The sequence below is a fragment of the Thioclava litoralis genome (genome assembly GCF_045278885.1).
Taxonomy (GTDB): domain Bacteria; phylum Pseudomonadota; class Alphaproteobacteria; order Rhodobacterales; family Rhodobacteraceae; genus Thioclava; species Thioclava litoralis.
This window is the reverse complement of sequence record NZ_CP135443.1, coordinates 169,416-224,249: the sequence shown is the minus strand read 5'-3', so window position 1 is coordinate 224,249 and position 54,834 is coordinate 169,416. Positions and strand designations below refer to the sequence as shown.

59 protein-coding genes and 1 tRNA gene (1 of these 60 cut by a window edge) are annotated in these 54,834 nt (G+C 61.1%); 41 read left to right on the top strand and 19 right to left on the bottom strand.

Annotation, left to right across the window (positions count from 1 at the left end):
* Positions 1-91: 91 nt before the first annotated feature.
* The 6 genes from rplU to proB all read left to right on the top strand — a co-directional run bounded on the left by rplU (position 92) and on the right by proB (position 4,919).
* Positions 92-475 carry a 50S ribosomal protein L21 gene (rplU, locus tag RPE78_RS01075; protein WP_406720996.1) on the top strand — a complete coding sequence of 128 codons (384 nt, stop codon included), beginning with the start codon at positions 92-94 and terminating at the stop codon, positions 473-475.
* An 18-nt stretch (positions 476-493) separates the two neighbouring features.
* On the top strand, positions 494-763 hold the full coding sequence (gene rpmA / locus RPE78_RS01070) for a 50S ribosomal protein L27 (protein ID WP_339107676.1): 270 nt from the start codon (positions 494-496) through the stop codon (positions 761-763).
* A gap of 267 nt (positions 764-1,030) precedes the next feature.
* On the top strand, positions 1,031-1,570 hold the full coding sequence (locus tag RPE78_RS01065; RefSeq protein WP_339109524.1) for a GNAT family N-acetyltransferase: 540 nt from the start codon (positions 1,031-1,033) through the stop codon (positions 1,568-1,570).
* 3 nt (positions 1,571-1,573) lie between these two features.
* Positions 1,574-2,596 (top strand): GNAT family N-acetyltransferase, encoded by a 1,023-nt coding sequence (locus RPE78_RS01060; protein ID WP_406720995.1) that lies wholly within the window; start codon positions 1,574-1,576, stop codon positions 2,594-2,596.
* Between the two features lie 137 nt (positions 2,597-2,733).
* Positions 2,734-3,765, top strand: coding sequence for a GTPase ObgE (obgE, locus tag RPE78_RS01055; protein ID WP_339107674.1), 1,032 nt, complete (start codon positions 2,734-2,736; stop codon positions 3,763-3,765).
* 11 nt (positions 3,766-3,776) lie between these two features.
* Positions 3,777-4,919, top strand: a complete 1,143-nt coding sequence (gene proB, locus RPE78_RS01050) for a glutamate 5-kinase (protein WP_406721674.1) — start codon at positions 3,777-3,779, stop codon at positions 4,917-4,919.
* 55 nt (positions 4,920-4,974) lie between these two features.
* Here the strand turns inward: proB and RPE78_RS01045 are convergent, their stop codons facing one another.
* The 5 genes from RPE78_RS01045 to RPE78_RS01025 form a co-directional block, all read right to left on the bottom strand.
* Positions 4,975-6,393: a hypothetical protein gene (locus RPE78_RS01045; RefSeq protein ID WP_406720994.1), complete on the bottom strand. Its 1,419-nt coding sequence runs from the start codon at positions 6,391-6,393 to the stop codon at positions 4,975-4,977.
* A gap of 60 nt (positions 6,394-6,453) precedes the next feature.
* A complete protein-coding gene (xth, locus tag RPE78_RS01040) occupies positions 6,454-7,260 on the bottom strand; it encodes an exodeoxyribonuclease III (protein WP_406720993.1) in 807 nt (268 codons plus the stop codon).
* Positions 7,257-7,688 carry a phosphohydrolase gene (locus RPE78_RS01035; RefSeq protein WP_339107671.1) on the bottom strand — a complete coding sequence of 144 codons (432 nt, stop codon included), beginning with the start codon at positions 7,686-7,688 and terminating at the stop codon, positions 7,257-7,259. Before RPE78_RS01035 ends, xth begins: the two co-directional genes overlap by 4 nt.
* A 30-nt stretch (positions 7,689-7,718) precedes the next feature.
* Positions 7,719-8,258, bottom strand: a complete 540-nt coding sequence (locus tag RPE78_RS01030; RefSeq protein ID WP_406720992.1) for an NYN domain-containing protein — start codon at positions 8,256-8,258, stop codon at positions 7,719-7,721.
* Positions 8,259-8,398: 140 nt separating this feature from the next.
* The gene (locus tag RPE78_RS01025) at positions 8,399-8,731 is read right to left on the bottom strand and encodes an iron-sulfur cluster assembly accessory protein (RefSeq protein ID WP_339107669.1); all 333 of its coding nucleotides are present in this window, start codon (positions 8,729-8,731) and stop codon (positions 8,399-8,401) included.
* Between the two features lie 89 nt (positions 8,732-8,820).
* On the opposite strand from RPE78_RS01025, the gene RPE78_RS01020 reads away from it, so the two are divergent.
* The gene (locus RPE78_RS01020; protein WP_406721673.1) at positions 8,821-10,017 is read left to right on the top strand and encodes a deoxyguanosinetriphosphate triphosphohydrolase; all 1,197 of its coding nucleotides are present in this window, start codon (positions 8,821-8,823) and stop codon (positions 10,015-10,017) included.
* Between the two features lie 69 nt (positions 10,018-10,086).
* Here the strand turns inward: RPE78_RS01020 and RPE78_RS01015 are convergent, their stop codons facing one another.
* From RPE78_RS01015 to puuE, 4 genes are all read right to left on the bottom strand, one after another.
* Positions 10,087-10,638, bottom strand: coding sequence for a VOC family protein (locus RPE78_RS01015; RefSeq protein WP_339107668.1), 552 nt, complete (start codon positions 10,636-10,638; stop codon positions 10,087-10,089).
* A gap of 263 nt (positions 10,639-10,901) precedes the next feature.
* Positions 10,902-11,384, bottom strand: a complete 483-nt coding sequence (locus RPE78_RS01010; RefSeq protein WP_406720991.1) for an ureidoglycolate lyase — start codon at positions 11,382-11,384, stop codon at positions 10,902-10,904.
* The gene (locus RPE78_RS01005) at positions 11,384-12,217 is read right to left on the bottom strand and encodes a bifunctional allantoicase/(S)-ureidoglycine aminohydrolase (protein ID WP_406720990.1); all 834 of its coding nucleotides are present in this window, start codon (positions 12,215-12,217) and stop codon (positions 11,384-11,386) included. The genes RPE78_RS01010 and RPE78_RS01005 overlap by 1 nt, the downstream gene beginning before the upstream one ends.
* Positions 12,217-13,632 carry an allantoinase PuuE gene (gene puuE / locus RPE78_RS01000; RefSeq protein ID WP_406720989.1) on the bottom strand — a complete coding sequence of 472 codons (1,416 nt, stop codon included), beginning with the start codon at positions 13,630-13,632 and terminating at the stop codon, positions 12,217-12,219. The genes RPE78_RS01005 and puuE overlap by 1 nt, the downstream gene beginning before the upstream one ends.
* Positions 13,633-13,791: 159 nt before the next feature.
* On the opposite strand from puuE, the gene uraH reads away from it, so the two are divergent.
* The 5 genes from uraH (at position 13,792) to RPE78_RS00975 (ending at position 17,326) form a co-directional block, all read left to right on the top strand.
* A complete protein-coding gene (gene uraH, locus RPE78_RS00995; protein ID WP_339107665.1) occupies positions 13,792-14,148 on the top strand; it encodes a hydroxyisourate hydrolase in 357 nt (118 codons plus the stop codon).
* 257 nt (positions 14,149-14,405) lie between these two features.
* Positions 14,406-15,035 carry an ATP-dependent Clp protease proteolytic subunit gene (locus tag RPE78_RS00990; RefSeq protein ID WP_339107664.1) on the top strand — a complete coding sequence of 210 codons (630 nt, stop codon included), beginning with the start codon at positions 14,406-14,408 and terminating at the stop codon, positions 15,033-15,035.
* A 126-nt stretch (positions 15,036-15,161) separates the two neighbouring features.
* Positions 15,162-16,427, top strand: a complete 1,266-nt coding sequence (clpX, locus tag RPE78_RS00985; protein WP_339107663.1) for an ATP-dependent Clp protease ATP-binding subunit ClpX — start codon at positions 15,162-15,164, stop codon at positions 16,425-16,427.
* Between the two features lie 132 nt (positions 16,428-16,559).
* Positions 16,560-16,934: an NADH:ubiquinone oxidoreductase subunit NDUFA12 gene (locus tag RPE78_RS00980; protein WP_339107662.1), complete on the top strand. Its 375-nt coding sequence runs from the start codon at positions 16,560-16,562 to the stop codon at positions 16,932-16,934.
* Between the two features lie 8 nt (positions 16,935-16,942).
* Complete coding sequence (locus RPE78_RS00975) at positions 16,943-17,326, top strand: DUF2155 domain-containing protein (RefSeq protein WP_406720988.1); 384 nt, start codon at positions 16,943-16,945, stop codon at positions 17,324-17,326.
* Here the strand turns inward: RPE78_RS00975 and aat are convergent.
* Complete coding sequence (gene aat / locus RPE78_RS00970; RefSeq protein WP_406720987.1) at positions 17,290-17,928, bottom strand: leucyl/phenylalanyl-tRNA--protein transferase; 639 nt, start codon at positions 17,926-17,928, stop codon at positions 17,290-17,292. The genes RPE78_RS00975 and aat overlap by 37 nt on opposite strands.
* A gap of 72 nt (positions 17,929-18,000) precedes the next feature.
* Here aat and RPE78_RS00965 point away from each other — a divergent pair, with 72 nt between their 5' ends.
* On the top strand, positions 18,001-18,711 hold the full coding sequence (locus RPE78_RS00965; protein ID WP_339107659.1) for a methyltransferase domain-containing protein: 711 nt from the start codon (positions 18,001-18,003) through the stop codon (positions 18,709-18,711).
* A 90-nt stretch (positions 18,712-18,801) separates the two neighbouring features.
* Here RPE78_RS00965 and accC read toward each other — a convergent pair whose 3' ends face one another.
* Positions 18,802-20,148, bottom strand: a complete 1,347-nt coding sequence (gene accC / locus RPE78_RS00960) for an acetyl-CoA carboxylase biotin carboxylase subunit (RefSeq protein ID WP_406720986.1) — start codon at positions 20,146-20,148, stop codon at positions 18,802-18,804.
* A gap of 10 nt (positions 20,149-20,158) precedes the next feature.
* Complete coding sequence (gene accB / locus RPE78_RS00955; RefSeq protein ID WP_339107657.1) at positions 20,159-20,650, bottom strand: acetyl-CoA carboxylase biotin carboxyl carrier protein; 492 nt, start codon at positions 20,648-20,650, stop codon at positions 20,159-20,161.
* 266 nt (positions 20,651-20,916) lie between these two features.
* On the opposite strand from accB, the gene RPE78_RS00950 reads away from it, so the two are divergent.
* Positions 20,917-22,260 carry an NAD(P)-dependent oxidoreductase gene (locus RPE78_RS00950; RefSeq protein WP_406720985.1) on the top strand — a complete coding sequence of 448 codons (1,344 nt, stop codon included), beginning with the start codon at positions 20,917-20,919 and terminating at the stop codon, positions 22,258-22,260.
* Positions 22,261-22,263: 3 nt separating this feature from the next.
* Positions 22,264-23,562 (top strand): NAD-dependent dihydropyrimidine dehydrogenase subunit PreA, encoded by a 1,299-nt coding sequence (preA, locus tag RPE78_RS00945; RefSeq protein WP_406720984.1) that lies wholly within the window; start codon positions 22,264-22,266, stop codon positions 23,560-23,562.
* A 51-nt stretch (positions 23,563-23,613) separates the two neighbouring features.
* On the opposite strand, the gene RPE78_RS00940 is transcribed toward preA, so the two are convergent.
* On the bottom strand, positions 23,614-24,534 hold the full coding sequence (locus RPE78_RS00940) for a hypothetical protein (RefSeq protein ID WP_406720983.1): 921 nt from the start codon (positions 24,532-24,534) through the stop codon (positions 23,614-23,616).
* 193 nt (positions 24,535-24,727) lie between these two features.
* Here RPE78_RS00940 and RPE78_RS00935 point away from each other — a divergent pair, with 193 nt between their 5' ends.
* From RPE78_RS00935 to RPE78_RS00885, 11 genes are all read left to right on the top strand, one after another.
* Entirely contained in the window at positions 24,728-25,375 is a 648-nt protein-coding gene (locus tag RPE78_RS00935) for a TetR family transcriptional regulator C-terminal domain-containing protein (RefSeq protein WP_406721672.1), read from the top strand.
* A 137-nt stretch (positions 25,376-25,512) separates the two neighbouring features.
* The gene (locus tag RPE78_RS00930; RefSeq protein ID WP_406720982.1) at positions 25,513-26,058 is read left to right on the top strand and encodes a hypothetical protein; all 546 of its coding nucleotides are present in this window, start codon (positions 25,513-25,515) and stop codon (positions 26,056-26,058) included.
* A 116-nt stretch (positions 26,059-26,174) separates the two neighbouring features.
* Positions 26,175-27,035: an alpha/beta hydrolase gene (locus RPE78_RS00925; protein WP_406720981.1), complete on the top strand. Its 861-nt coding sequence runs from the start codon at positions 26,175-26,177 to the stop codon at positions 27,033-27,035.
* A 287-nt stretch (positions 27,036-27,322) separates the two neighbouring features.
* Entirely contained in the window at positions 27,323-28,573 is a 1,251-nt protein-coding gene (locus RPE78_RS00920) for a Zn-dependent hydrolase (protein ID WP_339107651.1), read from the top strand.
* Positions 28,574-28,748: 175 nt separating this feature from the next.
* Complete coding sequence (locus RPE78_RS00915) at positions 28,749-29,138, top strand: tautomerase family protein (RefSeq protein ID WP_339107650.1); 390 nt, start codon at positions 28,749-28,751, stop codon at positions 29,136-29,138.
* A 64-nt stretch (positions 29,139-29,202) separates the two neighbouring features.
* Complete coding sequence (gene hydA, locus RPE78_RS00910) at positions 29,203-30,657, top strand: dihydropyrimidinase (protein ID WP_406720980.1); 1,455 nt, start codon at positions 29,203-29,205, stop codon at positions 30,655-30,657.
* Positions 30,658-30,744: 87 nt separating this feature from the next.
* Positions 30,745-31,524 (top strand): ABC transporter ATP-binding protein, encoded by a 780-nt coding sequence (locus RPE78_RS00905; protein WP_339107648.1) that lies wholly within the window; start codon positions 30,745-30,747, stop codon positions 31,522-31,524.
* Positions 31,525-31,608: 84 nt separating this feature from the next.
* Positions 31,609-32,472: an ABC transporter permease gene (locus tag RPE78_RS00900; protein ID WP_406720979.1), complete on the top strand. Its 864-nt coding sequence runs from the start codon at positions 31,609-31,611 to the stop codon at positions 32,470-32,472.
* 44 nt (positions 32,473-32,516) lie between these two features.
* Positions 32,517-33,311, top strand: a complete 795-nt coding sequence (locus tag RPE78_RS00895; RefSeq protein WP_406721671.1) for an ABC transporter permease — start codon at positions 32,517-32,519, stop codon at positions 33,309-33,311.
* Between the two features lie 44 nt (positions 33,312-33,355).
* Positions 33,356-34,339, top strand: a complete 984-nt coding sequence (locus RPE78_RS00890; protein WP_339107645.1) for an ABC transporter substrate-binding protein — start codon at positions 33,356-33,358, stop codon at positions 34,337-34,339.
* Between the two features lie 117 nt (positions 34,340-34,456).
* Positions 34,457-34,912 (top strand): hypothetical protein, encoded by a 456-nt coding sequence (locus RPE78_RS00885; RefSeq protein WP_339107644.1) that lies wholly within the window; start codon positions 34,457-34,459, stop codon positions 34,910-34,912.
* Between the two features lie 5 nt (positions 34,913-34,917).
* On the opposite strand, the gene RPE78_RS00880 is transcribed toward RPE78_RS00885, so the two are convergent.
* On the bottom strand, positions 34,918-36,156 hold the full coding sequence (locus RPE78_RS00880) for a mechanosensitive ion channel domain-containing protein (RefSeq protein WP_339107643.1): 1,239 nt from the start codon (positions 36,154-36,156) through the stop codon (positions 34,918-34,920).
* A 163-nt stretch (positions 36,157-36,319) separates the two neighbouring features.
* Here RPE78_RS00880 and RPE78_RS00875 point away from each other — a divergent pair, with 163 nt between their 5' ends.
* The 6 genes from RPE78_RS00875 (at position 36,320) to RPE78_RS00850 (ending at position 44,532) form a co-directional block, all read left to right on the top strand.
* Positions 36,320-37,654 (top strand): short-chain fatty acyl-CoA regulator family protein, encoded by a 1,335-nt coding sequence (locus tag RPE78_RS00875; protein WP_339107642.1) that lies wholly within the window; start codon positions 36,320-36,322, stop codon positions 37,652-37,654.
* Between the two features lie 99 nt (positions 37,655-37,753).
* Entirely contained in the window at positions 37,754-38,167 is a 414-nt protein-coding gene (locus RPE78_RS00870; RefSeq protein ID WP_406720978.1) for a response regulator transcription factor, read from the top strand.
* Positions 38,154-38,423 (top strand): hypothetical protein, encoded by a 270-nt coding sequence (locus RPE78_RS00865; RefSeq protein ID WP_406720977.1) that lies wholly within the window; start codon positions 38,154-38,156, stop codon positions 38,421-38,423. Before RPE78_RS00870 ends, RPE78_RS00865 begins: the two co-directional genes overlap by 14 nt.
* Before the next feature lie 29 nt (positions 38,424-38,452).
* The gene (locus tag RPE78_RS00860) at positions 38,453-41,146 is read left to right on the top strand and encodes an ATP-binding protein (RefSeq protein ID WP_406721670.1); all 2,694 of its coding nucleotides are present in this window, start codon (positions 38,453-38,455) and stop codon (positions 41,144-41,146) included.
* A gap of 116 nt (positions 41,147-41,262) precedes the next feature.
* On the top strand, positions 41,263-42,405 hold the full coding sequence (locus RPE78_RS00855) for a FliM/FliN family flagellar motor switch protein (RefSeq protein ID WP_406720976.1): 1,143 nt from the start codon (positions 41,263-41,265) through the stop codon (positions 42,403-42,405).
* A 192-nt stretch (positions 42,406-42,597) separates the two neighbouring features.
* Complete coding sequence (locus RPE78_RS00850) at positions 42,598-44,532, top strand: enoyl-CoA hydratase-related protein (protein ID WP_406720975.1); 1,935 nt, start codon at positions 42,598-42,600, stop codon at positions 44,530-44,532.
* A 48-nt stretch (positions 44,533-44,580) separates the two neighbouring features.
* Here the strand turns inward: RPE78_RS00850 and RPE78_RS00845 are convergent, their stop codons facing one another.
* Positions 44,581-44,796 (bottom strand): hypothetical protein, encoded by a 216-nt coding sequence (locus tag RPE78_RS00845; protein ID WP_406720974.1) that lies wholly within the window; start codon positions 44,794-44,796, stop codon positions 44,581-44,583.
* Between the two features lie 156 nt (positions 44,797-44,952).
* Between RPE78_RS00845 and RPE78_RS00840 the strand changes: the two genes are divergently transcribed.
* A complete protein-coding gene (locus RPE78_RS00840) occupies positions 44,953-45,204 on the top strand; it encodes a DUF2312 domain-containing protein (protein WP_339107636.1) in 252 nt (83 codons plus the stop codon).
* Between the two features lie 130 nt (positions 45,205-45,334).
* On the opposite strand, the gene RPE78_RS00835 is transcribed toward RPE78_RS00840, so the two are convergent.
* The gene (locus tag RPE78_RS00835; protein ID WP_339107635.1) at positions 45,335-46,210 is read right to left on the bottom strand and encodes a hypothetical protein; all 876 of its coding nucleotides are present in this window, start codon (positions 46,208-46,210) and stop codon (positions 45,335-45,337) included.
* Between the two features lie 118 nt (positions 46,211-46,328).
* Between RPE78_RS00835 and RPE78_RS00830 the strand changes: the two genes are divergently transcribed.
* The 4 genes from RPE78_RS00830 to RPE78_RS00815 all read left to right on the top strand — a co-directional run bounded on the left by RPE78_RS00830 (position 46,329) and on the right by RPE78_RS00815 (position 49,846).
* Positions 46,329-47,990 carry an ABC transporter permease gene (locus RPE78_RS00830; protein ID WP_406721669.1) on the top strand — a complete coding sequence of 554 codons (1,662 nt, stop codon included), beginning with the start codon at positions 46,329-46,331 and terminating at the stop codon, positions 47,988-47,990.
* Positions 47,991-48,041: 51 nt separating this feature from the next.
* Positions 48,042-48,117 (top strand) — tRNA-Thr (locus tag RPE78_RS00825).
* Positions 48,118-48,256: 139 nt separating this feature from the next.
* Entirely contained in the window at positions 48,257-48,949 is a 693-nt protein-coding gene (locus RPE78_RS00820; RefSeq protein ID WP_406720973.1) for a tyrosine-type recombinase/integrase, read from the top strand.
* A 234-nt stretch (positions 48,950-49,183) separates the two neighbouring features.
* Entirely contained in the window at positions 49,184-49,846 is a 663-nt protein-coding gene (locus RPE78_RS00815; RefSeq protein ID WP_406720972.1) for a hypothetical protein, read from the top strand.
* Between the two features lie 349 nt (positions 49,847-50,195).
* Here the strand turns inward: RPE78_RS00815 and RPE78_RS00810 are convergent, their stop codons facing one another.
* Positions 50,196-50,339, bottom strand: coding sequence for a helix-turn-helix domain-containing protein (locus RPE78_RS00810; protein ID WP_406721668.1), 144 nt, complete (start codon positions 50,337-50,339; stop codon positions 50,196-50,198).
* Between RPE78_RS00810 and RPE78_RS00805 the strand changes: the two genes are divergently transcribed.
* From RPE78_RS00805 to RPE78_RS00795, 3 genes are all read left to right on the top strand, one after another.
* Positions 50,275-50,505, top strand: coding sequence for a hypothetical protein (locus RPE78_RS00805; protein ID WP_406721683.1), 231 nt, complete (start codon positions 50,275-50,277; stop codon positions 50,503-50,505). The two genes, RPE78_RS00810 and RPE78_RS00805, sit on opposite strands and share 65 nt — an antisense overlap.
* An 81-nt stretch (positions 50,506-50,586) precedes the next feature.
* Positions 50,587-50,985, top strand: a complete 399-nt coding sequence (locus tag RPE78_RS00800; protein WP_406720971.1) for a hypothetical protein — start codon at positions 50,587-50,589, stop codon at positions 50,983-50,985.
* A gap of 81 nt (positions 50,986-51,066) precedes the next feature.
* On the top strand, positions 51,067-51,432 hold the full coding sequence (locus tag RPE78_RS00795) for a hypothetical protein (protein WP_406720970.1): 366 nt from the start codon (positions 51,067-51,069) through the stop codon (positions 51,430-51,432).
* 326 nt (positions 51,433-51,758) lie between these two features.
* Here RPE78_RS00795 and RPE78_RS00790 read toward each other — a convergent pair whose 3' ends face one another.
* Both RPE78_RS00790 and RPE78_RS00785 read right to left on the bottom strand, forming a co-directional pair.
* Positions 51,759-53,318: a DHA2 family efflux MFS transporter permease subunit gene (locus tag RPE78_RS00790; protein WP_406720969.1), complete on the bottom strand. Its 1,560-nt coding sequence runs from the start codon at positions 53,316-53,318 to the stop codon at positions 51,759-51,761.
* Positions 53,315-54,436 (bottom strand): HlyD family secretion protein, encoded by a 1,122-nt coding sequence (locus RPE78_RS00785; protein WP_406720968.1) that lies wholly within the window; start codon positions 54,434-54,436, stop codon positions 53,315-53,317. The genes RPE78_RS00790 and RPE78_RS00785 overlap by 4 nt, the downstream gene beginning before the upstream one ends.
* 161 nt (positions 54,437-54,597) lie before the next feature.
* Between RPE78_RS00785 and RPE78_RS00780 the strand changes: the two genes are divergently transcribed.
* On the top strand, positions 54,598-54,834 hold the start of the coding sequence (locus RPE78_RS00780) for a TetR/AcrR family transcriptional regulator (protein ID WP_406720967.1). It continues 423 nt past the right edge of the window; only the first 237 of its 660 coding nucleotides appear in the window; its start codon is at positions 54,598-54,600; its stop codon lies off the right edge, out of view.

Genomic DNA, 54,834 nt, shown 5'->3' with positions numbered 1-54,834 from the left:
CCTGAAAAGGGCGCGCTGTCCGAAGGCGGTCCCATGAGGGACCACAACACCGTCAGGGGCCAAAGGACGCGGAAGCAAAAAGGAAGACGCGATGTTTGCGGTCCTCAAGACTGGCGGCAAGCAATACAAGGTTCAAGCGGGCGACGTGCTCCGCGTGGAACTGATTGCTGCTGAAGCTGGCGATAAAGTCCAGTTCAATGAAATTCTGATGGTTGGCGGCGATAAGCTTGTCGTTGGCGCGCCCTTCGTTGAAGGTGCTGCCGTGCAAGCCGAAGTCATCGACTCGATCAAAGCCGACAAAGTCATCACCTACCACAAGCGCCGTCGTAAGCACTCGTCGCAGCGTACCCGTGGTCACCGCCAGAAGCTCACGCTGCTGCGCGTCACCGACATCGTCGCCTCGGGCGCAGATGCTTCGGTGAAAGAAGCTGTTGGCACCGCCGTCGCACGTCGTGCGGCTCACGAAACCAAGTAATCAGGGGAGTAACCACCCATGGCACACAAGAAAGCAGGCGGTTCGTCCCGTAACGGTCGCGACTCCGCAGGTCGTCGTCTTGGCGTCAAACTCTATGGCGGTCAGGCGGCTCTCCCGGGCAATATCATCGTGCGTCAGCGCGGCACCAAAGTCTGGGCCGGCGATAACGTCATGATGGGCAAAGACCACACCCTCTTTGCTGTCGCCGAAGGCACTATCGAGTTCAAGAAGGGCCTCAAGGGCCGCACCTTCGTCTCGGTTCTTCCTGTTGCGGAGGCGGCCGAGTAAGCCGACCTTCCCGTCACACGAATAATATGAAGGGGGATCGGCAGCAGCCGGTCCCCCTTTTGCGTGTCGCAGGGTTTGCGTTTGGCGCGAGGAGGAGGGGCCTTGTGCATAATGCAACGCGAAACGCCCAGAACGCGATAAATGATCCGGCATCCGGCGCTTCTTTGCGAATTGACGCTAGGTCTTTATACGATTTTTACCTTGGCACATTATCTGCCAGAATTCGCCTCGAAACTGGATTACACTAGAGGCATTACGGAGGACGACATGTTTCAGGAAGCCATCCCTGACCAACCTGTGATCGAAGCTGAAAGGTTCATCCTGCGCCCGCTGCGCAAGTCCGATGCCGGGCTGATGACCATGTATACTTCGGATAAACGTGTCGCTACCGGAACCCGCGCCATTCCGCATCCGCTCCCGCCGGGGGCGTCAGACCAGTTCATCGCGCGTATCCTGTCAGGACAGGGCGATGAGGATGTCTGGGCGATCGACGGTTCTGCGCAGGGCTCGTGCGAGCTGTTGGGCATTGTGTCGCTGACCCGTATCAATGACACCCAGTCCGAGATCGGCTTCTGGGTCGGGGCAGGCTATTGGAATGCGGGCTATGCGTCCGAAGCCGTGCAGGCGATGGTTGCGGCCAATCCGCATGGCTCGCGCACGCTGCTGGCCGAGGTGTTTCAGGACAATCCCGGTTCGGGCCGTGTCCTGACCAATGCCGGTTTCGAATATCTTGGGGATGCCGAAAGCTGGTCCGTGGCGCGCAATGCCTCGGTGCCGACATGGACTTATCTGCGGAAAATGGACTGAGCCATGCTTCTGGCGCGCCATGTCCATACGGCGCGCCTGAGGTTGCGCCCCTTCTCTGCGGCGGATGTGCCTGCCATTGTCTCCGCGCTTTCGGGGTTCGAAACAGCGCGCTGGCTGGGGCGGGTGCCGCACCCCTATCGTCTCTCCGATGCACAGGAATTCGTGGCGCGCAGTCAGGACAAGCAGGTCTGGGCCATCGAGGATGGCGCGGGCTTTGCCGGTATGATCGGGATGGTGGGCGAGCTTGGCTACTGGCTCGCGCCGCACGCGCGCGGCAAGGGGTATATTCAGGAGGCGGCGCTGCATCTTGTGGCCTGCCACTTTGCCGACCCGCAGGTGGATCATCTGAAAGCGGGCTATTTTATCGGCAACCATGCATCGGCCAGAATTCTTTACGGGCTCGGGTTTGTCGAGGATGGTCCGGCAGACAGGCGGCCGAGCGTGGCATGGGCGGACCTGCGCCCGCATCAGCCTTTGCGCCTTGACCGCGCAGGCTGGGCGCGGCGCTTTGTTCCACAGATCCGCACGCCGCGCCTGCGGATCGACCCGCTGCGTCCCGAGGACGATGTGGTCTTCCACCGGCTCGTGACCTGTCCGTCTATCGGGCGGATGCTGCAACGGTTTCCTGCCGATTGGACACTGCCGCAGGCACGCGCCTTTCTGGCCGAAGCCCGTTGGCAGGGCGCGCGTCCGTGCCGTCTTGCGCTGCGCCATCAGGGCCGGTTCGTTGGCTCGATCGGGGTGGGGCAGGGCGCGTGCCCCGCTATTTTCTATTTCCTTGATCCGGCGGAGGTGGGACGGGGGCTGATGTCCGAAGCGTTAGAGGGGTTTATCGGCTGGCTGTCCGAGGCCTGGGGGCTGCGGCAACTGACGGCGCGGGTGTTTTGCGACAACCCTGCCTCGCGACATGTGCTGGAAAAGGCGGGCTTCCGTGTGACCGGCACCGGTTCGGGAACGTCGGCGCAGCGCGCTGCCCCTGCACCGGACTGGGGCTTGGACTATGAGGCGCCCGACCCCGCGGCCTGAATTTCGCAAATATCCCCAAGCTGTGGCCGCGCGCCCCACTTCCCACCTTGATCCGCAGGCGCAGGCAGCGTATCCCGTGCCATTGGTATCAACGCCACATCACGCCCGAAACTGCTGCAACCCGAAGGAACAGCCCGATGAAATTTCTCGACCTCGCCAAAGTCTATATCCGTTCCGGCGGCGGCGGTGCCGGCTGTGTGTCTTTCCGTCGCGAGAAATTCATCGAATTCGGTGGCCCTGACGGGGGCGATGGCGGCAAGGGTGGCTCGGTCTATGTCGAGGCGGTCGAAGGGCTGAACACGCTGATCGATTTCCGCTACCAGCAGCACTTTTTTGCCAAATCCGGTCAGCATGGTATGGGCAGCCAGCGCACCGGTAAGGATGGCGATGATATCGTGCTGAAAGTGCCGGTCGGCACCGAGATTATCGAAGAGGATGAAGAGACGGTCATTGCCGACCTGACCGAGGTCGGGCAGCGTATCCTGCTGGCCAAGGGGGGCAATGGCGGCTGGGGCAACCTGCGTTTCAAATCCTCGACCAACCGTTCGCCGTCCAAGGCCAATCCCGGTCAGGAAGGAGTGGAGCGCACGATCTGGCTGCGTCTGAAACTGATCGCCGATGCGGGGCTTCTGGGCATGCCCAATGCGGGCAAGTCGACCTTCCTTGCCACCGTGTCGAATGCGCGCCCGAAAATCGCGGATTACCCCTTCACCACGCTGGTGCCGAACCTTGGCGTCGTAGGCGTGGACGGGCGCGAATTCGTGATGGCCGATATTCCCGGTCTGATCGAGGGCGCTTCCGAGGGCCGCGGCTTGGGCGACCAGTTTCTGGGCCATGTCGAGCGTTGCTCGGTCCTTCTGCATCTGGTGGATGGCACCTCCGAGACCGTGGTCGAGGACTGGCAGACCATCGTGGGCGAGCTGGAAGCCTATTCCGAGGCGTTGTTCGACAAACCCCGCGTGACCGTTCTCAACAAGATCGACGCGCTGGATGAGGAGACCTTGGCCGAGCGCAAGGCCGAGCTGGAAGAGGCCGTGGGCGGCAAGGTCTATCTGATGTCCAGCGTGGCCAAGAAAAACGTGGACACCGTGCTGCGCGCGCTTTGGGCGCAGATTGTGGAAGACCGCGGTGGCAATGGTGATGACGAGGACGGATCGTGGCAACCCTGATCGCGGGCCGGATGGCAGGTGCCCCCAGCGTGTCAACCGCCGCACAAAGCCCGCGCCTGTCGCAGGCCAAGCGGGTGGTGATCAAGATCGGTTCGGCGCTTCTGGTCGATCAGGCCGGTCTGCGGGCGGAGTGGTTGCAGGCATTGGCCGAGGATGTGGCGATGCTCAGGGGGCAGGGCACCGATGTGGTGCTGGTGTCCTCGGGCTCGATCGCGCTTGGCCGCCGCATCCTGCGACTGCCCCAAGGTGATCTGCCGCTGGAGCAGTCGCAGGCGGCCGCTGCTGTCGGACAGATCCGGCTGGCGCAGGGCTATCAGGAAATGCTTGCGCCGCATGGGGTGACCACCGCGCAGGTCCTGATGACGCTGGACGATACCGCCAACCGTCGCCGTTATCTGAATTCGCGTGCGACGCTGGAAACCCTGCTGTCGCTGGGCGTCGTGCCGATTGTGAATGAAAACGATACGGTCGCCACGGACGAGATCCGCTTTGGCGATAATGACCGTCTGGCCGCGTCGATTGCGGTGACGATCGGGGCGGACCATCTGGTGCTTCTGTCGGATGTCGACGGGCTCTATTCCGCCAACCCCAAGACCGACCCGACCGCCGAACATTTTCCGGTCGTGCCGCATATCACCCCCGAAATCGAGGCGATGGCGGGCGACCCCATCTCTGGTGTCTCGAAAGGCGGCATGAAGACCAAGCTGCTGGCCGCGAAAGTGGCTGTGGCGGGCGGATGTGCGATGGCCATCATGGACGGTTTCGTTGCACGCCCGCTTCTGGCGCTGGAAGAGGGGGCAAGGGCGAGCTGGTTCCTCCCCGAGGGGGACCCGCGTGTGGCGCGCAAGCGCTGGATTTCGGGTATGAAACCGCAAGGCCAGATGCATGTCGATCAAGGGGCTGTGCAGGCGCTATCGCATGGCAAATCGCTGTTGCCTGCGGGGGTGACGCGGGTCTCGGGCGAGTTCGGTCGCGGCGAGCCGGTGGCCATTCTTGCGCCGGACGGGCAGATCGTGGCCAAGGGGCTTGTGCGCTATACCTCGACCGAGGCGCGCGCGATCGCGGGGCATAAGTCGCAGGAAATTGCCGAGATTCTGGGCTATCCCGGACGGGCGGCGCTGATCCATCGCGATGATATGGTTTCGCTGACTTAAGTCAGGCAATAACCGGATAAGAAAAGCGCGCGGCCAAAGTCGCGCGCTTTTTCGATCAGATCCAGAACATCAGCCAGAGCGCAAGCATCACCGCACAGACAGCGCTATAGGCACCGTTCCATCTGAGACTGACGGTCGCGGGCGTCACATCGCCCAGCCGCGCCACAAGCATTACCGAGGCTGTGAAGGGCGAGGTGACCCCCGAAAGCGACCATCCCGCCGTGATCGACAGCACCATCGCGGTGGGCGAGATGCCAAGCGCCTCCGGTGTCGGCAGCAGCGGCCCGAAAAGCGAGACGAACAGGATGGGGTTCATCCCCAACTGCCCGCCGATCGGGATCAGGACGATGGGGAGGATCAGCAGCAGCCAGACCGGCATCGCCGCCAGATCCAGCCCGCTTCCCGCAACGATTGGCGCAAGCATGGTGCCCGCAGACGAGCCGATAAACCCCGCCATCGACAGGAGAACGATCTCGTTGCGATAGGAGGGCAGCTCGATGAAGCCGAATTCGCAGGCGTGCAGCACCGCATGGTTGAGGCGTGTGCGTCTGGGGGCCCCGATCAGCAGCCAGCCCGCAGAGAGCAGCGGAATGATCATCAGGACGGACATCGCAGCGGGCAATCCGGCGGTCAGATCCAGAATGACAGCGGGGATCGCGATCAGCAGGATCAGCCAGAGCACCGGCAGAAGATCGCGGGCGGTGGTGGGCATACTGTCGCGCAGCGGGGTTGCGTGATGGCCTTGCGGGATCACCGGCTTGAACAGTTGGTCCATCGCCCAGCCGACCCCGATCAGGATCGCGGAAGATACGAGGGCGGGCAGGATGATATGGTTCAACTCCGCCCCTTGCACGATCGAGGTCGAGATCACCATCGCAAAGCCCAGCGGAGACCAGCACAGGCTGGCGGCAAAGCCGCGATGGACCGCCTGCAGCATGCGGCGTATGCGGATTTTGCGGATTTCGGGGTCGGGTTCGCGGTCTGAGGAGGCACGCGACATGCCCCCCAGAAGCGAGATCGCGCCGTAGTTCAGCATCGGGGCGAAGGCCTGTGTGCCGATGGTCAGCGCGCTATAGCGACGTCCGGGAGGCTGGCTGGCCAGATAGACCGCCGCGCGGGTGATTTTTTCCGAGATCCCCGCCACATGGCGCAATGTGGCCAGAGCCGAGAAAAAAGCGATGATGAAGCTCGCACGGCCAAGCGCCTCCGAGATCACCGCCCAGGGTGTGGGATAGAAGAGGAACGCATAGGCGCATAGTGCCAGCGCCACCACCACGAAGATCCGGCGCGAATTCTTGACCGAAGGTGTCAGCGCCAGCACGGCGATGACGCTCAGGACTTTTGCGACGGGCGCGGCAAAGGCGAAGATCTCCCAGTTGGCCAGAATGGTGCAAAGGATGATCAGGCCCAGAATGACCCCGATGGCCCGATCCAGCAATGTGGTCTGTTTGAGCTGCTCGAAGCTCGTTGCCATAGGCGGGGTCCTTTCGAAACGGGAAGCGGGTCTTAGACGGAGACGGGGAGAAGGTGCGGATCAGGCGTCGAGGGTGATCCAGACCGGCACGTGGTCCGAAGGCTTCTCGCGGCCACGGATGTCACGGTCGATCTGGCAGTCGGTCATCAGGTCGGCGGCCTGCGGGCTCAGCAGCAGGTGGTCGATGCGGATGCCGTTATTGCGCGCCCATGCGCCCGCTTGGTAATCCCAGAAAGAGTAATGGCCGGGGCCTTGGGTGCGGGCGCGGAAGGCCTCGGTGAAGCCAAGGTTCAGTATGCGGCGGAAGGCGGCGCGGCTTTCGGGCAGGGCCAGCGCGTCCTTTTGCCAGCTTTCGGGTTTGGCGGCATCCTCATCCTGCGGGATGATGTTGTAATCGCCCGCCAGAACCAGCGGCTCTTCCAGCGCCAGAAGCTCGGTCGCGCGGGCCTTCATGCGCTCCATCCATGCCAGCTTATAGCCGTATTTGCCTTCGGCAACCGGCGCGCCCTCGGCGTCGAACTCCACCGGATTGCCATTGGGCAGATACAGCCCGCAGACCCGCACCGCGCGCTCGCCGATCACGGTCGCCTCGATCCAGCGGGCCTGTTCGTCGCTGTCATCACCCGGCAGGCCGCGGGTGATGTCCTCTAGCGGCAGTTTCGACAGGATCGCCACCCCGTTGAAGCTTTTCTGCCCGTGTGTTTCAACGCGGTAGCCCAGATCCTCGATGATCTCGCGGGGGAAGGCCTCGTCGATGGATTTGATCTCTTGCAGCAGGGCGACATCGGGATCGGCCTCTTTCAGCCAGTCCACCAGCGCATTGATACGGGCCTTGACGCCATTGATATTGAAGGTCGCGATTTTCATGGCCTGTCTCCGCTCTGGTCCAGCATCTTGAGCGCGGCATGATAGCGGGCGATCCGCTGCCTGTCTTCCGGCCCGATATGAGCAATACGCGACAGATCCAGATTGTCCAAGAGGTCGAGGCGCTTGACGACCCGCGCAATCGGGTGGGCGGCGGCGCGCAGAACGAAGGCCTCGTAGGGCTCGCCCATGCGTTTGCTCAGCGCATCGAGGGCTGTGGCCTGAAGGTCGCTCAGCCCTTCGATGCGTAGCGCCGCGAGTGTCCAGTCGCTATCCTCGACCACATCATGCAGCACGGCCACCACGCGGCTGTCATGGTCCTTGGCCCCCAGCATCACCCGTAAAGGATGCAGGATATAGGGCGCGCCGCCCTTATCGGTCTGGCCCTTATGGGCCAGTGCGGCAATACGGATCGCGGTTTCGAGCTGCATCGGGTGTCCGGTGTGGATGGCTGACTCTGGTCAGAGAGAAAGCACAAGTCGCCCGCCGCGGAAATGGCCGCGGATCAGGACATTCTTGCGCTTGGCGTGGGAAAACTGGTCGAGCCAGTCGCGATAACGGTCATTGGTGATGATCTTTGCACCAAGCCGTGTGGCCTGACGCAGGATTTCGGGGTCGGCAGGCAGGCCGCTATCAACAACCTGTATCCGCCTGGGGGGCAGGCCAAGCAGCGGCGCAAGCTCTTCTGGCCCCATGTAATGGTCCGAGAGCTTGTAGCCCACATTGGCATCAAAGATCACGAGGGGCGCGTAACCGGCGGCTTTGGCCCGTGCCAGAACCCGTTGCAGGGCGGTCAGCTCGGGCAGGTTCTTGCGCCAATGCAGGACGTTGGAGCCGTCGATGAGGATGGGCTTGTGTCCGCGCAGATCCCTGTGCGGGGCGGGTGCGGGGGCTTTGCGGCGCAGTTGCCACTGGCGCGGTGGCTTCGATATCCGGAAATTGCGGACCCGTAGCACCAGATAAAGCGCCGCGAGCGAGGAAATCAGGCAGAGGGCCAGCAAATCTGGCTGATCCAGAAAAAAGGCGCAGGCGGCAGCGGCTGCCGATCCGGCGAGAAGTATATCAGGGATCCGCATGGGCGGCTTTCAAAAAGGTCGCAGGCCGCACCGGTCATGACGAAACGGGCGCGGCCTGTGGCATGTTACATGGAGAAGGAAATCCCGCAGCCGCAGGAGGATACGGCATTGGGATTATTGACCACAAAGCGCGCGCCGATCAGTTCGTCGGTGAAATCGATCACCGCGTTTTCCAGAAACGGCAGCGAGACGGGGTCGATCAGCACGCGCTGGCCCGCGCCTTGCAGGATCAGGTCATCTTCGGCGGCCTGCTCTTCGAGCTTGATGTCATATTGGAAGCCCGAACAGCCGCCGCCCTCAACGGCCACACGCAGGGCGCGCGGGGTCTCGGCATCTTCGTTGATTTCTGCCAGTCGCGCGAAGGCGCGCTCGGTGACTTTTGGCGGAATTTGCAGCATTTTCACACGCTTTCTGCCCGTTGGGGCCTGTTCTTCCCTAGGCTAGGGGATATAGGATGTCTTATATGCCGCGACAAGAAGAGGTTGCCGTGCTCAAGCCCTATGCCTGCCATCCCGAGAAGACTCGGGGGAGACTTATTCCGGAAAACTATTCCACGTTCCGGACCGCGTTTCAACGGGACCGCGACAGGATCATCCATTCTTCGGCCTTCCGGCGGCTGAAACATAAGACCCAGGTGTTTGTCGAACATGAGGGCGATTATTACCGCACCCGTCTGACCCATACGATCGAGGTGGCGCAGGTGGCGCGCACGATTGCCAACCATCTGGGGCTGAACACCGATCTGGCGGAAACCGTGGCACTGGCGCATGATCTGGGGCATCCGCCCTTCGGTCATACCGGCGAGGATGCGCTGCACGAGCTGATGGCGCCCTATGGCGGCTTCGACCATAACGCGCAGGCCTTGCGCATCGTGACGAAGCTTGAACGCCATTACGCCGATTTCGACGGGCTGAACCTGACATGGGAAGCCCTTGAAGGCATTGCCAAACATAATGGTCCGGTGATTTCGGATCGTGGCGGCAGCCATACGGTCGCGCGGCGCGAGGATCTGCCCTACGCACTGGCCGAAGTCGATGCGATGTGGGATCTGGAACTGGCGTCCAATGCCAGTGCCGAGGCACAGGTGGCTGCGGTGGCCGATGATTGCGCCTATAACCACCATGACCTGCATGACGGCTTGCGGGCGGGGCTGTTTACCGAGGATGACCTGTGCGAATTGCCGGTGATCGGCGAGTGTTTCGCGGCGGTCGACAAGCTGTATCCGGGGCTGGACCGCTCGCGTCGCCAGCACGAGGCCTTGCGCCGTGTCTTTGGTGTGATGGTCGAGGATGTGATCGCTGTGGCGCAGAACCGGCTGGAATCTTTGCGCCCCGAGACGGTGGACGATATCCGCTCGATGGAGGGGCCGATCATCCGTTTCTCGAAGCCGCTTTATCAGAACCTCAAGGCGATCAAGCGCTTCCTGTTCACCCGCATGTATCGCGCCCCGACCGTGGTGGTCGAGCGCAAGCGGGTGACGACGATGGTCAACGGGCTATTCCCGTTTTTCATGGAAAACCCGCAGCAGCTTCCGTCTGACTGGCAGGGCGATGTGGGCAAGGCCTTGGCCTCGGGGGGGGATGCCGAAATCCTCTTGGCGCGGGTGGTGCTCGATTATGTGGCGGGCATGACCGACCGTTTCGCCATTCAGGAATATCACCGGCTGATCGATCCGGATCTTTAAGGTGATGGGGGGGGCTCCCCCGTTCAACCGGAGCCCCCGTTTGCCTGATGTCACAGGCGCGATGGTGTTTTATCGCCCGGTTCTTCCGGGCAGGGGGCGTTCGGCCTGTTTCATGGCCGAGCCGCCCCATTCGGGATGCTGCTTTTCTTGCTCTTTCACCGCCTGACGGAAGCGTTTCCATGCGCCCAAAGACGGCAGTCGCGGAATATGCGCCAGTTCCCAGTGAATACCGTTGATCGGGTCCTCAAAAAATACCGCATAATACCCCGGTGAATAGACGGGATATTCTGCGGGCGCATCTGTCACGGGGACAGCGTTCGGGCACAGAAATTCCGCATGGAACGCGTCCACCTCGCGCCGGTTGCGGGCCCAGAGCGCGATGTGATGGATGCCCGTCGCGCGGGCTTCATGCGAGAGTTTGCCACCCGATTTGGCGGGTTGCAGCCCGATATAGCTATGCGGGAAGGGAAAACGCGCCATGTAATAGGTCGAGCGATACCCGATATCGAGCGTCCAGAAGCAGCGATATCCCAGCCAGCCGAACATGCGGTCATAGAAGGCGACCGAGGCATCGTAATCGAGAACCGAAAATTCGACATGGTTTATTCCGCGCCAGCGCATTGTGATCCCTCCAGATTTATCCGTTAAGACAGGATCTTGGTCCTTTGCGCGCAAGATCAATCAAAGGCGGCTTTTCCGCTGCGTCACATTGCGGGGCCGTATCTCTGTTCTTGGGGGATTGGGGGCGGTTGAGCGACCTGCAAGCGGGGCGGCCATCGGCCATAGCAGGGGGGCTTCGGGACCGCACAGAGGGCCCCGAAGACTGTGCCCCCCGGACCGCCCAGATAAGGGCAGGCCCGTGCCGGTTTGGGGAGGCGCTGCTTCTAGCTGGTCCGCACGCGGAAGGGCGGTGCGATCCTTACCTCTTCAAGGTTTTTGCCGTCCCCGATGCGGTCGACCACCGCAAAGAGCCCCGGACCGGCCAGCGGCGTCAGCACACCATGCCAGATGCCGCGGTGGAAGTTGATCGCCTGCGCGCCGTTTGTCAGAAAAGCGCGCGGGCTGCCGGGGCGGTCGCCCAGATCGGGAGCCACGATGATCAGGAAAGGATGTTCCGACATCGGGATAAAGCATTGGCTGCCATGAGGATGGCGCTCCAGCAGGTCGCATTCATAGGGCAGGCTGTGCGGTTCTGCCTTGAAGATCGACACACCCGCGCGGCCTTCGAAGAAACTGAGCGCGGCGCGATCATGATAGCGGCCACATTTGCCGGCATTGATCAGACGGTCGGGCGCTCCCTCCGCCGACAGGACATCGCCAAAAGGGGCGAAGGCTTCGGCGGTAAGCGGTTCGGTGGTAATATCCATCAGCGCCCCAGCATTCCGCGCAAGGGCATGTGGCGGTTGACGTCCTTATACAGGAGGTACCGGAAGGGCTGGGTGCCGCCCGCATAGCAGGCCTGCGGGCAGAAGGCGCGCAGCCACATGAAATCGCCGCCCTCGACCTCGACCCAGTCCTTGTTCAGCAGATAGACCCCGCGCCCCTGTAGCACATATAGCCCGTGCTCCATCACATGGGTCTCGGCAAAGGGAATCGTTGCCCCCGGCTGGATGGTGACGATGTTGACATGCATGTCGTGGCGCATGTCGTCGGGTTCGACGAAACGGGTGGTGGCCCATTTGCCTTCGGTGCCCGCCATCGGGCGCGCTGCTGTCTGCTGGTCCGAGGTCACGAAGCTTTCGGGTTTGGCAATGCCCTCGGCGGGGGTCCAGATCTTGCGTATCCAGACCAGAGTGACAGGTGCCGCGGAGACATTGGCAAGTGACCAGTCCTCGTTCGGGGCAAGGAAGGCATAGCCGCCCTCGGAGAGATCATGGTGCGTGCCCTTGAGCGTCAGGTCAAGGTGGCCCGACAGCACGAAAACCACGCCCTCGGCATCGGGGTCCGGCTCGGGTTTGGTGGCATGGCCACCCGGAGCGATCTCGACAATCAGCTGCGCGAAGGTTTCGGCAAAGCCCGACATGGGGCGGGCCAGAACCCATGCGCGGGCCTTGTCCCATCCCGGCAGGTAGGAGGTGGTGATATCTGACAGCGTATGGGCGGGCAGGAAGGCATAGGCTTCGGTGAAAACCGCGCGATCAACAGTACGGGTGTTCTGGTCGCGCAGACCACCCGGCGGGGCGTAATAGGAAGAACTCATCAGATATCCATATCGTTGAGACGGTGGCGCGCGATCCGTTCGACCTGTCGGCAGGCCTCGGTGAATTCGGTCTCGGCGTCATGGGTGAGGCGGGTGTGGAAAGCCTGAAGGATCGAGGCCTTGCTGTGGTCGCGCACGGCAATGATGAAGGGAAAGCCGAATTTGGCGACGTAATCGGCATTGAGCTGCTGGAAGGTCGCGCGTTCGTCATCGGTCAGCGCATCAAGGCCCGCACTGGCCTGTTCGGAGGTGCTTTCGGCGGTCAGGCGTTTGGCCTGTGCCAGCTTGCCTGCCAGATCGGGATGGGCGCGCAGCACAGCCAGTTGCGCCTCGTGGCCTGCGGTGCGGAAAATCCGCGCCAGCACAGAGGCCACCCCTGCCGCGCAATCATGGGCAGGGCCCAGCTCCAGCTCCCAAGCACGCCCCGCAATCCATTGCGAATGCTCGTAAATTCGGCCAAAGCGGGTGGCGAATTCATCCTGTGTCATCTCGCTCGGGCGGGGTTTGTGGACCGGCGGATGGGTGGCGGCCCAATGCGCGGCAATCTGGCCACGGGTGGCAAACCACACGCCCTCGTGGCTTTGCGCATAGTCGAGAAACCGTGTGAGCCCCGCAATTTTGCCCGGACGCCCGATCAGCCGGTTATGCAGCCCGATCGAGAACATCTTGCCCTGACCGGCCACGCCTTCGGCATAGAGCGTGTCGAATGTGTCTTTGAGATACTGGAAGAACTGCTCGCCCTCGATATAGCCGGGGGCTGTGGCAAAGCGCATGTCATTGGCTTCCAGCGTGTAGGGGATCACTAGCTGGTCGCGCCCCTCGAGCGTCAGCCAATAGGGCAGGTCGTCGTCATAGGTGTCCGAGATCCAGTCGAATGCGCCGGTTTTGGCGGTCAGCGCCACGGTATTGACCGAGCAGCGCCCCGTATACCAGCCCTTGGGCGGGGTGCCCACGACCTCGGTATGCAGGCGGATGGCTTCGGTGATCTGGCGGGCTTCCTCTTCGGGCGGGATGTCCTTGTGTTCGACCCATTTCAGCCCGTGGCTGGCAATTTCCCACCCCGCCTCCTTCATCGCCTCGACCTGTTCGGGGCTGCGGGCCAGCGCCGTGGCCACGCCATAGATGGTCACCGGCAGGTTCCGGCAGGTGAACAGCCGGTGCAGCCGCCAGAACCCCGCACGCGCGCCATATTCATAGATCGATTCCATGTTCCAATGGCGCTGGCCGGCCCATTGCGCGGCCCCTGCGATATCGGACAAAAACGCCTCGGATGCGGCATCGCCATGCAGGATGTTGTTCTCGCCGCCTTCTTCGTAATTGAGCACGAGCGATATCGCGAGCTTTGCCCCTTCCGGCCAGTGTGCATCGGGTGCGTCGCGACCGTAGCCGCGCATGTTTCTGGGATACCGGTCCATTTTTATCTCTCCTGTCTTGGTTCCGATCAAAAGCCCAAAATGCGGCAACTTCAAGAGCGCGCTCAGGGAATTGCGGTGGCAGGGCATGATCGGCTTGCGCTGCCTTGCCGCTCGGGCCAATCTTGCAGGGCTATATGGGGTTCGAGACGGAGCGATCGCATGTCAGGCTATCTGAGCACACATGTTCTGGACACAGCGCGGGGATGCCCTGCTCAGGGGCTGGAGGTGGTGCTGTTTCGTCTTGCGGGTGAGCAACGCGTTGAACTGGCGCGGATGCGCACCAATGCCGATGGGCGCACGGACCAGCCGATTCTCCCCGCTGCGGATTTTGCCACGGGGATTTACGAGCTGGTCTTCCATGCGGGGGACTATCTGCGCGCAACCGGCCAAGCAGGGGGCGAGCCGCTGTTTCTGGACATCGTGCCGATCCGTTTCGGGATCAATGACGCAAAGTCACATTACCATGTGCCGTTGCTTGTGTCGCCCTATGGCATGTCGACCTATCGCGGCAGCTAGCAGGCAGGGCGGCTCTGATCGGAAGTGCGAGAAATATTTCATACAAACGCGGATTGCGCGGAGCGGGTGTCTCAAAGCGGTTTGACGATCTGTGTGGAGAGAAACGAACAATCTTATGCAAAATCGAGGAGATTTCTTCGCAATACGCTGAGCAAACCGTGAACGTCCCTTGCGAAGGACGGTGCGCGATCATAAGACTCAAGTAACGATTTTGGCGTTAGACATGTCTGACTAATGACAGGGAAGGGCAGATTTCCATGAAAGACCCGATGGATACCTATATGAACACGCTCGTGCCGATGGTGGTCGAACAGACCTCGCGCGGGGAGCGGTCCTACGATATTTACTCGCGCCTTCTGAAAGAGCGCATCATTTTCCTGTCGGGTCCGGTCCATGATGGCATGGCCACCCTGATCTGTGCGCAGCTTCTGTTCCTCGAGGCCGAGAATCCGTCGAAAGAGATCTCGATGTATATCAACAGCCCCGGTGGTGTGGTGACGGCAGGTCTGTCGATCTATGACACCATGCAATACATCAAGCCGAAGGTCTCGACGCTGGTGATCGGTCAGGCGGCCTCGATGGGCTCGCTCCTGCTGACGGCAGGCGAAAAAGACATGCGGTTCTCGCTGCCTAACTCGCGCGTGATGGTCCACCAGCCGTCCGGTGGCTATCAGGGTCAGGCGACCGATATCATGATCCACGCACAGGAAACGGCAAAACTGAAACGCCGCCTCAACGAGATCTATGTCAAGCATACCGGCAATGACTACGAGACCGTCGAAGCGGCCCTTGAACGCGATAATTTCATGTCGGCAGAGCAGGCTAAAGACTGGGGTCTGATCGACGAAATTCTCGAAAATCGCGGGAAAACCGAAGACAAGAAGTGACCCTCCCTTAACCGGGAGAGGTAATTTGACATTGGCATGACGGTCGGGCTGCCCTAGACTTTGTTTGCGGGTGGCCCGCCGCCCAAAAGGACCGGACCCGCCCGGCCGTTACTGCAGAGGGATATCATGGCGAACACTACAGGCTCCGACAGCAAGAACACCCTTTACTGTTCCTTCTGCGGCAAAAGCCAGCACGAGGTCCGGAAACTGATTGCCGGGCCGACTGTATTCATCTGCGATGAATGCGTTGAACTTTGTATGGACATCATCCGCGAGGAGACGAAATCGGCGGGGCTGAAATCCTCCGAAGGCGTGCCGACGCCGCGCGATATCTGCAAGGTTCTGGATGACTATGTCATCGGTCAGGAAAAGGCCAAGCGCGTTCTTTCGGTCGCGGTGCACAACCATTACAAACGTCTGAACCACGGGTCGAAACAGGATATCGAACTGTCGAAGTCGAACATCCTGCTGATCGGTCCGACCGGCTGTGGTAAAACGCTTCTGGCCCAGACGCTGGCGCGCATTCTGGATGTGCCCTTCACGATGGCCGATGCGACCACGCTGACCGAAGCCGGCTATGTCGGTGAGGATGTCGAGAATATCATCCTGAAGCTTCTGCAGGCGTCGGAATATAATGTCGAGCGGGCGCAGCGCGGCATCGTCTATATCGACGAGGTCGACAAGATCACCCGCAAATCCGACAACCCCTCGATCACCCGCGATGTGTCGGGCGAGGGCGTGCAGCAGGCGCTGCTGAAGATCATGGAAGGCACCGTGGCGTCGGTCCCGCCGCAAGGGGGGCGCAAACACCCGCAGCAGGAATTCCTGCAGGTGGATACCACGAACATCCTGTTCATCTGTGGTGGCGCATTCGCGGGGCTTGACCGGATCATCGCGCAGCGCGGCAAGGGCTCTGCTATGGGCTTTGGCGCCGATGTGAAGAACAACGATGACCGTGGCGTGGGCGAGCTGTTTGCCGAACTCGAGCCGGAAGATCTGCTGAAATTCGGTCTGATCCCCGAATTCGTGGGTCGTTTGCCGGTGATTGCAACGCTGACCGATCTCGACGAGGATGCGCTGGTCATCATTCTGACCCAGCCGAAAAATGCGCTGGTCAAGCAATACCAGCGTCTGTTCGAGATCGAAGGCGTCGACCTGTCCTTCACCGAAGATGCGCTGTCGGCGATTGCCAAACGCGCGATCGAGCGGAAAACCGGTGCACGCGGCCTGAGGTCGATCCTCGAGGATATCCTGCTGGATACGATGTTCGAACTGCCGGGCATGGATGGCGTGAACGAAGTGGTGGTCAATGAAGAGGCGGTCACTCAAGCCAGTGCCAAGCCGCTTCTGATTTATGCAGATGCCAAGAAAGAGGGCAGCTCTGCGAGCTAAGATCCTTGCGCCGCTCCGTTCTTTCGGGGCGGCGTTTTCGTGACCACGGGATCGGTCGCAAAGCCTATCTGCGCACTGGACCTTGTCGTGCGCTGCGATATAAGGGGCTGAGACAGCCTGCGGAGGAATAAGATGAAAACCCTGCTTCAGATTCTGACATGGTGGAATGGTCAGACGCTCAATACGCGCATCTGGTCGGCACGCAATGGCAAGAAAGTCGGCGAAGACGAGCAAGGTAACATCTTTTACCAGACCAAGGACGGCAAGCGTCGCTGGGTGATCTATAATGGCGAGAGCCAGGCAAGCCGCGTGTCGCCCGATTGGCATGGCTGGCTGCATCACACCTTTGCAGAGCCGCCGACCGAACGTCCGATGATCCATAAGACTTGGGAAAAACCGCATGAGGAAAACCTCACCGGGACGCCTGCGGCTTATGCGCCTGCAGGGTCGCTTCGTCGCGTGATGCCGGTCGAGCGTCACGACTACGAGGCATGGCAGCCCGAGTGATCTGATCCATGCGTATCTTCAAGTTTCTTTCCGTGGCGGTGATGGCCATCCTGCCAGCAGCTTTGTATGCGCAGGAAAGCGGTGTTATGACCGGCCTTGCCGATGCCTCGGGGGCGCAGCTGCGCGGGCTCGACAAGATCAATGGCATCGCTTCGGATATTGCATTGAAAACCGGCCAGAGCGTGACCTATGGCACGTTGAAGGTGACTCTGAACGAATGCCGCTACCCTTCGGAAGATCCGAGTTCGAATGCGTTCGCACATCTGACCATTTTCGACAATCAGACCAATAAACAGGCGTTTTCCGGCTGGATGATCGCGTCGAGCCCCGCGCTTTCGGCGCTCGACAATCAGCGTTACGATGTCTGGGTCATCCGCTGCACCAATTCCTGACCCGAGGGCAGGGGGCGTTTTGTGAAATCGCCCTCGCTTTCCAAAGCCCGTGCCAGTTCTGCGCGATATGCTTCGCGGGGAATTTCGATCCCGCCAAGGCTGGCCAGATGCGGCGTCAGGTATTGTGTGTCAAATAATGTGAAGCCAGATACACGAAGGCGGTCAACCACATAGGCGATCGCGATTTTCGAGGCATTGGTGCGACGCGAGAACATCGATTCGCCAAAAAACGCGCCCCCGAGGGTGATGCCAAACAGCCCACCCACCAGCGTCTTTCCTTCCCAGACCTCCATCGAATGGGCGAAACCGTGGTTGTGCAACTGGTCATAGAGGTCGAACAGTTGCGCGTTGATCCATGTTTCCTCACGGTCGGCGCATCCTTCGACCGTGGCACGGAAAGCGTGATTGACCCTGATATGATAGGGCATGCGGCGGATCTCGCGGGCCAGCGAACGGGAAAGGTGGAAGCCCTCAAGCGGCATCACGCCGCGCAGCTTGGGTTCGAACCAGTACAGGCGCGGATCCTCGCGGCTTTCGGCCATCGGGAAGATGCCATTTGCATAGCCGCTCAGAAGGAGCTCGGCTGTTAGCGTTTGTGCCATTTTCTTGCCCGTATTATCCTTTTAGGGTCTGCCTAGTGCGAGAATGGACCGAATTGGGGGCGAGCGCAAATCATGGGTTTCTTTGATTTTTTGCCGGAGATTGATCGATATTCCGAAGATCCCGGAACTGTGGCCCGGATGAATGCCCGCCATAAGATGGTGATCAAACCGCTGGCGGAGGAGATCGCGGGCAAGCGGGTGCTGGATCTGGCGGCCCATGACGGTCGTTGGGCCTATGCCTTTGCCGCGGCAGGGGCCGCAGAGGTGGTGGGGATCGAGGGGCGCCAGAGCCTGATCGACCGCTTTGCCGAGTTTCCGCGCGAGCATCTGAAGAAGAAGGTCAGCCTGAAATGTGGCGATCTCTTTGCGGGAATGCAGGCCGAGATTGAGGCTGGGCAACGCTATGATGTGGTTGGGGTTCTGGGCATTCTTTACCATGTGATGGACCATATGCGCCTGTTCGATCTGGTGCGTCAGTTGGGGCCGAAACTGGTGGTGGTGGATAGCGAATTTCTGGACCGTCCGGGGGCGGTGATCGCGCTCCAGCGCGAGCGGACCCATAAGGACCTGAACGCGATTGCCCAGTTCGAGGGGCAGGAGGTGACGGCCATCGGCATTCCCTCGCGCAAGGCGATGGAGTTGATTGCCGAGGTGCAGGGCTTTGATATCGACTGGCTGGACTGGGAGGGGCTGCCCGTGGCGCAACGGGAGCATGTCGGGGATTACTACCGCAAGGGCGAGAAGCGGCGCTATAGCTGCTTGCTGCGCCCGAAAACCGTCTGAGGTGCCGTTTGCCAAAAGGAAAGGCCGCCTGATCGGCGGCCTTGCTGCTTTTTCTGGAGCATGTGGCAGCGTCTCGGACGCGGTTTGCCGTTATGCGTATTTGGCTTTCAGCCATTTCTCGAGCCAGTGGATCGAGTAGTTGCCGGCCTGAATATCGGGTTCTTCCAGCAGGGCGTTGAACAGCGGGATCGTGGTATCGACACCGTCGATGATCATTTCGCCAAGCGCGCGGTGCAGGCGGGCCAGTGCCTCCTGACGGTCGGCGCCATGCACGATCAGCTTGCCGATGAGGCTGTCGTAATAGGGCGGGATCTTGTAGCCCGCATAAAGCGCGCTATCGATGCGCACGCCCAGACCACCTGGCGCATGGAAGGCCGTGACCTTGCCGGGGCAGGGGGCGAAGTTGGGGATGCGTTCGGCATTGATCCGCACTTCGATGGCATGACCGTTGATCTTGAGATCGTCCTGCGTGAACTCCATGCCGAGCCCTGCGGCCACACGGATTTGCTGGCGCACGAGATCGACGCCGAAGATGGCCTCGGTGACGGGGTGTTCCACCTGCAGGCGGGTGTTCATCTCGATGAAATAGAACTCGCCATCCTCATAGAGGAATTCGATGGTGCCGGCACCGGCATAGCCCAGTTCGCCAATCGCATCGGCGCAGATCTTGCCGATACGGGCACGCTCTTCCGGGGGGATGCAGGGGCCGGGGGCCTCTTCGAGCACTTTCTGGTGACGGCGCTGGAGCGAGCAGTCGCGCTCGCCCAGATGGACGCCGCGGCCCTTGCCGTCGCCAAAGACCTGAATTTCGATATGGCGCGGTTTTTCGAGATATTTCTCGATATAGACCTCGTCATTGCCGAAAGCGGCTTTGGCTTCCGAACGGGCGGTGCGGAAAGCGACTTCGAGATCTTCGAGCGAGGTCGCGACTTTCATGCCGCGCCCGCCGCCGCCTGCGGTGGCCTTGATGATCACCGGAAAGCCCATTTCGCTGGCCACGGCCTGCGCGGTTTCGATATCGGGCACGCCACCGGCCGAACCCGGCACGACCGGAATGCCGAGACGTTTCGCGGTTTCCTTGGCGGTGATCTTGTCCCCCATCATGCGGATATGTTCCGCCGAGGGGCCGATGAAGGTGATGCCGTGATCTTCCAGCGCCTGCACGAAGCCTGCGTTTTCCGAGAGGAACCCGTAGCCCGGATGGATCGCCTGCGCGCCGGTGACTTCACAGGCGGCGATGATCTGGCTGACCTTCAGGTAGCTTTCGGACGAGGGGTTCGGGCCGATGCAGACCGATTCATCGGCCATGCGCACATGCATGGCATCGGCATCGGCGGTCGAGTGGACAGCGACAGAGGCGATGCCCATCTCGCGGCAGGCACGGATCACGCGTAGCGCGATTTCGCCCCGGTTCGCGATAAGGATCTTGTCAAACATGGGTCCGGCCTTACTCGATGATCATCAAGGGCGAGCCGAACTCGACCGGCTGCGCATCATCGATCAGGATGCGTTTCACGGTCCCCGCTTTCGGGGCGGGAATGTGGTTCATGGTTTTCATCGCTTCGATGATCATCAGCGTCTGGCCTTCCTTGACCTGTGCGCCAACGGTGACAAAAGCGGCAGCCCCCGGTTCGGGCGACAGATAGGCGGTGCCGACCATCGGCGAGGTCACAGCCCCCGGATGGGCGGCGAGGTCTTCGCTGGCCGGTGCAGCGGCAGGAGCGGCGGCAGCAGGGGCCGCGCTAGGTGCGGGCGTCGCAACAGGTGCCGCAGCTGCGATCTGGGTCACAACAGTCGACTGTTTCGAGACGCGCACCTTCAGGCTGTCATCTTCGCCATATTCACGGGTGACCGAAATTTCGGCCAGATCGTTTGTATTCAGCAGCTCGGCAAGCGCCTGAATGAAGGCGACATCGGTTTCACGGATATTATTGCTCATAGGGTCCTCGAAAGGTGCGTGTTGTGGCCTGTCAAGAATGCCAATGTTCCTTGTCCACAGGCGTTCTGGCCGTGCTTATACGCCAGGTATAGCGCAGTGAAAAGCATCAAGAGCCGTTCGGGGGGTGCTGAAAATCACGGCACAGAGAGGGTCATCGATCTGTTCTTGGGCAATGATCAGTTTTTTCGGCACTTCCTATATTTTACCATTTGATAAAAAAATATTCGGTGGCACTGTGGAAAAAAGACGCAAGCAGGGAGGACATCATGTCCAACAGCCAGCTCACAGCCGGAATAGTGGCGGGGCGCATTGATCCGGAGGCTCTTGGGGCCAATTTCACCGATCTTCATCCGCCGCTCGATGGGCATGAGGCACGGGTGGCGGCAGATCGCTGCTATTTCTGCCATGATGCGCCCTGCGTGACGGCCTGTCCGACCTCGATCGACATTCCGCTGTTTATCCGTCAGGTGTCGACCGGCACTCCCGAGGCTGCGGCCAAGACCATCTTTGATAGCAATATCCTGGGCGGCATGTGCGCGCGTGTCTGCCCGACGGAAAACCTGTGCGAAGGCTCTTGTGTGCGCGAGACCGCGGAGGGCAAGCCGGTGGAGATCGGGCTGTTGCAGCGCCATGCGACCGATACGCTGATGGCCAAGCAGAGCCACCCCTATGTGCGCGCCGACATCACGGGACGTTCGGTGGCCGTGGTGGGGGCGGGGCCTGCGGGTCTGGCCTGTGCGCATCGGCTGGCGATGAAGGGCCATGAGGTCACCATCTATGATGCGCGCCGCAAACCGGGGGGGCTGAATGAATATGGCATTGCCTCTTACAAGGCGCCGGATGATTTCGCGCAGAAGGAAGTCGCTTGGCTGATGCAGATCGGCGGGATCACTCTGGTGGAAAACTGGATGTTGGGCCGTGCGGGCGATGGCGATCTGGCCGAGTTGCTGGAGGACTATGATGCGGTCTTCCTTGGCATGGGCTTGTCGGGGGTGAATGCGCTGCGTCTGACGGGCGAAGAGAAAGACGGCCTTCTTCCGGCAACCGATTTTATTGCTGACCTTCGTCAGGCATCTGATCTGGCCGCTTTGCCGATTGGTCGCGATGTGGTGGTGATCGGCGGCGGTATGACGGCGGTGGATGCCGCAGTGCAGGCGAAGCTGTTGGGCGCGTTGAATGTGACCATCGTCTATCGCCGCTCGCGGGCCGAGATGCCGGCCTCGGGCTTTGAACAGGATCTGGCGCTTTCGAAAGGCGTGCGGATCATCGAACATGCCGCCCCCGTGGGGATTATCGGCAATGGATCGGTGCGCGAGGTGGAATTTGCCTATACCAAGGCGGGCCCTGACGGGCTTGAGATGACCGATGACACCTTCCGGCTGAGCGCGGATCAATGCTTCAAGGCCATCGGCCAGACGCTGGGGGATACGCCCGAAGAGGTCAAAGTGGCGGGCGGCAAGATCATCACCGATGGCATCGGGCGCACCAGCATGGCGCGTGTCTGGGCGGGGGGCGATTGCACCCATGCCGGCGAGGATCTGACCGTGACGGCGGTCGCGCAGGGGCGCGATGCGGCTGAAGATATTCACTCTTTCCTGATGGAGGGCTGAGACATGGCCGATCTGTCGAGCAATTTTCTCGGTATCAAATCCCCCAATCCCTTCTGGCTGGCCTCGGCGCCGCCAACGGATAAGGAATATAACGTCCGCCGCGCCTATGAGGCCGGATGGGGCGGGGTGGTCTGGAAGACTTTGGGTATGGAAGGCCCGCCGGTGGTCAATGTGTCGGGCCCGCGTTATGGCGTGGTCTATGGGGCAGACCGCCGCGTGCTGGGGATCAACAATATCGAGCTGATCACCGACCGTGACCTGCAGACCAATCTTGACGAGATGACCCGCGTCAAGAAGGACTATCCTGACCGTGCGTTGATTGCCTCTATCATGGTGCCCTGCGAGGAAGAGGCTTGGAAGGCGATCCTGCCGCGGGTGATGGAAACCGGCGCCGATGGGATCGAGCTGAACTTCGGCTGCCCGCATGGGATGGCCGAACGCGGGATGGGATCTGCCGTGGGGCAGGTGCCGGAATATATCGAGATGGTCACCCGCTGGTGCAAGCAATATTACGACAAGCCGGTGATCGTGAAGCTGACGCCCAATATCACCGATATCCGCAAACCCGCCGAGGCCGCCAAACGTGGCGGAGCCGATGCGGTGAGCCTGATCAACACGATCAATTCGATCACCTCTGTCGATCTGGATAGTTTCGCGCCGCAACCCACGATTGACGGCAAGGGCAGCCACGGTGGCTATTGCGGCCCTGCGGTAAAACCGATCGCGCTGAATATGGTGGCGGAAATCGCGCGTAGCCCCGAAACTGTGGGACTGCCGATTTCCGGCATCGGTGGGGTGACCACTTGGCGCGATGCCGCCGAGTTCATGGCGCTTGGCGCGGGCAATGTGCAGGTCTGTACGGCGGCCATGACCTATGGGTTCAAGGTCGTGCAAGAGATGATCTCGGGGCTGTCGCAATATATGGACGAGAAAGGCTTCACCTCGATTGACGAACTGGTGGGCCGCGCGGTGCCCAATACGACCGACTGGCAGTATCTCAACCTCAACTATGTCACCAAGGCCGAGATCAATCAGGACGATTGCATCAAATGCGGGCGTTGCTATGCGGCCTGCGAAGACACCAGCCACCAGGCCATCGCCGTGTCTGAAGACCGTGTCTATTCGGTGAAAGACGAGGAATGCGTGGCCTGTAATCTTTGCGTGGATGTCTGTCCGGTGGATTGCATCACCATGCGCGAGCTGGAATTGGGCGAGGTTGATCCCCGCACGGGGCGCGAAGTCGCCGCCTATGCCAATTGGACGACCCATCCGAATAATCCGGCCTCTCAGGCGGCGGAATAAAGGAAGGGGCCGGATGTTCCGGCCCCTTTTATCGTTTCGAAAGGCAGCAGGTCAGTGCTTGTTCTTGTTCGACATGTCGTCTTCGGCCGCGCCCTGAACGCCGATCCCCGTCTCGGGATTGATCGCATTCAGCGGCGCTTCCTCGACAGGTTGCGTGACAGGCGGGGTGACGGCCTCGGGGTCGGTGAAGACCGGAAGCTCCGACCCGAGAAGCTCTGCCCCGTCATTGGCATTGACCGTCGCATCGACATTCGCGCCATCGGGCAACTGGTTTGTGGTGCCCTCGACATCCGCGCCCTTCGCCCCCTTATCCGAGCAGACATACATCGTGCCGCCCACAGCCACCGCAGTCACCGCGACTGCGGCCAGACCTGCCGGAGAGGCTGCGGCAATAGCGGCCACGCCTGCATCCTTCAGTCGGCCTTTCAGCTTGTCCCCTGTCGTTTTGACAACGACCGAACCGATCTTCTTGCCCACCACCTTGCCGGTGACATCCTTGGCAAACCCGTTGGTATTCTCGGTCATCTGTTTGGCGGCATCGCCCGAGCCGTTCACCCGCTCGCAAAAGCTTTTGGACGCCTCGATGCAATGGCCGAACCCGTCGCGCTCGCCCTGCGCATAGCCGATATAGGTGTCCTCGTCCTTGTCCCATTGCAGGCAGAAGGGCGCGCGGCCCTGATCGTCAAGCTCGGGGGTCATCGCGCGCAGGGTGACCTGACCGGGGCAGGTGACCTTGCCGCGTGATCCGAAGATCTTTTCGCGCAGGCTCAGGCTTTCTTTCACCTGCGGATTGTCGGCATCGAAGACGAACTGGTTCTGCTGGCCGCGAATCGAGGTCTGGCAGCTTTGCAGCTCTGCATGGGCGGGGAAGGCGGAAAATGTTGCAGGCAAGGCCGCGACCAGGGCACTTGTCAGCAGGCAGGGCAGGGAGAGTGATCTCATCATATGCACCGAAAAGGAATAGCGCGACATATCCTATCAGCTTGGCTGTTGCCGCGCCAATGACAGTTTCGCGCGCATCTACGGTTTCTTGCGGGGAAATCCGGCCCTTTCACCGGCGCAAACTTGATGAAAACCGGATTGCTGGATATGCAAAATAAAGCTTCGGAGGAATTCTGTGACCGATACACGCCCATCCGCCCCCCAGAATGCGCAGCACAAAGGCGTGCAGACCGCTGTCCAGACCGCAGCGGGGAAGACATCGGGCAAACCCCTGACCCGCATCCAGCGCCGGAATCGCCAGACCATTCTGGAAGCGGCGCTTGAGGTGTTCTCGGCGCATGGGTTCCGCGGATCGACACTGGACCAGATTGCCACCGAGGCAGGGTTGTCCAAGCCCAATCTGCTTTATTACTTCCCCTCGAAAGAGGCGATCCATGTCGAATTGCTGTCGGGGCTGCTGGATGTCTGGCTGGCTCCGCTGCATGCGATGACCGCCGAGGGGGACCCGAAAACCGAGATTATGGCCTATATGCGCCGCAAGCTGGAGATGTCGCGCGAGATGCCACGCGAATCGCGGCTCTTCGCAAATGAGGTGCTTCAGGGGGCGCCGCGCTTCCATGACGGTCTGGCTGGGCAGTTGAAGACGCTGGTCGAGGAGAAAGCGTTAATTATCCAGCAGTGGATCGATGCCGGTCAGCTGGCCAAGGTTGACCCGTATCACCTGATCTTCTCGATATGGTCGCTGACACAACATTATGCTGATTTCGATGTGCAGGTCCGCACCATCTTGGGGTCCGAACGCGATCCCTTCGCCGAGGCCGAGCGTTTTCTGGAGTTTCTGTTCGGCAGGCTGCTGTCTGTCGACCCCTGAGATCCTGTGCCGAGGCTCGCCGGAATAGCCCTTAAGGCGTTAACTATAGCATGTCTTTATACGCATGGTTAGGGCTTCGGTAACGACTCGCGCCCAAGCTTGATCTGTGGGGGCTCTTTGGGGAAAGGGCTGTGGTGATGGATCGTTTTTCGGGGTTCTTGCCCTCAATCGGTTGGTCGCCGTTGTTGATGCCGGCTTTGGCAAAATCCGCTCCGGCGACAACAGTCGAGGCGGCGGCTGCCTTGTCGTCGAGCAATAGCGGACAGGGGGCAAATGTGGACACGCAAAGCGGGTCCGGCACGGGAACGGGCACGGGTGTGGCACTGGCGCGGCAGGCGGAAAGCAGCACCGCCGAAACCGTATCGGCCAGCTATGTCGATAGCGAGATCCTGGCTCTGCCTGCGGGGCCAAGCCCTGCCTTCCGCGTCTCCTTGCTGGAACAACAGGCGGCGCGTGTGCGGGCCGGTGTCAGCAGCGCCGAGACGGTGACACCGGAACTGATGACCGAAGCCTATGCCAGTCTGACGCATGATCTGACGCAGACAGACACGGGCTGGGTTGCCGGTGGTACGGCCACGCAGGGCACCGCGCCGGAGACGACGAATCAGGTGGCGGCGGTGCCGGAGACGGCGCCGCAAAGCGGTGCAGATGCGGAGATCGTGACGCTGGATATGACGCGTTGACAGGGTTAACTTTGATTTAAGGGCGTTTTGGCGTCGTGGAAGATCTTAAAAATTGCTTTTGAGGTCCGTGACGGTATGGTCGGGGAAGTTCCCTCCCTGCATCGATCCGTTCCGCCATGTCTTCTTTCGATTGTTCCACGCATGTCTACACAACCTCCTCCCATAAGAAGGGAGAGGTCGATCTGCATGTCGATCTGTATCGCCCGAAAGAGTCCTCCGGGCCGGTGCCGCTTGTCGTGTGGCTGCATGCGGGCGGATTTCGTACGGGAAGCCGTCAAAGCTGGACCCATGCCAAGATCGCCCAGATCTTTGTCGATGAGGGCTATGCCTTTGCCGCGCTGGATTACCGTCTGGCGCGCCCGCCAGCGGTTCTGTCTTGGCCAACCCAGCAGAAATTATCCGAGCTTCTGAACGATGGGGAAACCCATTGCCCGGGGCTGAACGAGTCTTTCCGTGGCCGTCGTCCGATGGCAGTGGTCGAGGATGTCTGCGCGTTCTTCGGCTGGATCACGGCGCGCGAGGCCGAGTTCGGCCTGTCGGGGGAATATCTGCTGGCAGGGGCCTCTGCCGGTGGGATTTCGGTGCTCAATACCCTGTTTCTGGCCGAGCATCTTGGCCGCACGCTGCCGCCGATCCGCGCAGCCTTCGTGCTATCGGGCGGATTTGCCTTCCCGAGTTTCATGGGTGCGACCCGCACCCCCATTCTGGCAATCCATAATCCGGCGGATGAGCGCGTCGATTTCTCGGCCATCATGCTGCTCAAGGAAAAGCGCCCCGAGCAGGTCGAACTGATTGTCGCGCACCGGCAAAAGCATGGCTTCCCGATGGTGATCCCCGAAGAGCCGATGGCGGCGGGGATTGGCCGTTTTATCACGTTCGACCGGCGGATGCAGAACGGCCTGCCGTTGCGCCGTATGCCGCTGATCCTTGATGCGCCTGGCACCTATGCGGCGGATTCGCTGATTGCTGTGTCTTGAGATCCGCTCGGGCGGGTGCCACTCCAGCAAAGCGGAGTTGCGTTAAGCGACTGGCTCGGCCCCGATTTTCCTGACCATTTTACTTGTCCCGCCCCGCCATCCGGAGCTTATGCGTAAAATTTAGGCGCAGGCTTCAGGTTTCTACGCTCCGGTTAGGGCGGACCCTGTCAGGCCCTTGACCCGTTTCGGCTTGGGGTGTCTCAATATTCTTGACCAGTTGGTCAGAAACGAATTCGTCACAAAGAGGACGCCCGCGAAGACGTTCCGGTGACAGGGAGTATTTGAATATGTCCGCACCCGGAGAAAACCTCCGCATCAATTCCGCACGCCTTTGGGATAGTCTTATGGAAATGGCCAAAATCGGGCCAGGGGTTGCAGGCGGAAATAACCGACAGACCCTGACCGATGAAGATGCCGAAGGGCGCGCGCTGTTCCAGAGCTGGTGCGAGGCGGCGGGCATGTCGATGGGCGTCGACAAGATGGGCACCATGTTTGCCACCCGCGCGGGCGAGGACCCCGAGGCGTTGCCCGTCTATATCGGCAGCCACCTTGATACCCAGCCCACGGGCGGCAAATATGACGGGGTGCTGGGGGTGCTGGCCGCGCTTGAGGTTGTGCGCACCTTGAACGACCTCAATATCAAGACCAGACATCCGATCGTGGTGACCAACTGGGCCAATGAGGAGGGCGCGCGTTTCGCCCCTGCCATGCTGGCCTCTGGGGTTTTCGCGGGCGAGATCGATCTGGATTACGCCTATGGCCGTCAGGATCTTGAGGGCAAGACCTATGGGGCCGAGCTTGAGCGTATCGGCTGGAAGGGCGTGGAAGAGGTCGGCGCGCGCAAGATGCATGCCTATTACGAATATCATATCGAACAGGGGCCGATCCTTGAGGCCGCCGAGAAATCCATTGGCGTTGTGACCCATTGTCAGGGGCTGTGGTGGCTGGAATTCACGCTGACCGGCAAGGATGCGCATACCGGCTCTACGCCGATGGCGATGCGGGTGAATGCGGGTCTTGCCATGAGCCGGATTTTCGAGATGGTTCAGGACGTGGCCATGAAGAACCAGCCGGGAGCTGTGGGCGGTGTGGGGCAGGTGACCTTCACCCCGAACTCGCGCAATGTGCTGCCGGGCAAGGTGGTGTTTACCGTCGATATCCGCACGCCCGATCAGGCCAAGCTGGATGCGATGCGCGCCGAGATCGAGACCCGCGCCACTGGGATCTGTGCAGAGCTTGGTGTGGGCTGCGTCATTGATCCGGTGGGGCACTTTGATCCTGTGACCTTCGCGCCGGAGCTGGTGGCCAATGTCCGCACTGCCGCCGAGCGTCTGGGCTACAGCCATATGGATATCATCTCGGGGGCGGGCCATGACGCTTGCTGGGCGGCGAAAGTGGCGCCGACGACGATGATCATGTGCCCCTGTGTCGATGGGCTGTCGCATAACGAGGCCGAGGAAATCAGCCCCGAATGGGCGGCGGCGGGCTGTGATGTTCTGTGTCATGCCGTTCTGGAAACCGCGCAGATCGTGGGGTGATGTATTTTGCGGATAATTCGGTTCATTGAGGTATTACTTCAATGCATACCGGCATTTTCGCAAACCGAACCTTGCAACAAGGATGCTTGAAACATGGGCGTGATGGGTCAATTTCACTGTCAAGACGGCGCACCTTCCTTGGGAGTGCCGGATGCGACAATGAAGGAGATCACAGATGCCGCTTATCCAGTTTCATGTCATCGAAGGGCGCCCCGAGGCCGAGATCAAAGCGATGCTCGATGCCGGTCACGAGGCCGTTCTGGAGGCCTTCGCTGTGCCGCAGGACGACCGCTACCAGCTGGTGACCGAATACAAACCCGGTCGCATGGTGCTGCTGGATACGGGGCTGGGCTTTACCCGCGGCCCGAGCCCGATCCTTGTGCAGGTCTTCTCCTCGCCGCGCAGCGAAGAACAAAAACAGGCCTTCTACGACATTCTTTGCCGCAAGCTGGAAACAGCGATCGGTCTGGATCCGAAAGATCTGATGGTGTCGGTGATGTCCAACACACGCGCGGATTGGAGCTTCGGCTTCGGTCGCGCGCAATTCCTGACGGGCGAACTCTGATCTCTGTTGCGGCTTCGGGCGTAGCACAGATCTGCTGCGCCCCTGCCACAATAGGGAGACACCCATGACGAAAACGGTCATCAAGGGCGGCACGATTGTCACCGCCGATCTGACCTACAAGGCGGATGTTCTGGTCGAGGGCGGCCAGATCATCGAAATCGGGCCTGACCTTGCAGGCGACAAGGTTCTGGACGCCGAGGGCTGCTATGTGATGCCCGGCGGGATCGACCCACATACCCATCTGGAAATGCCCTTCATGGGCACCTATTCCGCCGATGATTTTGACGCGGGGACAGCGGCGGCCGTGGCGGGCGGCACCACGATGGTGATCGATTTCGCCCTGCCCAATCCGGGCGAGAGCATGCTCGATGCGCTGAAGAAATGGGACAATAAAGCCGCCCGCGCGCATTGCGATTACAGTTTCCATATGGCGGTGACATGGTGGGGTGAGCAGGTCTTTGACGAGATGAAGATCATCACCGAGCGCGGCATCAATTCCTTCAAGCATTTCATGGCCTATAAGGGCAGCCTGATGGTCAATGATGACGAGCTCTTTGCCTCGTTCAAACGTTGCGCCGAGCTGGGCGCGCTGCCGATGGTTCATGCCGAGAATGGTGATGTGGTGGCCGAGATGTCGGCGCGGCTTCTGGCCGAGGGCAATACCGGCCCCGAGGCCCATGCCTATTCCCGTCCGACGATTGTGGAGGGCGAGGCCACCAACCGCGCGATCATGATTGCCGATATGGCGGGCGTGCCGCTTTATGTGGTGCATACCTCCTGCGAGGAAAGCCATGAGGCGATCCGCCGTGCCAAGATGCTGGGCAAGCGCGTCTATGGCGAGCCGCTGATCCAACATCTGGTGCTGGATGAAAGCGAGTATTTCGACAAGGATTGGGACCATTCGGCGCGGCGCGTGATGTCGCCGCCGTTCCGCAACAAGCAACATCAGGATAGTCTTTGGGCGGGTCTGGCTTCGGGCACCCTGTCTTGCGTGGCGACTGACCACTGCGCCTTTACGACCGAGCAGAAGCGCTATGGCGTGGGCGATTTCACCAAGATCCCCAATGGCACCGGCGGGCTTGAGGACCGGATGCCGATGCTCTGGACCTATGGGGTGAACACGGGCCGGATCACGATGAATGAATTCGTGGCCGTCACCTCGACCAATATTGCCAAGATCATGAATATCTACCCCAAGAAAGGCGCGGTTCTGGTGGGGGCGGATGCCGATCTGGTGGTCTGGGACCCCGAGGCCAGCAAGGTGGTCTCCGCCAAGACGCAGGTGTCGTCGATCGATTACAACGTCTTCGAGGGCAAAGAGGTCAAGGGCCTGCCGCGCTATACGCTGTCGCGCGGGGTGGTTGCGGCCGTCGAGGGCCGTGTCGAGGCGCCCGAGGGACATGGGCAATTTGTCGCCCGCCCGCCGGGAACGGCGGTGTCGAAAGCGCTGTCGACATGGAAAGAGCTGACCGCGCCGCGCCCTGTGGTACGCGCCGGTATTCCGGCCAGCGGCGTCTGAGACGTCAACTCTTGCGGGGTGCCCGCCTTCTGGGCATCCTCAACCCACAGAGCCCGGAAAACGGGTCATTAGGGAAAAACGGGGAAGATGAAGAAACCGATTATCAATGCCCGCGATGTCAATCTGGTGTTTGAAACCAATGACGGGCCGGTGCAGGCGCTGAAGGATGTGAACCTGTCCATCGAGCGCGGGGAGTTCGTGTCGTTTATCGGGCCTTCGGGCTGTGGCAAAACGACCTTTCTGCGCTGTATCGCAGCGCTCGAAACGCCCACGGGGGGCGCGTTGACCGTTAACGGGATTTCGCCCGATGAGGCCCGTAAGGCGCGAAGCTATGGCTATGTGTTTCAGGCGGCGGGTCTTTATCCGTGGCGGACGATTGCGGGAAATATCAAGCTGCCCTTGGAAATCATGGGCTATCCGAAGGCCGAGATGGATGCGCGGGTCGAGAAGGTTCTGGAGCTGGTGGACCTCAAGGGCTTTGGCCGGAAGTTTCCGTGGCAGCTGTCGGGCGGCATGCAGCAGCGCGCCTCTATCGCGCGGGCGTTGTCCTTTGATGCCGATATTCTCTTGATGGACGAGCCGTTCGGGGCGCTTGACGAGATCGTGCGCGACAAGCTGAACGAGGAGCTGTTGGCGCTTTGGGCGCGGACGGGCAAGACGATCGGTTTTGTGACCCATTCGATCCCCGAGGCGGTTTATCTTTCGACCAAGATCGTGGTGATGAGCCCGCGCCCTGGGCGGATCACCGATGTGATCGATAGCCCCTTGCCGAAGGAGCGTCCCTTGGAGATCCGCGATAGTCCAGAGTTTCTGGAGATTGCGCATCGGGTGCGTGAGGGGCTGCATGCGGGGCATGCCCATGTGTGAATTTGTTTGCAAGGGAAGGGGGGCGCTGCCCCCCAACCCCCCCGGGATATTTAGGGCAGCTGGAACTGTGATCGGGGGGGACTCATGACGCGGGTTGGTCCGGTATTGGTTGTGGTTTGTGCCATTATCGCGGTCTGGTATGGCGCGACGGTCTGGCTGAACAGTGCCTGGGTTTATGATCAGGCGGCGCGTTCGGGGCAGGCGGTTGGATTTTGGAATATGGTTGGTCAGACGATGGCGCTGGACAGGCCCGTATTGCCTGCGCCGCATCAGGTTGTGATGGGGCTTTGGGACGGGGTCACGGGACAGAAAGTGACGTCGAAGCGGTCTTTGGTCTATCATGGCTGGATTACGCTGGAGGCCACGGGGCTCGGGTTTATCATCGGGACCGTGGCGGGGTTGTTGCTGGCCGTGGCGCTGGTGCATAACAAGGCGCTGGATATGAGTTTCATGCCTTGGGCGATCGCAAGCCAGACGATCCCCGTGCTGGCGATTGCGCCGATGGTGATTGTGGTTTTGGCCTCGCTGGGGGTGAAGGGGCTTTTGCCGAAGGCGCTGATTGCGGCTTATCTGAGTTTCTTCCCTGTCCTGGTGGGGATGGTGAAGGGTTTGCGCGCACCTGATGCGATGCAGATTGATCTGTTGCGCACCTATGGCGCGCCGAAGACGGCGATCTTCTGGAAGCTGCGGTTGCCGTCCTCGATGGCCTATTTCTTTGCCTCGCTGAAGGTCGGGGTGGCGGCGGCTTTGGTGGGCACCATTGTGGCCGAATTGCCCGCAGGGGCTGTGGCGGGGCTTGGTGCGCGTCTGTTGCAGGGCAGCTATTACGGGCAGACGATCCAGATCTGGGCGGCACTGATTGCGGCAGCCTGTCTGGCAGCGGTGCTGGTGGGGCTGGTGGGCCTGATCGAGACGGTCGTGTTGAAACGGATGGGGTTGGTAAGATGAGCTTTCTGATCTTTGCGATCCTGTTCTGGGCCGTGGCCTTCTGGATGAATGCAACCATCGCGGCACGTTGGTCCGAGACAGGATGGGCGCGCTATTTTGTGCCTGCGCTCTTTGGCGTGACGCTTCTGGTGCTGTGGGAGGGGATCGTGCGCGGCTTTGCGGTGCCACAGGTGATCCTGCCTGCGCCAAGCCAGATTGCGATGCGCTTTGCGGCCTCGACCGGTGTCCTTTGGATCGATTTCCGCCAGACCATTCTGAAGGGGGCGCTTTCGGGCTATGTGATGGGCTGTGCTGCGGCCTTTGTGATGGCAGTGCTGGTGGACCGTTCGGCTTTTCTGGAACGGGGGCTGATGCCGGTGGGGAACTTTCTTGCCGCGCTGCCGATCGTGGGGATCGCGCCGATTTTCGTCATGTGGTTCGGCTTTGACTGGCAGTCGAAGGCGGCGGTGGTGATTGTCACCGTGTTCTTTCCGGTGCTGGTCAATATGGTCGCGGGGTTGAAGGCCACCGATCCGCTGCAGCGCGATCTGATGCGCACCTATTCGGCCAGCTATCTGCAGACGCTGATAAAAATGCGCCTGCCTGCGGTTTTGCCCTTCCTGTTCAACGGGCTGAAGATTGCCACCACTCTGGCGCTGATCGGGGCGATTGTTGCTGAATTTTTTGGCTCTCCGACGCGGGGGATGGGGTTTCGGATCTCGACCGCGGTGGGGCAACTCGACATGGCACTGGTTTGGTCTGAAATTACGGTAGCGGCGTTGGCTGGTACCGGATTCTACGGGCTGATTGCGCTGGCCGAAAAAGTGCTGACCTTCTGGCATCCGTCGCAAAGGGGATGAGGCGGGCCAAGAGACGGCAAGATAAAAACCAACAGGAGAGTAAGATGAAGAACTGGATGATGGGCGCGGCGCTGGCGGCTTTGGCGACGGCAAGCCCTGCCTTTGCGGCGGATGTGACGCTGCAGCTGAAATGGGTCACGCAGGCGCAGTTTGCAGGCTATTACGTGGCGAAGGACAAAGGGTTTTACGAAGATGAGGGCATTGATGTGGATATCCTGCCCGGTGGTCCCGATATCTCGCCCACGCAGGTGATGGCCGGTGGTGGGGCTGATGTGACGGTGGACTGGATGCCCTCGGCCTTGGCCGCGCGCGAGAAAGGGCTGCCGCTTGTGAATATCGCGCAGCCGTTCAAATCCTCGGGCATGATGCTGACCTGCCTGAAGGAAAGCGGCATCAAGAGCCCCGAGGATTTCAAGGGCAAGACGCTGGGCGTGTGGTTTGGCGGCAATGAATACCCGTTTTTGAGCTGGATGAGCACCTTGGGCATCCCCACAGATGGTTCCCCCGAGGGGGTGACGGTGCTCAAGCAGGGCTTCAATGTCGATCCGCTTTTGCAAAAGCAGGCCTCCTGCATTTCGACCATGACCTATAATGAATACTGGCAGATCATCGAGGCGGGGATTTCCCCCGATGATCTGGTGACGTTCAAATACGAGGACGAGGGTGTGGCGACGCTTGAGGACGGTCTTTACGTCATGCAGGACAAGCTGGAAGATCCGGACTTCAAGGCGAAGATGGTCAAATTTGTCCGTGCGTCGATGAAGGGCTGGAAATGGGCCGAGGAAAACCCCGATGAGGCCGCCGAGATCGTGCTGGACAACGATATGACCGGGGCACAGACCGAAGAGCACCAGAAGCGCATGATGGAAGAGGTCGCCAAGCTGACGGCAGGGTCCAATGGCGCGCTGGATCCGGCAGATTACCAACGCACCGTGAAGGTGCTGATGAATGGCGGCTCGGATCCGGTGATCACCAAAGAGCCGGAAGGCGCCTATACGCTGGAGATTACCGACGAGGCGCTGAAGTAAGCCTTTGGCATGACAGGGAGGGCGCGCGGGCAGAGGATCGCGCGCCCTTTCGGTTTTAATCGAAATTTCACCGCCCTCTGGCAGTCTGCATGTGGACGAGGCCCGGAGGAGGGCGGTATGAGTAAAGCGACAGTACATAAAGAGATCGTCAAGGAAGACGGGCTGCCGGCATGGGTGAAATGGGGCCTGTTTCCGGTCATGATCGGCGGCTTTGGCTGGGCGTTCTTTGCGGTGTCCCAAAGCCAGTTTGCGGCCCCTGCGTCATTTCTGTTCAACACACCCACGCAAGAGGTCGAGGCGGCCTATTGCATGGTCGTCGCCGAAGAGATCCATCCCAATCTGGTGCCGCCCGGCTCGTATATCAGCGAGGCGCGCAATTTCTGGATGGAGCGGTTGCGCAAGATCGCGGGTCCGACAATGGGCGAGGCGCTTCTCAAGGCGCGGGTTCAGCTGACGCGCGATATCGAACAGGTCACGAAACCCAACCCGAAACGCGAATGGCTGGAATTTACGGTCAGCGAATGCAGCCATAAGGCCACAAGCTACGGTATGCGTTTCCGCGAATTCCAGTAACGTCGCTATCCAAGCGGCCCGCGGGTCTGGCCCTGTGCTCCGGCATCTGTCTCGGGCAGCGCGCGCCCGGGCCCGGGTTCGGTGTTCAGCATGGCTTCGGCGCGGGTCTTGGGCAGGGCCGAGGGGATTTCGCGCTGGATATAGTCGATCAGCCCCTCGCGCATCTCGCAGCGCAGATCGAAGACGCGTGGCGCGGTGCGGGCCGATACCAGAACGCGCACCTCCATCACCCGTTCACGGAAATCGGTGACCTGCATCGCATAGACCTTGCCATCCCAGAGCCGGTTGTCCTCGGCGATTTTCTGGCCCGCCTTGCGCAGATCGGCAATCGGGGCGGAATGGTCGAGATAGAACATACAGGTGCCGATCAGTTCGGCATTCTCGCGGGTCCAGTTCTGGAAGGGTTGCTCGATGAAATAGCTCAGCGGCACCACAAGCCGGCGCCAGTCCCAGAGTTTGAGCACGACATAGGTCGAAGTGATTTCCTCGACCCATCCCCATTCCCCCTCCACGATCAGCGCATCATCGATACGGATCGGCTGGGTCAGGGCAAGCTGGATACCGGCAATCAGGTTTTTGAGGATGGGTTGCAGGGCAAGGCCCACCACAATCCCTGCCGCTCCACCCGCCGCCAGCAGCGAGACCCCATATTGGCGCACGGCAGGCACCGTCATCAGGGCGGCGGCGACCGCCAGAACCACGATGGCAACATTTGCCACACGGAGCAGGATGCGCGCCTGCGTCACATGCTTGCGCGCCAGAAGATTGTCTTCGGCATCCAGCTTGAAACGGCGCATATGCAGCGTCGTCCAGATGTAAAGCGCGGTATGCGCGATCCATGCCAGACAGAGGATGAAGGCAATCAGCAGCAGGTGACTGATCAGCCGTGCCGCTCCCTCGGACAGGGGCGCGACGCTGATCCCTATGCCAAGCGCCAGCACGATCATCAGAAGACGCAGCGGTCGGGTAGAGCGCCCGACCAGCGAACGCCAGAACAGATCACGGTTGCGCACCATCCGGTCCAGCATGCTGCGCACCACCCGATGCAGCGCCAATGCCAGCAGCAGGCACATCGCCAGCACCAGCGTTGAAACCGCCCAATCCGGCAGGTAGCGGCTGGCATGATCCACCGCCGTGCTGACCGCATCATTCACCGCGGTTTCAAGGTCCTGCAACCCTTCCGGCAGGGTCTCATGCGCCCCTTCGAGGGTCTGTCCGGTATCGGGGGTGGTCTGGGAGGCCATCTTTGTCTCCGATCTCTTACGCGCCCTCTTATGCTGCGTTGCGGCGCGAAGAAGTCAAGCCGAGCCGTCCCGATCTGCGGCATTTTGCTTCCGTGACGGGATGTTTCGCGCTATCCCTTTGACAGGACTGTCTGATTGGCGGCTTTTGGGCGAGAGGACTGGCATGGTGCGCGCGGCGCTTACCGGCACCCGCATCCGCGAAAGACGGATGGCGATGGGCATGCGGCAGGCAGAGCTTGCCAATCGTATCGGCATGTCTGCGGCCTATATCAACCTGATCGAACATAACCGGCGTCGGGTGGCCGATAGCCTGCTGGAGCAGATTGCCGCCGCGTTGGAGGTCGATCCGATGGCGCTGGCCGAAGGGGCCGAGGGCGTCTTGTTCGATAATCTGCGCGAGGCGGCGGCGCAGGCGCCTGCCGATATCGCCACGCAGATCGAGAGCGACCGGATCGAGGAATTCGTCAGCCGTTTTCCGGGCTGGGCGGCGCTTCTGTCCGAGCGCCAGCGGCAGGTCGGGGCGCTGAACCGGCTGGTGGAGCAGCTCTCCGAGCGGCTGTCGGAGGACCCGTTTCTGCTGGATGGCCTGCACGAGGTCATCTCGGCGGTGACCAGTCTTCGCTCGACGGCGGCGATCCTCACCGACGAGCCGCAGATCGAACCGGAATGGCAGGCGCGGTTCTTGCAGACGATTTCTGGGGAAAGCCTGCGTCTGTCGGGGGCGGCAGAGGCGCTGGTGGGCTATCTGGATGCACAAAGCGGGGCGGATCTCGGGCAGTCCGGCCCGTTCGAGCAGATGGAGGCATGGCTGCGCGATCAGGGTTGGTCGGTGGCCGAGCTGGAGGCCAATCCCCGTGCCAGGGTGGCCGATATTGTCCAGAATGCGCCCGAGCTTGCCTCGGATGCGGCCCGTGCTTTGGTGCGCGACTGGCTGGAGCGGATGCGCAATGATATCCGCGCCTTTCCGATGGCACGGCTGGAAGAGGGGCTCGCGCGGTTCGGAATGTCTCCGGGCGAGATCGCGGCGGCCTATCAGTTGCCCGCCGATCTGGTTCTGCGCCGTCTGGCGCAACTGCCAGCGGGGCATCCGGTGCTGCCCGATCTGGGGCTGGTGATCTGCGATGCTTCGGGGGCGGTGATTTTCCGCAGGCCGTGCAGCGGCTTTGCCCTGCCGCGTTACGGGGCGGGATGTGCCTTGTGGCCGATCTATGATGCGCTACGCCAGCCGATGCAGCCGTTGCGCCATGATGTGGAAATTGCCGGTCGGGTCAGCCAGAGCTTTACCACCTATGCGATTTCCGTGCCGCAGGTGGTGGGAGCCGGCTTTGGTCAGCCGGTTGCGGTGCAGGCCTATATGCTGATCGTGCCGCTGGATCCGGCCGCGCTGTTGCAGCCGCGCAGGCCGATTGGCGTGACCTGCCGGATCTGCCCGCGCAGTGCCTGCAGCGCGCGGCGCGAGCCCTCGATTCTGGGGGCGGTGCGCGCCGAGCTGGGATAGGCTCCGCTTTAAGACCAATCGGCAGCAAGATCTTGAGCGCAGAATTTGACACAACCCCTTCGGCAAGAGATAGTCGAGACGGGAGAAGGAGAGACGGGCATGCCGCAAGACCATGTTCTTCTGATCGAGGATGAACCGAATATTGTCGAGGCGCTGCGCTTTATCCTGTCGCGGCGTGGTTTTGTTGTGTCGAGTGAATCCGATGGGGCAAAGGCGTTGGGGGCCATAGAGACCACCCGACCCGATGCCGTGATTCTGGATATGATGCTGCCCGGCCTGTCGGGGTTGGAGATCCTGACGCAGATGCGCGCGCATCCGGCCTTGCGGGCAATCCCCGTGCTGATGCTGACCGCGCGCGGGCAGGCGCGTGACCGTGCCGCGGCAGATCTGGCGGGCGCGACGGCCTTTCTGGCCAAGCCCTTCGCCAATGCCGATCTGGTCGCGGCGCTGGATGGTATGCTGGCCGCGTGCCGCGCGCCTGCGGCGCAGGGGGTGCGTCATGGCACCGGCTAGAGCGCCGCTTTTTCTGGCTAGGCGGTCCTACCGGCTGCGGCGGGTAATGGATGCGCTGCGCCTGCTTCCGCTGTTCGGGCTGATCCTGTTCGTGTTGCCCGCGATGTTTGTGGTGGAGCCGTCGCAGGTGGCGCGGTTCGGGCTGTATATCTTTGCGGTCTGGGGGGCGGTGATTGCCGTGACGGCCTATCTGTCGCGCAGGCTCGACCGGGCGCTGGATCCCGGCGAACCGCTGGCCGAAATTCGCGATGACTGAGCGATCGAATGACTGAAACACCCGTCGGTATGACGTTCGACAGCCTGATCCTTGTCTGCCTGCTTTATGTCGTCTTGCTGTTCGGCGTGGCCTTCTGGGCCGAGGGGCGCGCGCGTTCGGGGCGGATGCGGGTCTTACAAAGCCCGTGGGTCTATACGCTGTCCTTGTCGATCTACTGCACGGCATGGACCTTTTACGGCGCCGTCGGCTATGCGGCCCGTTCGGGGCTGGAATTCGTGACGATCTATCTGGGGCCGAGCCTTGTCTTCTGTGGCTGGTGGTGGTTCTTGCGCAAGCTTGTGCGGGTAGGGCGGGCCCAAAGGGCCACCTCTGTCGCAGACCTGATCTCGGCCCGCTACGGAAAATCCAACAGTCTGGGCGTGGTGCTGACGCTTCTGGCAGTGCTGGCAGCCACCCCCTATATCGCGTTGCAGTTGCAATCGGTGACCGAAAGCCTGAGCGCCTTCGCGACCCCCGGTTTTGCGCCCCCAGCGGAAGGGGCCCAGCAGAACTGGGCCCTGTGGATCGCCGTCGGGCTGGCCGCGTTTGCGATTTTGTTCGGGACGCGCAATCTGGATGCCAACGAGCGCCATCATGGCGTGGTCATGGCCGTGGCGCTTGAGGCGGTGGTCAAGCTGGTGGCGGTTCTGGCGGTCGGCAGCTTCGTGGTCTGGGGGCTGGGCGGCGGCTGGGGGGCCGTGATGGACCGTATCGACCATTTCGCCACGCAGGACTGGGTGCCCCAACCCGGGCGTTTCATGGGGCTGACACTGCTTTCGGCGGCGGCGATCCTGACGCTGCCGCGCATGTTTCAGGTTCTGGTGGTCGAGAATGTCGAAGAGCGTCATCTGGCCATCGCCTCCTGGGCCTTTCCGGCCTATCTGGCGCTGATCAGCGTTTTTGTGCTGCCGATTGCGGTGATCGGGCTGGAGCTTCTGCCCGAGGGCGCCAATCCCGATCTTTTCGTGCTGACCCTGCCGCTGTCGCAGCATCACGACTGGCTGGCTTTGCTGGCCTTTCTGGGGGGCTTCTCCTCGGCCACATCGATGGTGATCGTTGCGGCTATCGCCTTGGCGACCATGATCTCGAACCAGATCGTCACGCCGCTCTGGCTGGCTTTATGGCCGTCGCATAACAGCAATCTGCGCCATGTGGTGCTGATGTCGCGGCGCTTCTCCATCGCCTTGGTGCTGGCGCTGGGCTATGGCTATTACCGGCTGTCAGGGCAGGGGGCGCTGGCCGAGATCGGGCTGATCGCTTTTGTTGGGGCCGCGCAGACCCTACCGGCGTTGCTGGGCGGGCTGTACTGGCGCGGTGGCACCCATCACGGGGCGATGGGCGGGGTGCTGCTGGGCGGCGGGATCTGGATCTATACGCTGTTTCTGCCCTCGCTGGGGATCGACGGGTTGATGTCGCCGCAGATGCTGGCGGAAGGGCCGTGGGGGATCGGCTGGCTGCGTCCGGAGGCCCTTTTCGGGCTCAGCGGGATGGACCCGCTGCTGCATGCGCTGTTCTGGTCGTTGTTTGCCAATGTGACAGCCTATATCGGCCTGTCGCTTCGGGCCTTTCCGCCGCCGCTCGAACGGCTGCAGGGGGTGGCGTTCGTCAATATCTATGACGAGGGGCCGGGGCCGCGGGGCTGGCATATGGCGGTGGCCGAATCCGAGGATTACCTGTCGACGGCGCAGCGTATTCTGGGGGCGCAGACCGCGCAGAAGTTCTTCCAGAGCGAGGCGGCGCGGCAGGGCAAAACCGGCTGGCTGCCGGACCCGACCCCCGATTTTCTGGCCGCTCTCGAACGGAAATTTGCCGGTTCTGTCGGCTCGGCCACCGCCCATGCAATGCTGGCGCAACTGTCGGGCGGGCGGGTGATCTCGGTCGGGGATCTTATCAATATGGCCAGCGAAGCCGCTGATATGAAAGAGCATTCCTCCCAGCTTGAGGCGAAGTCCGAAGAGCTTGCACAGGTGGCACGTCAGTTGCGGCTGGCCAATGAGAAGCTGACGCAGATCTCGGTGCAAAAGGATGCGTTTCTGGGCCAGATCAGCCACGAACTGCGCACGCCGATGACCTCGATCCGCGCTTTTTCAGAGATCCTGATGGAGCCGGACCTGCCCGACGAGATGCGCCAGAGCTATGCCAAGATCATCCTTGAGGAAGCGCGCCGCCTGACCCGGCTGCTTGACGATCTTCTGGATCTTTCCGTGTTGGAGCATCGCAAGGTGCAGTTGCATATCGGCCTGAGCAATCTGCATGAGCTGCTCAACCGGGCGGTGCAGTCCGCCGCCCATAGCGGCACTGCGGCGCAGTGCCGTATCGAGCGTGATTTCCCCAATGAACATGTGGCATTGTTTACCGATGGGGACAGGCTGGTGCAGGTTTTTATTAACCTTATCACCAATGCCCAGAAATACTGCGATGCGGAGAAACCCGTGCTGCGAATCGAGGTGCAACGGCAGGATGATCAGGCGCAGATCGATTTCGTCGATAATGGTGCAGGTATCCCGAAGTCGGCTCAGGATTTAATCTTTGAGAAATTTTCAAGGCTTACAGATATGTCTAGGGCAGGCGGAGCGGGGCTTGGTCTTGCCATCTGTCGGGAGATTCTCACCAATCTCGGGGGACGTATTGATTATCTGCCGGGTCAGGGAGGGGCGGCATTTCGTGTTTTGATACCGCTGCGGCGCGGAAAAATGGTTCACGAGGGCGCGGAAGAGACGTAAATCGGGACGGGATTAAATGTTTTGTAAACCCTGATCTGCGAGTCTGACGGAAGCGACCCTCAGTCGGGTACAAATGGGATATTATGGTGGATCAGAAGCCTTCGACAATCTTGCGTATGAAGACCGATGCAGCCAAGGCGGCGGCGTCGGGCGGTCCGGTCTCGCCCGAGCGTGCGATCCGCCATGTCTTCGCGAAAGTCGCACAGGATACATTGGGGCTGCCGCTTCAGGTGCTGGATGTGCATCAGTCTCAGGTCTCCTTGACCGAACTGATGGAGTCTTTTCCCGAACAGCCGATGCTCTGCGTGATCGAGGGGCCGAAAGACGCTTTTGGGGTTGTGGCGTTGCCGCCAATCACCTTTTCCTCCCTGATCGAGGTGCAGACGATGGGGGTGCTCTCGCGCATCCAGCCTGCGCCGCGCAGGCCGACGCGCGTGGATGCCTCTATGGTGCAGGGGGTGCTCGATTCGCTTCTGGCGGGGCTGGAGGACGCGCTGGCGGAAAGCGATGACATCATCTGGGCTGGCGGGTTCCGCTATCTGTCCTTCTTCGATGATCCGCGTCCGCTTTCGCTGATCCTCGAGGAAATCACCTATCGCATGTTCCGCATCACGATGCAGATCGGCAGCGCGATGGACCGCGAGGTCTCGCTGCTTTGGGCCGTGCCCGCGCGCGGACGCGGGGAGCGTGTTCTGCCGCAAAGCGATGCCGATAACCGCGCTCCCGAGGCAGAGGCGCTGTGGGCGCAGCAGATGGAAAGCACCGTTATGAGCACCCGCGCCGAACTGACGGCGGTACTGCATCGCTGGAGCATGCCGCTTTCGGGGGTGATGAATTTCAAACCGGGGGTCGAGATCCCGATCCCGCGCGAGGCGCTCGAGAAGCTGCGTGTCGAGGGGGTGGATGGCCGCCGGATGGGGATGGCCAAGCTGGGCCAGCATAGCGGACGCCGCGCTTTGCGACTGACCGCCAGCGAAGCCGAAAGCGCGGAAATCAACGAACTGGACGAGATGCAGACCCGCCCCGATCTGGGCGCTATGGCCATTGGCAACACGCCCTTTGGCGAAGAGGGGACCAGCGGCGACGGATTTCCGGCAATGGGTGGTTTCGACATGGGCGGGGAGGCCGATGCTGGCGGCTTTCCGGCGATGGATATGGGCGATCTGGGCGGTGATGACGCCGCAGAAGGCGGCTTCCCCGCGATGGATTTCAGCGCCTTCGAAGAGGATGACGCCCAACGCACCGGAACGGGTGGCTAGGCCCGCCCGCCGGGCAGGGCTTTGCATGATTTTCACCAAATTCCCCCCGTGCGACTTGCGAGACGCCTATGGCTTGCCGTAAGCGGTGAGAAGGCGGGCCTGCGCGGGCCTGCCATGTGCAGTTTAGCGGGGCGGGGTCGTATGGTCAGGCGGATCAGGGTTCAGCGATGTGATGGGGTCACTTTTCTGACTTTGCCGGAGACAGGCGGTGAAGGCTTCGATGCGGTGCTGCGCCGCTCTTTGGGGGGCGCGATCGGCCTGTGCCGACAGGAGGCCGACCTGCGGGGCGTTGTTATCCGCGCGACCGGCGCATGGCCTTGCGCCGACACTCCCGAAACGGATTTCGCCGATGAGGCCGAGACCCCGTCGATGACGGCGCTTGCGCAGAGCCTGTCCGATCTGCCCTGTCCGGTGGTTGTCGTGCTTGAGGGGCGTATCCGCGCGGGGGCTTTTGCTCTGGCACAGGCGGCACGTCTGCGTCTGGCGCTAGAGACCGCCAGCTTCGATCCGGTCGAGCCGAGCCTTGGCTATCTTCCGGCAGGGGGGAGCCTGATCCGCTTCCTACGCCGGAGCGGGCCGCGCAAACTTCTGTCTTTCCTGAAGGCCGGGCGTGCGCTTTCGGCGGCGCAGGCGGTCGAGCTGGGGGGCTGCGATGCGGTCGTTCCGGCAGATGCGCTGGATATGCCCGCTCTGGCTGATACCTTGCAGCAGGCCTTTGCCGAAGAGGGGCTGGTGCCCGATCCGGAAGGAGCCAGCCGCGAGACCGGACGCTATTTCACCGAACTCGATGCGCTGCGCGACACGCTTGAGGCCGGGCCGCAGCACGCGGTCTGGGAAAAGGCGCTGAGCATTGCCGAGGCGGCGGTTCTGCTGCCCTTCCCCGAGGCGCTGGATTTCGAGGCGGTGGCGCATAGCGATCTGCTGTCTTCGCCTGCCTCGCGGGCGCTTCGCCATCTGCGCGCGTCCGCGGCGCGGGTGCATGCGCAGGAGGCGCAGCCGGTGGGGGCGGACGAAATCGGGGCAAGGACCTTTGCCGTCTGGAACCCGCCCGAGGGTCTGGTCTATGCGCTGGCCGGTGCCGGTCATCGGGTGATCTGGGCCGAGGCACAACAGGACCGTTTGGAGGCAGGGCTGTCGGGGCTGGCGCGGGCGCAGGAAGCGGCCGTGCTGTTGGGCCGGATGAGCGCGGCAGAGCGCGACGCCGCATGGGATCGTGTCAGCGCCACGACCGACGCGGCGCAGGCCTTTGCCAAGGCCGATATCATCCTTGCCGACTCTGCGCCGCAAGAGCGCGCCGAGATCGTCGGGGCGCTACAGGCGGTCTCGGCGGCGGCGCTGGTGGCGACGAACCAGCCCGAGGCCGCCATCCGGATCGAACGCTATGGCCGCCATGTCGAAGTGCATGGCAAAGCGGTCGAGGATGTCTATTTTCTGGCCGCGATCCTGCGGGCAGGCGGCGATCTGGCGATCGGCCTGCCGGGGATGGATCCGGGGCTGGTCGCGCGTCTTCAGGCTGCGCTATGGGCTGCGGCGGAACAGTCCGTGCTTTCGGGGGCGACGCCGGTACAGGTGGATCAGGCCTGTCAGGCCTTCGGCTTGCAGCCTCCCTTCCAGCAGATCGACCGGCTTGGCGTCGAGACCGTGGCGCATTGTCTGCGTCGTGCCGGTTTCGTGCCCGGCCCGCTTCTGACCTATCTTCTGGTCGAGGGCTATGGGGGGATCCGCAAAGGGCGCGGCATCTATCTTTACAGTGACGGGGTGGCGCGGCCCGACCCGCTCGAGCCTGCGCTGCTGGACGCATTGCGCGCCGAGGCGGACCGTGTGGCACGTCCGCTGGATGCCGAGCGGATTGTCGAGCGGATCTGGCTGGCAATGGCGGCAGAGGGGGCGAAGCTTTTGCAGCTGGGGGCGGTGGACCGGCCCGGTGATCTTGATCTGAGCGCCGTGCACGGGCTGGGTTTCCCGCGCCACGAGGGCGGGCCGATGTTCATGGCCGACCAGCGCGGTCTGCTGGCCTGTCGCGAACAACTGGCGCAGCTTGCCGCAGGGGGCGCGCCGGAGCCTGTTACGCTGTGGGATGTGCTGATCCGTAACGGGCGCAGCTTCGGGGATCTTGATCGCGCCTGAGCGCTCACGCCCCCGACGCGCCTCTGTCGCGGTCTTGGGGGCGCCCGCCTAGCGCAGGAAGATCCCGACCACCACAATCATCAGCCCGATCACCGACACGAAAAGCGCGACCAGATTGACCGCCACGATGCGTTGCAGCCTGAGCCGCATTTCGTCTTCGGAAAGACCCGCGCGTTTGGCTTTGGCGACGGTCAGAATGCACCATGCAAGGCCCGCCAGCCCCAAAACGGAAATGATCGCGCCGGTCCAGATGAGGAATTGCATCGCGCTGCCCTTTTCAAAGAATTGCTGTTATGCCTGCGCTTAGCGATTTCGCGCCAATGTGACAAGCATTCAGGCGGTTCGCGCCCCCCGAGAGTGCTTGCTCCGCAGGCGCGGCTGGCTTAGGGAACAGGGCAAGACGAATAAGAGGAACATGTCATGCCCAATGATGCCGCCTATCAGGTAACCGCCGACGAGCTGCGCCAGTTCATCGAGCAGTTCGAAAGTCTCGAAGCCGAGAAAAAGGATATTGCCGAGCAGCAGAAGGACATCATGTCCGAAGCCAAAGCGCGCGGCTATGATACCAAGGTGATCAAGAAGATCATTGCCCTGCGCAAGCGCGACAAGAACGATGTCGCGGAAGAAGAGGCGATCATGGATATCTACAAGCAGGCGCTGGGGATGGAATGATCCCCGCCAGCTATGGCGCCCTGAAAAGGCCTCTCCTTGCGGGGGGCCTTTTGTCTATGCGGGCAATCGGAGCCTTCTGTCGCGTCAGTCCCCCGCTTCCGGCGTGGCCTGACGGCGGCCCGAACCGTGGTCAGGGCGCGAGGAAGGTGACATTCGGCATGGCGGCAATGGCGTCGATATCGGCCTCGTAGAGGGCGGTGACCTCGTCGATCAGGGCCTCGTCCCAGCCGGGGAGGGCCACATCCATTTCCAGCTCGTCCGGCTTGGCGAATTTGTCGAGAAAGGCCATCGTGATCTTGCGCCGTTGCTCGACGGTTTTGGGCGGGTTGTTGAGAATGTAATCGGCATAGCGGCGGAAGCCGCCCTCGGTCATGATCGTCTTCAGGATCATCTGTTCGCCGTTAAGTGTGACATCCCCGCTGATGCCGCTCAGGCTATGCAGGATTTCCGGCCAGATCAGCGGCGCGTCCTCATTGCACCAGACCACGATCTTATGGCCCTGCGCGGCCTCGACCATCCGTTCGAGGACAGGGCGCCAGCGCAGATCCCGGGGGTCGACCCCCTGCATGAGATCGTCATAGCTGCGCTCGGGCAGGCGCGTGGCCAAAGCGGGGATCAGGGTGGCGGGGTTGATCAGTGCCAGATGGAATTCGATCTCGGCATCGGGGAAGATATTGGCCAATGGCTCCAGCTTGCCCGGAACCATCGTATAGAAGCCCTTATCGGTGACCACACGCTCGGGAATGCACATGAAATATTCATGGCTGAAGATGATGCGGTTGATCTCTTCCTTATCGGTCACCGCAGCCAGCACGGCATCGGCGGTCTCGGGATCGGCTTCCCCGCCCTTCAGCGCCAGAAGCGTGTCGCGCAGCACCATCCGGTAACGGCGCGGATGCGGGACAATCACCCCGTTCTCGTCCAGCACGCGCGGGTTTCTTGCCAGACAGCGCACCAGACTATCCTCGTCGGTTGCATGGGCGCCAAGATGGAAGACAACCTGCATGTTTTTTCTCCGCTCTCATTATGGGGTTAGATTAAAGGAGCTTTGCTTTACAGGCAAACGGCTTTCGGTCTATGCGGGAAGGGTGTTCCTGATGGATAAACTCGGAATTGGGCAGGATATGGGCAAGCTAAAGGCGCATCTCGAACGGGGCAGGGCGGCAGGTACGGCGGGCTGGTCGGCGGTGGCCGTGCTGTTTGCCCTACTGATCCTTGCGCCGATCGTGGCGGTGGGCTGGCTTGCCGCGCATCCGGTGGAAAATATCTGGCCGCATCTTCTGGCCACGACCCTGCCGCGCTATCTTGCGAATTCGGCCATTCTGACGGGTGGCGTTGGCGTGCTGACTGCGGTGGTGGGGACGGGGGCCGCTTGGCTGGTGGCGATGTACCGCTTTCCGGGGCATCGCTGGCTGGAATGGGCGCTGCTGTTTCCGCTGGCCATTCCGGCCTATGTGACAGCCTATGCGCTGGTGGATTTTCTGGACTATTCCGGTCCGCTGCAGACGCTGGCCCGCGGGGTTTTCGGCTGGCAGGGGGCGCAGGACTACTGGTTTCCGCAAGTGCGCTCGCGTTGGGCGGCGGTCATCGTGCTGGCGGCAAGTTTCTATCCCTATGCCTATCTTCTGGCGCGCAATGCCTTCCGCGAGCAATCCGGTGCCAGCTACGAGGTGGCCCGCGCCTTGGGGGCGGGGCCTTGGGCGCTGTTCTGGCGGGTGGGGCTGCCGCTGGCGCGTCCGGCCATTGTTGCGGGCGCGGCGATTGCCATGATGGAGACGGTCGCCGATTTCGGTGTCGTGGACTATTTCGGCGTGCAGACCCTGACCACGGGGATCTTTACCACATGGCTCGAGGCCGGAAATGCCGGAGGCGCGGCGCAGATCGCGCTGGTTATTCTTGCGGTGATCTTTGCTCTTTTTGCCGCCGAAACGCTGGGGCGCAGACGGTCGCGCTATTACCAGTCGGCGCGGCAGAGCCGCCCTGTGACGCCGGTCACCCTGCATGGGGCAGCGGGATGGCTGGCCTTCGGGCTGTGCTGCATTCCTTTTGCGGCGGGGTTCGTCCTGCCGGTTCTGGTGATCGGCGGCCATGCGCTGGCCAATCCCGAGGCCTGGGCCGGATCGGGATTGCTGCTTGCGGTCTGGCATAGCCTGCTGACGGGGGGGCTGGCCTCTGTCATCTGTGTGCTGGCGGCTCTGGTGATGGTCTACGGGATGCGCCTGTCGGGGCAGGGGCTGCCGCGTCTGGTCATTCCGTTGACGGCACTTGGGTACGCCGCGCCGGGCGCGGTGCTGGCGGTGGGGATCTTGATACCTCTGGCGGCGCTTGATAACTGGCAGGCCGATACGATCTGGGCGCTGACCGGCCATGATCCGGGGCTGATCCTGACCGGAACGGGCATGGCGATCATTCTGGCCTATGTGGTGCGGTTCTTTGCCATCGCGCAGGCCTCGACCGATGCCGCTTTCGGGCGGGTGGCCCCGTCCTTGCCAATGGCCGCCCGCTCGCTGGGGCGGTCCTTGGGCCAGGTTCTGTGCACGGTCTATCTGCCGTTGATGCGTGGATCTGTCGGCTCGGCGCTGCTTCTGGTCTTTGTCGAATGCGTGAAAGAACTGCCTGCGACATTGCTGCTGCGGCCTTTCAATTACGAGACGCTGGCAACGCGGGTGCACGAAAAAGCGAGCCTCGAAAACCTTGGCGATGCCGCGCCGCCCGCCCTTCTGGTGATGGCGGTCGGATTGCTGGCGGTGGTGGTTCTGGCCAAAGCCAATCTTTCGAGACGTTAAGTGCCGCAAGGACTTGCAAGCGCCCGAACAAGTTTGTATCTGAACGGGAGTGCCTCCATAGCTCAGTTGGTAGAGCTGCGATTTTGTAAGTCGAGGGTCGGGAGTTCGAGTCTCTCTGGGGGCACCACCTTTGAAATCCAATGATAGCGTAAAGTCGAAAAGCCCTTGTGTTTACGGGGTTTCGTGCTTTTCCCGTTGTGCTATGACTGCGTAATTCTTCCAGAAATGTGCATCCGACTACGCACAAACTACGCATGGGATTACGCATGGCTTCTATCGCGAAATCCGCCAATGGCTGGCGGGTGCAGGTTTTCAAGCGCGGAATCAGAAAAAGCAAAGTCCTGCCGACAAAGCAAGCGACAAAAGACTGGGCTGCGCGGACCGAATGGGAACTGGAAAACTCCGAGGCCGTGGCATCAGCGCAGCCCTTTGGCGAGATCATGGATCGCTATGCCCGCGAGGTGTCGCCTTCCAAGCGCGGCCATCGATGGGAGCTTGTGCGACTGGAAAAGCTCCAGCGCGACAGTCTGGCAAAGATCCGCATGGGCGATCTTCGGGCCAGCGATCTGGCAGATTGGCGCGACCGGCGTCTGTCCGAGGTTTCGTCCGGATCGGTGCGGCGAGAGATGACGCTGCTCGGGGCGGTGCTGACGCAAGCGGCCCGCGAATGGGGGCTGATAAAGGAAAGTCCGCTGAAGGATGTGCGTAAGCCAGCGCAGCCAAAGGCGCGGGACCGCCTGCCGACCAGTGAGGAATTCGAGCGGCTGGCGCTGGTTGCCGGGGATGATCTGAGCCACGCGACAGCGCGGGCTTATCACGTATTCCGATTTGCCTGCGAGACGGCCATGCGGGCGGGCGAGATTGTCGGGCTACGCCGCGAGGATATCGATCTGGAGAGCCGTGTCTGCCGCCTCCACATGACCAAGAATGGCTCGGCCAGAGAGGTGCCGCTACCGTAGCTGACGAGTTTTGGCTGAAGGGTTGGTTCACACCGCAGGTATGCCCGAAACTGTCACCTCGGCGAGCCAGATCAGGTTCAACGAGGTTGCGAATGGCTGCCCCAGGGACGCTGCGCCGCAGCAAAGATATCTTTGGTGAATGGAAGGAGTGGGCCGGAAGCCCTTGCCATAGTGATATTATACGGCGGAGCGAATGCCGCATCGCCGTATGCCTCCTTGCATCCGGACCAGACATTGACGATCGCGTCGATGTTCAGTCTTATTCTTATCCATCTGGACTGGAGTGAATTCTTGAGCATCTATGATCCTTTGCACGAACGCCTTTCGTCCCTGCATGTCACAACAGTGAGAATGAGCTTTACCGACATCGAAGAGATTATCGGTCAAAGCCTACCTGCGAGCTCAAGAACATATTCCGCATGGTGGGGAAATAACGATCAAGGCGGGAAGAGGCACTCAGCTGCCTGGCTGAGGGCTGGGTGGCGTACTGAAGGTCTCGCTCTGGAGATGGAAGAAGTCAGTTTCGTGCGTATAACCGAGCCGGCTCTTCCCACTATCTTTGGTGCTGGGATTTCGACCTCGTTGAGCGCGGAATGGCTTCCGAGCGGAGAGGTCAAACTTTCTCCGGACGGGAAACTGGCCTTTCCAGATGTCCCCAAGGAGGCCGAGGTTTACCGCTTTCGTATCACAGCAGAAGAAACTTCACGCTGTTATATCGGCGAGAGCGCCAACTTACGTGTGCGCTTTAACTCCTATCGGAATCCGGGGCCGACGCAGGCAACTAACCTGCGCTTAAACGCGCAGATGCTTGAGCATCTTGCGACAGGTGGCGCCATCGGCCTCGATCTGATCACCCAAATTGGCGCATTGACGCAAGGCAACAAATTGGCGCATTGACGCAAGGCAACTCCAAGAAGGAAAGGAGCCTGAGCGACAAAGCCGTACGCAGGCTGCTTGAACAAGCCGCTAGGGCCGAAATTACCAGCGCGGCCTTTCTGTACCTGCAGAATGCTGCGTCAGCTGGGTAGTCTGGGCTCGAAGCGGTTTTTCGTCGCGTGATCAAGGAGTGGCGGCGCTGGGGACGGGCATTCAGCGGCCAGTCTCAGCAAGACTACGCGGTCTATGTTATTGAGAGTGAGGGACAGCTTGCTGATAATACGCAGTAGTCCCACGACAAGTTTTGATGGCACGGCGCAGACGCTTTGAAACTTGTCGATTAGGTTAATTTTGTCCGGTCTCAAAAAAATTACAGTTTGTAACGTCGCGCTTTACCTAGGCCCTTCGCCGCGATCTCGCCGCTTGTGGCTTTGCGCCAGATCGTCTGGGTGCTTACACCGAGCTGCTCTGCTGCCTGCGCGGCTGTGATCCGCCTCGATCCGGTCCGCTCCACCGGCCTCGATCTGCGCGCCACCGACTGGCCCGAAATCAGCGCATTCATGCAGGCCACAGGCCGGATCACCGAAGGCTGGGAGGCGGAACTGCTGTTCGAGATGTGCGCGGGGTATTTTGCGGCACGGCAGGCGGGGGAGGATCCGTTGGCCGTGGGGTTAACTTAATAAGTTAACTCAAGATTAGGGAGCGTTGGAGGATTTGATATTGGTCGCTTACATTAGGGGCGGCGACTTAGAGGGAAAGATATGACAACAGACTCCGGCACAAAGAAATTTATCGTATTACAGCAAGCAAGTATCTTGGCGGCTTTAGTAGGCGTGGCTAGCGTTTTGTGGCCAGCCTATGAAATCGCCCAAAATGAGTTCTCTTGGTCATCAGCGCTGTCAATTATTCTATCGACCTATGCTTTTTTACCTGCAGTCGTCGCATTTGAGATAAAAGTAGAGAAGAAAGGCCTCGATAAACCGTTTGCCAGATGGGTCACGTTTGTGATTGTCGCATCAGGAGCGGCGGGCGCATTGTTCGCTATTCTACGTTTGATAGGGCCGTTTTATTTAGTGGTGGCCGTATACTTAATTGCGTTGATTGTTGCCTACTTTTTCTGGCCGAAACAGAAAGTTAGCACTGAATCTACATCACCATGATGGAGTGAATATATTTCTCCAACCAACCCCAAGGGGCGGACCTCACGGTCTGCCCCTTTTTCTATGCAAAAGAGGTGTGCCATGGCGATGGGCCAGATGGGTGCGATGCAGGCGAAGCTCGGGCTGGACCTGAGCCAGTTCCAGTCGGGGGCGCGGGCGGCGAGTGCCGAGGCGCAGAAGATGGCGGGCAATATCAATCAGGCCTGGGCGGGAGTGCGCAATTCGGTGGAGGTGAAGGCGGCGCGGTCGTTTGGCCTTCTGCAAAGCATTTTTAAGCCTTCAGGAGCATGGCGGCTTAAAACGGACCGCAGCCTCCTACGATCAGTACTTCCACAATCTTTCACAGCTCGTGCAGCAGTATGTGGGCGAAAGCGCTACGGCAAAAAAAGTGCGGCCCGGAAAAGACGTCTCACGACGCCAGCTTCCAAGAAGCCGAGCCGCGTTTGATTGGGTATCCGACAAGAAAGGCAGCTTCGGTTCAACATCGAGATTTCGCGACACTGAATTTAAACGGAAATTTCAACGCTCTGAAGCAGAACTTTGTGACGCTTCCCAACATTATAATTCAATGGCCTTTGGTGCGGCTTCCGTTGCGCGCCATATGCGCCATGTTGATGCCGCGCAAGTGCAGGCCGCATTTGCGGTGATACTGGCTGCGGTATCGGCGCGGTGGGCCCTGTTTTTGGCGCAGTTGCGGCGCTGTCCATATATGGTGCGAATCTGTGCGGGGGGGAGTGGCACTGGCGCTTGCACTTGTGCCCCGCGCATGGGGATCAATGCGCGGGGGGCTTGCCTTGGGCCTGTGGTGGCTTCATCGCCAAAGCCATCGCAGCGAGGCCGGCAAAGAGGCAGGTCAGGACGACGAATGTATCGATAAACGCCATCACATGTGCCTGCGCCGAGACGCGGGCCGCCAGTTGCGACAGCGCGGCGGTGGTGCCATCCATTCCCGAGGAGCTGTAGATTTGGGCCAGAAGATCGCGCTGGCGGATCGCTTCGGGATTGGCCCAGCTGACCGCTTCGGACAGACGCACCCCATGAAGGGCCTGACGGTCGGTCAGGAGCTGGTTGATCAGGGCAAGCCCCACCGCGCCGCCCAGATTGCGCATCAGGTTATACAGCCCCGACGCGCCCTTGATCTTGGCAGGCGGCAGCGTGCCAAGCGCCAGATTGTTGATCGGAACCATGCAGATCATCAGCGACAGGCCGCGCAGCACCTGTGGCCAGAACAGTTCCCAGAAATCCCAGTCTGCCGTCATATAGGTCAGCAGATAGGTCGAGCTGCCAAAGCCCAGAAACCCCATCAGCAGCATCAGTCTGAGATCGATTTTCGAGGCCAGTATCCCCGCCAGCGGTGCCGCAATGAACATGGCGATGCCCGAGACGAAAACCGTCTCGCCGGTCATCAGGCTGTCATAGCCGCGCACCGTCGCCAGATAGAGCGGGTAGAGATAGGTCATCCCGTAAAGCCCGATCCCCATGACGAAGGAAAAGACCGAGCCCACCGAGAAATTGATATCGGCAAAGGCCGACAGGTCGACCACCGGATTTTCGCGGGTGAAGGCGCGCCAGAATGTGACCACCGCGCCGATCGTGGCCACGACGAAAAGAATGGCGACGGCCTCGTCCTGAAACCAGTCATTGCCGGGGCCTTCTTCCAGCACATATTCGGCCCCGCCCAAGAAACATGCCAGCGCCAGCAGGCCGGTCCAGTCGAAGCTGTCGAAAAGCGACCAGTTGGGTTCGTCGAAATCGATCAGGCTCAGCGAGCCGAGCGTGACCAGAATCCCCGCAGGCACATTGACCAGAAACAGCCAGTGCCATGACAGCGCGTGGGAAAGATAACCGCCCACTGTCGGCCCGACGGTCGGGGCCAGCGTGGCGATCAACCCGATGATGGGGGAGACGATATTGCGTTTGGAGGGTGGGAAGATGGTGAAGGCTGCGGCAAAGACCGCAGGGATCATGCCGCCCCCCAGAAACCCCTGCAATGCCCGCCACAGGATCATCTCGTTGATCGAGCCTGCGGTGGCGCACAGGAAAGAGGCCGCCGTGAAACCTGCCGCCGAGGCCGCGAAGAGATAGCGGGTGGACATCATCCGCCCCAACACGCCCGAGAGCGGGATCATGATCACTTCGGCGATCAGATAGGCGGTCTGCACCCAAGAGATCTCGTCGCTGGAGGCACCCAGCCCCGCCTGGATTTCCGTCAGCGAGGCCGAGACGATCTGGATATCCAGAATCGCCATGAACATCCCGAAGACCATCACCATGAAGGCGATCATCCTGCGGGGCGTCATCTCGGGCGCAGCATGGGCAGCGGCGGCGTTCATTGCGCGCTGGCCGTATCCGTCGCACCGGGTTCGGGCGACGTGCGCCTGTCGATTTCGATCACCGCCGAAAGACCGGCGCGCAGGCGTTCATGGTCGTCCTCGGGCAGGGTGATCCGCACCGGAACCCGCTGCACGATCTTGGTAAAATTGCCGGTGGCATTATCGGCAGGCAGCAGCGAGAAGATCGCGCCCGTCGCAGGGGCCACCGAACTGACGACCCCTTCGAGCGGGTGATCCTTATCGGTATCAAGCACCACGCGGGCCTTGGCGCCGGGGGCGATGCCGGCCAGCTGGGTCTCTTTGAGATTGGCTTCCACATAGAGGCCGTGATCGGGCACGACCGCTGCGAGGGTCTCGCCAATGCTGACCAGTTCGCCCTGCTTGATCGCGATATTGGCCACGACCCCGTCGAAGGGCGCACGCAGGACCGTATGGTCCAGATCGCGCTGCGCTTGGGCCACCGCCAGTTCAAGCTCCTTGCGGCTGGAATCGCTTTCGGCCCGTTCGGCGCGCAGCACATCCACATCGGCTTCGGCTCCGGCGATGGCGGCCACTGCGGCGGTGCGATTGGCCTGTGCCGTGGCCAGTGTTTCGTTGGCGGTATCCAGATCCGCCTGCGAGGTGACGCGCCGTGCCGCCAGATCCTTGGCGCGTTTGGCATTGGTTTGCGCATTGCTCAGCGCCGCGTCGCTTGCGGCAAGCTGGGCCTTGGCTTGGGTCACGGCGGTTTCGGCGGCCGCGATCTGCGTGTCGATACGCGCCAGAGTGCGTTCCAGCGTCGGCAGTTTGGATTGCGCCAGTTCAAGCGCGATCTTGTAATCGCCCTCGTCGATGCGCAGCAGCACATCGCCCTTATGCACGTGCTGGTTATCCTGCACGGGGATTTCCGAGATATAGCCCTGCAGTTTCGATGACATCAGCGAGACATCGGCCTGCACATAGGCATCGTCGGTTTTCACCATGAACCGCCCATGTGTCCACCAGCTGATGCCGAACCAGCCGCCTGCCAGAATCGCGACCACCGCGACGCCGGTCAGGATCTTCTTTTTGCGGTTGCCGGATTTCGGGGTGCCGGAATTTGCAGCGGAATCCGGCGCGGATTTGGGATCGGAGGACATAGCAGACTTTCGGGACATATGGGCGGAACGGAGGATAAAGGGCAGGCGAAGAGATAAATCGAACCATTGGGTTCGATGTCATTAACGCAAGCCTGCTTATCAATCAAGACTTTATCGAACCGGATGGTTCGATTAATAATGGGGAAAGTTTGAGGGCCGTAATGACCGAAAAAGATTCTCCGTGCGCCGGATATGCAAAGCGACATGCTGCGGGCCAAGACCCCGAAAAGCGTGAACAGATTCTGGATGGTGCCTGGGAGATGTTTCTGGAGCGCGGCTTTGACGCGACCACGATGAACAGCATCTGCAAGGCGGCGGGTGTCTCCAAAAGCACGCTTTATGTGTATTTTGCCGATAAGCAGGATCTTTTCGTGGCGCTGGTCGAGCAGCGCAAACGT

Excerpts from the sequence above, each read along its gene's own strand:
- rplU (WP_406720996.1), top strand. The coding sequence starts at position 92 with ATGTTTGCGGTCCTCAAGACTGGCGGCAAGCAATACAAGGTTCAAGCG.
- rpmA (WP_339107676.1), top strand. The coding sequence starts at position 494 with ATGGCACACAAGAAAGCAGGCGGTTCGTCCCGTAACGGTCGCGACTCC.
- RPE78_RS01065 (WP_339109524.1), top strand. The coding sequence starts at position 1,031 with ATGTTTCAGGAAGCCATCCCTGACCAACCTGTGATCGAAGCTGAAAGG.
- RPE78_RS01060 (WP_406720995.1), top strand. The coding sequence starts at position 1,574 with ATGCTTCTGGCGCGCCATGTCCATACGGCGCGCCTGAGGTTGCGCCCC.
- obgE (WP_339107674.1), top strand. The coding sequence starts at position 2,734 with ATGAAATTTCTCGACCTCGCCAAAGTCTATATCCGTTCCGGCGGCGGC.
- proB (WP_406721674.1), top strand. The coding sequence starts at position 3,777 with ATGGCAGGTGCCCCCAGCGTGTCAACCGCCGCACAAAGCCCGCGCCTG.
- RPE78_RS01045 (WP_406720994.1), bottom strand. The coding sequence starts at position 6,393 with ATGGCAACGAGCTTCGAGCAGCTCAAACAGACCACATTGCTGGATCGG.
- xth (WP_406720993.1), bottom strand. The coding sequence starts at position 7,260 with ATGAAAATCGCGACCTTCAATATCAATGGCGTCAAGGCCCGTATCAAT.
- RPE78_RS01035 (WP_339107671.1), bottom strand. The coding sequence starts at position 7,688 with ATGCAGCTCGAAACCGCGATCCGTATTGCCGCACTGGCCCATAAGGGC.
- RPE78_RS01025 (WP_339107669.1), bottom strand. The coding sequence starts at position 8,731 with ATGCTGCAAATTCCGCCAAAAGTCACCGAGCGCGCCTTCGCGCGACTG.
- RPE78_RS01015 (WP_339107668.1), bottom strand. The coding sequence starts at position 10,638 with ATGCGCTGGCGCGGAATAAACCATGTCGAATTTTCGGTTCTCGATTAC.
- RPE78_RS01010 (WP_406720991.1), bottom strand. The coding sequence starts at position 11,384 with ATGGATATTACCACCGAACCGCTTACCGCCGAAGCCTTCGCCCCTTTT.
- RPE78_RS01005 (WP_406720990.1), bottom strand. The coding sequence starts at position 12,217 with ATGAGTTCTTCCTATTACGCCCCGCCGGGTGGTCTGCGCGACCAGAAC.
- puuE (WP_406720989.1), bottom strand. The coding sequence starts at position 13,632 with ATGGACCGGTATCCCAGAAACATGCGCGGCTACGGTCGCGACGCACCC.
- uraH (WP_339107665.1), top strand. The coding sequence starts at position 13,792 with ATGTCAGGCTATCTGAGCACACATGTTCTGGACACAGCGCGGGGATGC.
- RPE78_RS00990 (WP_339107664.1), top strand. The coding sequence starts at position 14,406 with ATGAAAGACCCGATGGATACCTATATGAACACGCTCGTGCCGATGGTG.
- clpX (WP_339107663.1), top strand. The coding sequence starts at position 15,162 with ATGGCGAACACTACAGGCTCCGACAGCAAGAACACCCTTTACTGTTCC.
- RPE78_RS00980 (WP_339107662.1), top strand. The coding sequence starts at position 16,560 with ATGAAAACCCTGCTTCAGATTCTGACATGGTGGAATGGTCAGACGCTC.
- RPE78_RS00975 (WP_406720988.1), top strand. The coding sequence starts at position 16,943 with ATGCGTATCTTCAAGTTTCTTTCCGTGGCGGTGATGGCCATCCTGCCA.
- aat (WP_406720987.1), bottom strand. The coding sequence starts at position 17,928 with ATGGCACAAACGCTAACAGCCGAGCTCCTTCTGAGCGGCTATGCAAAT.
- RPE78_RS00965 (WP_339107659.1), top strand. The coding sequence starts at position 18,001 with ATGGGTTTCTTTGATTTTTTGCCGGAGATTGATCGATATTCCGAAGAT.
- accC (WP_406720986.1), bottom strand. The coding sequence starts at position 20,148 with ATGTTTGACAAGATCCTTATCGCGAACCGGGGCGAAATCGCGCTACGC.
- accB (WP_339107657.1), bottom strand. The coding sequence starts at position 20,650 with ATGAGCAATAATATCCGTGAAACCGATGTCGCCTTCATTCAGGCGCTT.
- RPE78_RS00950 (WP_406720985.1), top strand. The coding sequence starts at position 20,917 with ATGTCCAACAGCCAGCTCACAGCCGGAATAGTGGCGGGGCGCATTGAT.
- preA (WP_406720984.1), top strand. The coding sequence starts at position 22,264 with ATGGCCGATCTGTCGAGCAATTTTCTCGGTATCAAATCCCCCAATCCC.
- RPE78_RS00940 (WP_406720983.1), bottom strand. The coding sequence starts at position 24,534 with ATGTCGCGCTATTCCTTTTCGGTGCATATGATGAGATCACTCTCCCTG.
- RPE78_RS00930 (WP_406720982.1), top strand. The coding sequence starts at position 25,513 with ATGGATCGTTTTTCGGGGTTCTTGCCCTCAATCGGTTGGTCGCCGTTG.
- RPE78_RS00925 (WP_406720981.1), top strand. The coding sequence starts at position 26,175 with ATGTCTTCTTTCGATTGTTCCACGCATGTCTACACAACCTCCTCCCAT.
- RPE78_RS00920 (WP_339107651.1), top strand. The coding sequence starts at position 27,323 with ATGTCCGCACCCGGAGAAAACCTCCGCATCAATTCCGCACGCCTTTGG.
- RPE78_RS00915 (WP_339107650.1), top strand. The coding sequence starts at position 28,749 with ATGCCGCTTATCCAGTTTCATGTCATCGAAGGGCGCCCCGAGGCCGAG.
- hydA (WP_406720980.1), top strand. The coding sequence starts at position 29,203 with ATGACGAAAACGGTCATCAAGGGCGGCACGATTGTCACCGCCGATCTG.
- RPE78_RS00905 (WP_339107648.1), top strand. The coding sequence starts at position 30,745 with ATGAAGAAACCGATTATCAATGCCCGCGATGTCAATCTGGTGTTTGAA.
- RPE78_RS00900 (WP_406720979.1), top strand. The coding sequence starts at position 31,609 with ATGACGCGGGTTGGTCCGGTATTGGTTGTGGTTTGTGCCATTATCGCG.
- RPE78_RS00895 (WP_406721671.1), top strand. The coding sequence starts at position 32,517 with ATGAATGCAACCATCGCGGCACGTTGGTCCGAGACAGGATGGGCGCGC.
- RPE78_RS00890 (WP_339107645.1), top strand. The coding sequence starts at position 33,356 with ATGAAGAACTGGATGATGGGCGCGGCGCTGGCGGCTTTGGCGACGGCA.
- RPE78_RS00885 (WP_339107644.1), top strand. The coding sequence starts at position 34,457 with ATGAGTAAAGCGACAGTACATAAAGAGATCGTCAAGGAAGACGGGCTG.
- RPE78_RS00880 (WP_339107643.1), bottom strand. The coding sequence starts at position 36,156 with ATGGCCTCCCAGACCACCCCCGATACCGGACAGACCCTCGAAGGGGCG.
- RPE78_RS00875 (WP_339107642.1), top strand. The coding sequence starts at position 36,320 with ATGGTGCGCGCGGCGCTTACCGGCACCCGCATCCGCGAAAGACGGATG.
- RPE78_RS00870 (WP_406720978.1), top strand. The coding sequence starts at position 37,754 with ATGCCGCAAGACCATGTTCTTCTGATCGAGGATGAACCGAATATTGTC.
- RPE78_RS00865 (WP_406720977.1), top strand. The coding sequence starts at position 38,154 with ATGGCACCGGCTAGAGCGCCGCTTTTTCTGGCTAGGCGGTCCTACCGG.
- RPE78_RS00860 (WP_406721670.1), top strand. The coding sequence starts at position 38,453 with ATGACGTTCGACAGCCTGATCCTTGTCTGCCTGCTTTATGTCGTCTTG.
- RPE78_RS00855 (WP_406720976.1), top strand. The coding sequence starts at position 41,263 with ATGAAGACCGATGCAGCCAAGGCGGCGGCGTCGGGCGGTCCGGTCTCG.
- RPE78_RS00845 (WP_406720974.1), bottom strand. The coding sequence starts at position 44,796 with ATGCAATTCCTCATCTGGACCGGCGCGATCATTTCCGTTTTGGGGCTG.
- RPE78_RS00840 (WP_339107636.1), top strand. The coding sequence starts at position 44,953 with ATGCCCAATGATGCCGCCTATCAGGTAACCGCCGACGAGCTGCGCCAG.
- RPE78_RS00835 (WP_339107635.1), bottom strand. The coding sequence starts at position 46,210 with ATGCAGGTTGTCTTCCATCTTGGCGCCCATGCAACCGACGAGGATAGT.
- RPE78_RS00830 (WP_406721669.1), top strand. The coding sequence starts at position 46,329 with ATGGGCAAGCTAAAGGCGCATCTCGAACGGGGCAGGGCGGCAGGTACG.
- RPE78_RS00820 (WP_406720973.1), top strand. The coding sequence starts at position 48,257 with ATGGCTTCTATCGCGAAATCCGCCAATGGCTGGCGGGTGCAGGTTTTC.
- RPE78_RS00800 (WP_406720971.1), top strand. The coding sequence starts at position 50,587 with ATGACAACAGACTCCGGCACAAAGAAATTTATCGTATTACAGCAAGCA.
- RPE78_RS00795 (WP_406720970.1), top strand. The coding sequence starts at position 51,067 with ATGGCGATGGGCCAGATGGGTGCGATGCAGGCGAAGCTCGGGCTGGAC.
- RPE78_RS00790 (WP_406720969.1), bottom strand. The coding sequence starts at position 53,318 with ATGAACGCCGCCGCTGCCCATGCTGCGCCCGAGATGACGCCCCGCAGG.
- RPE78_RS00785 (WP_406720968.1), bottom strand. The coding sequence starts at position 54,436 with ATGTCCTCCGATCCCAAATCCGCGCCGGATTCCGCTGCAAATTCCGGC.